This is a genomic window from Streptococcus sp. NLN76, from assembly GCF_015686645.1.
In the GTDB taxonomy this organism is placed as follows: Bacteria; Bacillota; Bacilli; order Lactobacillales; family Streptococcaceae; genus Streptococcus.
On record NZ_JADPMS010000010.1, the window covers coordinates 1 to 47,365 of the forward strand.

Annotated in this window: 43 protein-coding genes; 16 read left to right on the forward strand and 27 right to left on the reverse strand. The window is 43.0% G+C overall.

Going from position 1 to position 47,365, the window contains the following annotated elements:
- The first annotated feature begins 158 nt into the window (after nucleotides 1–158).
- The 4 genes from I1A59_RS02970 to I1A59_RS02985 all read left to right on the forward strand — a co-directional run bounded on the left by I1A59_RS02970 (nucleotide 159) and on the right by I1A59_RS02985 (nucleotide 3,087).
- Nucleotides 159–1,226, forward strand: coding sequence for a site-specific integrase (locus tag I1A59_RS02970; protein WP_196091333.1), 1,068 nt, complete (start codon nucleotides 159–161; stop codon nucleotides 1,224–1,226).
- A gap of 436 nt (nucleotides 1,227–1,662) precedes the next feature.
- Nucleotides 1,663–2,007 (forward strand): hypothetical protein, encoded by a 345-nt coding sequence (locus I1A59_RS02975; RefSeq protein WP_196091334.1) that lies wholly within the window; start codon nucleotides 1,663–1,665, stop codon nucleotides 2,005–2,007.
- A 43-nt stretch (nucleotides 2,008–2,050) separates the two neighbouring features.
- Nucleotides 2,051–2,254 (forward strand): hypothetical protein, encoded by a 204-nt coding sequence (locus I1A59_RS02980; protein ID WP_196091335.1) that lies wholly within the window; start codon nucleotides 2,051–2,053, stop codon nucleotides 2,252–2,254.
- Nucleotides 2,255–2,328: 74 nt separating this feature from the next.
- A complete protein-coding gene (locus I1A59_RS02985) occupies nucleotides 2,329–3,087 on the forward strand; it encodes a S1C family serine protease (protein ID WP_196091336.1) in 759 nt (252 codons plus the stop codon).
- Nucleotides 3,088–3,132: 45 nt separating this feature from the next.
- Here I1A59_RS02985 and I1A59_RS02990 read toward each other — a convergent pair whose 3' ends face one another.
- The 5 genes from I1A59_RS02990 to hisS all read right to left on the reverse strand — a co-directional run bounded on the left by I1A59_RS02990 (nucleotide 3,133) and on the right by hisS (nucleotide 8,126).
- A complete protein-coding gene (locus tag I1A59_RS02990; protein WP_196091337.1) occupies nucleotides 3,133–3,801 on the reverse strand; it encodes an NYN domain-containing protein in 669 nt (222 codons plus the stop codon).
- Nucleotides 3,802–3,955: 154 nt separating this feature from the next.
- On the reverse strand, nucleotides 3,956–4,891 hold the full coding sequence (locus I1A59_RS02995; RefSeq protein WP_196091338.1) for a YitT family protein: 936 nt from the start codon (nucleotides 4,889–4,891) through the stop codon (nucleotides 3,956–3,958).
- Entirely contained in the window at nucleotides 4,878–6,632 is a 1,755-nt protein-coding gene (aspS, locus tag I1A59_RS03000; RefSeq protein WP_196091339.1) for an aspartate--tRNA ligase, read from the reverse strand. Before aspS ends, I1A59_RS02995 begins: the two co-directional genes overlap by 14 nt.
- A gap of 3 nt (nucleotides 6,633–6,635) precedes the next feature.
- Nucleotides 6,636–6,839 (reverse strand): hypothetical protein, encoded by a 204-nt coding sequence (locus I1A59_RS03005; protein WP_196091340.1) that lies wholly within the window; start codon nucleotides 6,837–6,839, stop codon nucleotides 6,636–6,638.
- A 6-nt stretch (nucleotides 6,840–6,845) separates the two neighbouring features.
- Complete coding sequence (gene hisS / locus I1A59_RS03010) at nucleotides 6,846–8,126, reverse strand: histidine--tRNA ligase (protein ID WP_196091341.1); 1,281 nt, start codon at nucleotides 8,124–8,126, stop codon at nucleotides 6,846–6,848.
- Between the two features lie 239 nt (nucleotides 8,127–8,365).
- Here hisS and I1A59_RS03015 point away from each other — a divergent pair, with 239 nt between their 5' ends.
- The 3 genes from I1A59_RS03015 to rpmG all read left to right on the forward strand — a co-directional run bounded on the left by I1A59_RS03015 (nucleotide 8,366) and on the right by rpmG (nucleotide 12,173).
- Nucleotides 8,366–11,518, forward strand: a complete 3,153-nt coding sequence (locus I1A59_RS03015) for an LPXTG cell wall anchor domain-containing protein (RefSeq protein WP_196091342.1) — start codon at nucleotides 8,366–8,368, stop codon at nucleotides 11,516–11,518.
- A 304-nt stretch (nucleotides 11,519–11,822) separates the two neighbouring features.
- Nucleotides 11,823–12,005 carry a 50S ribosomal protein L32 gene (gene rpmF / locus I1A59_RS03020; RefSeq protein ID WP_135038419.1) on the forward strand — a complete coding sequence of 61 codons (183 nt, stop codon included), beginning with the start codon at nucleotides 11,823–11,825 and terminating at the stop codon, nucleotides 12,003–12,005.
- Between the two features lie 18 nt (nucleotides 12,006–12,023).
- Nucleotides 12,024–12,173, forward strand: coding sequence for a 50S ribosomal protein L33 (rpmG, locus tag I1A59_RS03025; RefSeq protein WP_001265622.1), 150 nt, complete (start codon nucleotides 12,024–12,026; stop codon nucleotides 12,171–12,173).
- A gap of 104 nt (nucleotides 12,174–12,277) precedes the next feature.
- Here rpmG and I1A59_RS03030 read toward each other — a convergent pair whose 3' ends face one another.
- The gene (locus I1A59_RS03030) at nucleotides 12,278–13,120 is read right to left on the reverse strand and encodes an alpha/beta hydrolase (RefSeq protein ID WP_196091343.1); all 843 of its coding nucleotides are present in this window, start codon (nucleotides 13,118–13,120) and stop codon (nucleotides 12,278–12,280) included.
- A gap of 112 nt (nucleotides 13,121–13,232) precedes the next feature.
- Here I1A59_RS03030 and I1A59_RS03035 point away from each other — a divergent pair, with 112 nt between their 5' ends.
- Nucleotides 13,233–13,973, forward strand: coding sequence for a LysR family transcriptional regulator (locus I1A59_RS03035; RefSeq protein WP_196091344.1), 741 nt, complete (start codon nucleotides 13,233–13,235; stop codon nucleotides 13,971–13,973).
- A gap of 755 nt (nucleotides 13,974–14,728) precedes the next feature.
- On the opposite strand, the gene I1A59_RS03040 is transcribed toward I1A59_RS03035, so the two are convergent.
- Both I1A59_RS03040 and I1A59_RS03045 read right to left on the reverse strand, forming a co-directional pair.
- Nucleotides 14,729–16,465: an ABC transporter ATP-binding protein gene (locus I1A59_RS03040; RefSeq protein WP_196091345.1), complete on the reverse strand. Its 1,737-nt coding sequence runs from the start codon at nucleotides 16,463–16,465 to the stop codon at nucleotides 14,729–14,731.
- The gene (locus I1A59_RS03045) at nucleotides 16,462–18,183 is read right to left on the reverse strand and encodes an ABC transporter ATP-binding protein (RefSeq protein ID WP_196091346.1); all 1,722 of its coding nucleotides are present in this window, start codon (nucleotides 18,181–18,183) and stop codon (nucleotides 16,462–16,464) included. Before I1A59_RS03045 ends, I1A59_RS03040 begins: the two co-directional genes overlap by 4 nt.
- A gap of 326 nt (nucleotides 18,184–18,509) precedes the next feature.
- Here I1A59_RS03045 and I1A59_RS03050 point away from each other — a divergent pair, with 326 nt between their 5' ends.
- Both I1A59_RS03050 and I1A59_RS03055 read left to right on the forward strand, forming a co-directional pair.
- Nucleotides 18,510–19,046: a hypothetical protein gene (locus I1A59_RS03050; protein ID WP_196091347.1), complete on the forward strand. Its 537-nt coding sequence runs from the start codon at nucleotides 18,510–18,512 to the stop codon at nucleotides 19,044–19,046.
- A 1,035-nt stretch (nucleotides 19,047–20,081) separates the two neighbouring features.
- On the forward strand, nucleotides 20,082–20,750 hold the full coding sequence (locus I1A59_RS03055) for an aquaporin (protein ID WP_196091348.1): 669 nt from the start codon (nucleotides 20,082–20,084) through the stop codon (nucleotides 20,748–20,750).
- A 127-nt stretch (nucleotides 20,751–20,877) separates the two neighbouring features.
- On the opposite strand, the gene I1A59_RS03060 is transcribed toward I1A59_RS03055, so the two are convergent.
- Entirely contained in the window at nucleotides 20,878–21,726 is an 849-nt protein-coding gene (locus tag I1A59_RS03060) for a patatin family protein (RefSeq protein ID WP_196091349.1), read from the reverse strand.
- Between the two features lie 340 nt (nucleotides 21,727–22,066).
- Between I1A59_RS03060 and I1A59_RS03065 the strand changes: the two genes are divergently transcribed.
- Together I1A59_RS03065 and I1A59_RS03070 are read left to right on the forward strand one after the other, a co-directional pair.
- Entirely contained in the window at nucleotides 22,067–22,444 is a 378-nt protein-coding gene (locus I1A59_RS03065; protein WP_196091350.1) for a hypothetical protein, read from the forward strand.
- 1 nt (nucleotide 22,445) lies between these two features.
- Nucleotides 22,446–23,228 carry a DUF1828 domain-containing protein gene (locus tag I1A59_RS03070; RefSeq protein ID WP_196091351.1) on the forward strand — a complete coding sequence of 261 codons (783 nt, stop codon included), beginning with the start codon at nucleotides 22,446–22,448 and terminating at the stop codon, nucleotides 23,226–23,228.
- A 56-nt stretch (nucleotides 23,229–23,284) separates the two neighbouring features.
- On the opposite strand, the gene lacG is transcribed toward I1A59_RS03070, so the two are convergent.
- The 11 genes from lacG to I1A59_RS03125 form a co-directional block, all read right to left on the reverse strand.
- Nucleotides 23,285–24,691, reverse strand: coding sequence for a 6-phospho-beta-galactosidase (gene lacG, locus I1A59_RS03075; RefSeq protein ID WP_196091352.1), 1,407 nt, complete (start codon nucleotides 24,689–24,691; stop codon nucleotides 23,285–23,287).
- Nucleotides 24,692–24,703: 12 nt separating this feature from the next.
- The gene (locus I1A59_RS03080) at nucleotides 24,704–26,344 is read right to left on the reverse strand and encodes a lactose-specific PTS transporter subunit EIIC (RefSeq protein ID WP_196091353.1); all 1,641 of its coding nucleotides are present in this window, start codon (nucleotides 26,342–26,344) and stop codon (nucleotides 24,704–24,706) included.
- 4 nt (nucleotides 26,345–26,348) lie between these two features.
- Nucleotides 26,349–26,660, reverse strand: coding sequence for a PTS lactose transporter subunit IIA (lacF, locus tag I1A59_RS03085; protein ID WP_196091354.1), 312 nt, complete (start codon nucleotides 26,658–26,660; stop codon nucleotides 26,349–26,351).
- A gap of 16 nt (nucleotides 26,661–26,676) precedes the next feature.
- Complete coding sequence (locus I1A59_RS03090) at nucleotides 26,677–27,510, reverse strand: PRD domain-containing protein (protein WP_196091355.1); 834 nt, start codon at nucleotides 27,508–27,510, stop codon at nucleotides 26,677–26,679.
- A gap of 391 nt (nucleotides 27,511–27,901) precedes the next feature.
- On the reverse strand, nucleotides 27,902–28,846 hold the full coding sequence (gene lacD, locus I1A59_RS03095) for a tagatose-bisphosphate aldolase (protein WP_196091356.1): 945 nt from the start codon (nucleotides 28,844–28,846) through the stop codon (nucleotides 27,902–27,904).
- A gap of 1 nt (nucleotide 28,847) precedes the next feature.
- Nucleotides 28,848–29,780, reverse strand: coding sequence for a tagatose-6-phosphate kinase (gene lacC / locus I1A59_RS03100; protein ID WP_196091357.1), 933 nt, complete (start codon nucleotides 29,778–29,780; stop codon nucleotides 28,848–28,850).
- A 15-nt stretch (nucleotides 29,781–29,795) separates the two neighbouring features.
- Nucleotides 29,796–30,311, reverse strand: coding sequence for a galactose-6-phosphate isomerase subunit LacB (gene lacB / locus I1A59_RS03105; RefSeq protein WP_196091358.1), 516 nt, complete (start codon nucleotides 30,309–30,311; stop codon nucleotides 29,796–29,798).
- A 23-nt stretch (nucleotides 30,312–30,334) separates the two neighbouring features.
- Nucleotides 30,335–30,757, reverse strand: a complete 423-nt coding sequence (gene lacA / locus I1A59_RS03110) for a galactose-6-phosphate isomerase subunit LacA (protein ID WP_196091359.1) — start codon at nucleotides 30,755–30,757, stop codon at nucleotides 30,335–30,337.
- Nucleotides 30,758–31,303: 546 nt separating this feature from the next.
- Entirely contained in the window at nucleotides 31,304–32,071 is a 768-nt protein-coding gene (locus I1A59_RS03115) for a DeoR/GlpR family DNA-binding transcription regulator (RefSeq protein ID WP_196091360.1), read from the reverse strand.
- A 131-nt stretch (nucleotides 32,072–32,202) separates the two neighbouring features.
- Complete coding sequence (locus tag I1A59_RS03120; protein WP_196091373.1) at nucleotides 32,203–32,544, reverse strand: hypothetical protein; 342 nt, start codon at nucleotides 32,542–32,544, stop codon at nucleotides 32,203–32,205.
- Nucleotides 32,540–32,839, reverse strand: a complete 300-nt coding sequence (locus I1A59_RS03125; RefSeq protein ID WP_196091361.1) for a type II toxin-antitoxin system RelB/DinJ family antitoxin — start codon at nucleotides 32,837–32,839, stop codon at nucleotides 32,540–32,542. The genes I1A59_RS03120 and I1A59_RS03125 overlap by 5 nt, the downstream gene beginning before the upstream one ends.
- 721 nt (nucleotides 32,840–33,560) lie before the next feature.
- On the opposite strand from I1A59_RS03125, the gene I1A59_RS03130 reads away from it, so the two are divergent.
- From I1A59_RS03130 to I1A59_RS03145, 4 genes are all read left to right on the forward strand, one after another.
- Nucleotides 33,561–34,466: an excalibur calcium-binding domain-containing protein gene (locus I1A59_RS03130; protein WP_196091362.1), complete on the forward strand. Its 906-nt coding sequence runs from the start codon at nucleotides 33,561–33,563 to the stop codon at nucleotides 34,464–34,466.
- 218 nt (nucleotides 34,467–34,684) lie between these two features.
- Complete coding sequence (locus tag I1A59_RS03135; protein WP_196091363.1) at nucleotides 34,685–35,737, forward strand: bifunctional glycosyltransferase family 2/GtrA family protein; 1,053 nt, start codon at nucleotides 34,685–34,687, stop codon at nucleotides 35,735–35,737.
- A complete protein-coding gene (locus I1A59_RS03140; RefSeq protein ID WP_196091364.1) occupies nucleotides 35,724–36,626 on the forward strand; it encodes a phosphodiester glycosidase family protein in 903 nt (300 codons plus the stop codon). Before I1A59_RS03135 ends, I1A59_RS03140 begins: the two co-directional genes overlap by 14 nt.
- Nucleotides 36,607–36,999 carry a hypothetical protein gene (locus tag I1A59_RS03145; RefSeq protein ID WP_196091365.1) on the forward strand — a complete coding sequence of 131 codons (393 nt, stop codon included), beginning with the start codon at nucleotides 36,607–36,609 and terminating at the stop codon, nucleotides 36,997–36,999. The genes I1A59_RS03140 and I1A59_RS03145 overlap by 20 nt, the downstream gene beginning before the upstream one ends.
- A 202-nt stretch (nucleotides 37,000–37,201) precedes the next feature.
- On the opposite strand, the gene I1A59_RS03150 is transcribed toward I1A59_RS03145, so the two are convergent.
- The 7 genes from I1A59_RS03150 to I1A59_RS03180 all read right to left on the reverse strand — a co-directional run.
- Nucleotides 37,202–37,561 carry a hypothetical protein gene (locus I1A59_RS03150; RefSeq protein WP_196091366.1) on the reverse strand — a complete coding sequence of 120 codons (360 nt, stop codon included), beginning with the start codon at nucleotides 37,559–37,561 and terminating at the stop codon, nucleotides 37,202–37,204.
- Nucleotides 37,562–37,939: 378 nt separating this feature from the next.
- A complete protein-coding gene (locus I1A59_RS03155; RefSeq protein WP_196091367.1) occupies nucleotides 37,940–41,035 on the reverse strand; it encodes a type I restriction endonuclease subunit R in 3,096 nt (1,031 codons plus the stop codon).
- Between the two features lie 45 nt (nucleotides 41,036–41,080).
- Nucleotides 41,081–42,385 carry an anticodon nuclease gene (locus I1A59_RS03160; RefSeq protein WP_196091368.1) on the reverse strand — a complete coding sequence of 435 codons (1,305 nt, stop codon included), beginning with the start codon at nucleotides 42,383–42,385 and terminating at the stop codon, nucleotides 41,081–41,083.
- 19 nt (nucleotides 42,386–42,404) lie between these two features.
- Nucleotides 42,405–44,168, reverse strand: coding sequence for a restriction endonuclease subunit S (locus I1A59_RS03165; protein WP_196091369.1), 1,764 nt, complete (start codon nucleotides 44,166–44,168; stop codon nucleotides 42,405–42,407).
- Between the two features lie 3 nt (nucleotides 44,169–44,171).
- On the reverse strand, nucleotides 44,172–44,777 hold the full coding sequence (locus I1A59_RS03170; protein ID WP_196091370.1) for a Fic family protein: 606 nt from the start codon (nucleotides 44,775–44,777) through the stop codon (nucleotides 44,172–44,174).
- Nucleotides 44,777–46,324, reverse strand: a complete 1,548-nt coding sequence (locus tag I1A59_RS03175) for a type I restriction-modification system subunit M (protein WP_196091371.1) — start codon at nucleotides 46,322–46,324, stop codon at nucleotides 44,777–44,779. The genes I1A59_RS03170 and I1A59_RS03175 overlap by 1 nt, the downstream gene beginning before the upstream one ends.
- Before the next feature lie 391 nt (nucleotides 46,325–46,715).
- Nucleotides 46,716–47,365: transposase (locus I1A59_RS03180; protein ID WP_196091372.1), on the reverse strand; the 650-nt coding region annotated here is incomplete at its 5' end.

Here is a 47,365-nt window from a genome sequence, read left to right on the forward strand (position 1 = left end):
TTACCGGTTTCATAAAGGCTTACGATGGTTTCTTTGAATTCTTTACTATACTTTTGTGACATATGGACTTCTCCTTTGGTTTGAGATAATTCTACCAAATCGTGTCCATGAAATCATACTAACACCACCATTTTAGCAAGAAATGAGGTAAAAGACAAATGGCATCAATTAGAAAACGTCCTAATGGATGGGAATATAGAATATCCTATAAAAGACCTGATGGAACCTTCGCCATTAAATCAAAAGGTGGATTTGCTAATAAAACGTTAGCTAAAGCTGCTGCTGTAAAAGCTGAAAATCAGTTAAACGAAAATCCGTTAACTGACGAAAATGTAACACTCTATAACTTCTCTCAAACCTGGGCAGAAATTTACAAGAAACCTTTTGTGACTGAAAAGACATGGGAAACTTACACAAAAAATCTAAAACATATCCAACATTACTTTGGACCAGCAAAATTAAGAGAAATTACCCCAATTCAATATCAAAAAGTTTTAAATGACTTTGGGAAAAAATTTGCTCAAGAAACTCTCGAGAAATTTCATTATCAGATCAAAGCAGCCGTAAAAGTTGCTGTTCGAGAAAAATTATTAAATTCTAATTTTACAGAAGGGGCTGTAATAAAATCTCAAGTTGCACCTAGGTCTACTAAATCTAAATTCTTAGAAGAAGAGGAATATCTCCATCTAATCAAAGTCACTCGAGAAAATTTCCAATATGTCACCTATCTAACACTGTTTCTAATTGCAGTAACTGGACTTCGTTTCGCAGAAGTAATGGGAATAACCTGGAGTGACATTGATTTCCAATCTGGAATCATTGATATTAATAAGTCCTTTGACTACTCAAATTCCCAAGAATTTGTACCTACAAAAAACAAGCAGTCTATGAGACAAATACCAATCGATACTCGAACTTTAGAGATACTAAGCGAATATCGAGATAAGTATTACAAAGACAATCCCTTAAATAGAGTTTGCTATGGAACTTCTAATTCTTATTCAAACAGACTCCTGAAACAAATTGTTGGACGAAATGTACACAACCATTCTCTAAGACATACTTACGCCTCCTACCTAATTTTAAAAGGTGTAGATCTAATTTCCATATCTCAATTACTTGGTCATGAGAACTTGAATATTACCCTAAAAACCTACGCTCACCAACTAGACAAACTTAGAGATAAGAACAATGAGCAAATTCGAAATATATTTTCTTCGCTTTAATTTTGGTCATATTTTGGTCAAACACCTTCAAAGTCCCTATAAATAAAACACCTTAAATCCGTCTACCGCCTTTAACAACCCCTTTTATCCGAATTTATACTGATGAAAAGCCCGAAAAATCGGGCTTTTTTGATTTTTGAGTGGGATAAATGGGGATAAAGGTGAGAAAGTTGGTGGGCAAATGGTGGGCAAAAGCAAAAAAAATCCCTCTGGAAAATCCAGAGGGAAACAGATCACAACACCTACTTCACTGGCCTATAAAAGCAACTACTTAAATTATAAAAAATTTAACTACCTCTGATTCTAGGAATAGGTGGGACGGGAATTCCCCACCTCTCAGATACCGTTCAACGGTGTGTGTGCTCCCGATATTTTTCTACTTCTATTCCTTACTACTATGATACAACCATCCTTGATTTTTTACTACAAATATTTTATGACAGATATTGAAAGCACCTACAGTCAAAAGAGAATCGATTATAAAAACTTAGGTCTTATCATTTTTAGCTTACTAACCTTACTTAGCTTGTCTGCATGTTCCATCATTATAGAACAAATTTCAAACTTAGCATCTTCAGAATCCTCCAGCACGCAAGAGGGATCTAGCGATAACGAAGGAAAACTCCAAGCATCCAGTAAAAAGAAAAAGGAAGTTTATAAAGCCGGAGATAAAATCACCTTCGACAATATCGCTGAGTTCACTATTACGAAGCTGAGTGGTCAGAAGAAGGTGATCAATACGAAAGCAACCAACCTGAAAGGTTCTCAAAGTACCCTATAATGTAACCAACCTTGGCACAGCAGGGCTATTCCTCGGAACCGGTATGGAGCTCTATGTCGGAAACAAGAAAATGCAGGCTTATTCCATCGGTAACACTTATGTTACGATTTCTGAAGGCAGAAGCTACGATCACGCAGTTGCCAACTTTGCAGTCAGTGGAGATGGCAATATTGAGCTTGAAATCCAACCAAGCTACGATTCCCAAGTTGCAGTCGTCTCTATCGAAATTAACGACGGTAAAGCCTAGACTTCTCTCCTTTGGGGAGTTTTTTTCTTTTAAAAAAACGAATAAAAAAGAAAAAGACCACAAAGGAGCTAATCATGAAGAAACGACTAGTTACCCTGCTCATCGCCCTCTTAAGCTTACTGCTACACGCGCCAATTCTGGCAGAGGCTCGGAAGGAAGTCAGCCCACAGGAAGCCAGTACTTATCCCTTTCATTTGACGCAGGCACTCATCGCGCGGATAGAGTCAGGACAAACTGTCCGAGGTACGGGCACCTACCTCGGTAAAGGTGCCTTCCTCACCGCAGCCCACAATCTCACAGATGAACAGGGGCAGCTACGATCTGGGCAGACCGTTGAAACTTACAATGCTCAAGGGAAAAAGGTCTTCCACACGGGAACCTCTGCCACCCCTTACCACCTGGCCCCGTCTTATAGCGGTTATGAGGATTTAAAAAACGACTTAGCTCTTATCCAAGTTGATTCCAGCCTAGGACTTCCAACGGATAAACAAGAACTCAAGCTGGCTATCTACCACCAGCCTCAAAAACTGTTGGGGAAAACTGTGTCCACCATGGGCTTCTCCAGCCTCACGCGCCAACCTTACACCCAAGCAGCTGGTAAAATCATTCGTGTGGAAGCTGACGGCACCCTGACTGCAGATCTTGGATTGGTGCAGGAAAACTCTGGATCTCCCGTCTTCCTAGATGGTCAAATCATGGGAATTATCACCGCAGTAACCGAAGAATGCCGAGGGCAGAGCATTTGTTACCAAGCTACCATCACGCCTTTAACACAAGACTTGAAAAAGCAAGTCTTGGACAAACTTGGACTAGAAGTCCGAATTGTAAACTAAAGAATTTAAAATCAGCTTCCGTTCGGAAGCTGCTCTTCTCTTTTCTCAATGGCCCAAGTAAGCTGTGTCAATCGTCCGCAGGCCGTCAATGTGGAGGCTGAGATTGTCCTTAATCGGTCCACCTAGAGGATCCAGAATAAAGTCGATACCTTCACGTCGGGCCAGTTTGGCGGCAGGGACGAAGTCACTGTCGCCGGCGATGAGGATAATACGGTCTACTTGCTGTTTATAAGCAAGGGAAGAGATGTCTAAGCCGATTCGGATGTCAGTTCCTTTCTGTTGAAGGTTCAGGCGGAAATCCGACTCTTGAAGATCCTTCGCTGTTCGTTGGCCAGAGAGCAGAGACTGAAGGGCCTCCTCCCGCAAGGTGTAAAGGGGCTTGTTCTCAGATAGCTCCCCCATGCGCAAAGCCACACGCCGCTTGTGGCTCAACTCCATAAAAAATTCTTCGGTCCAGCGTAGTGTGTCACTTCTGCTGTAGTCAATAACCCGATCTCCGAAAGGATTGAGCAGACTGGCCTGGATTGGGGGACAGTCATAGTAGAAAATGCGATAGAGATCGTGCCGCACTTCTGCCTGGTAACAGGATTCTTTAAGATGCCGCGTACAATATTTATACAGGCGTTGGGCTGACTGGGCTGGATCCTCCGAACCAAAGGCCAGATTTGTCCGTTTGCGGTAGTATCCACCATCGACTAAGATTGCTGTTTTCATAGGTCTCCTTTTCTTACCGAGGGAAGGTAGGATGACTGCACCCAACCTTTTCTCGGCAGACTTTATAAAATCTGAGAGTTTTTCCCGCTCCCATATTTTTATTCGAAAAAAATTAAAAAAAGACCTAGCGAAAGATTTTTTCGCCGGTCTACTTTTAATATTCAACAAAACGTCCCAGAACGTGAACATTATCTGCAATGGTCACAAAGGCCTTGGGATCCGTTTCGCGCATAATCCACTTAAATTTATGATATTCCGCTCGGGTAATAATGGTGATCAACACCGCCTTGCGCTCATGCTCGTAAGCCCCCTCAGCATCGTTCAAAATCGTCACTCCACGCTCCAACCTAGCGTGAATTTCCTTGATAACCAGCTCCGGATGGCTGGTGACAATCATGGCCTGCATTTTTCTTTGTTTGGTGAAAACCAAATCGGTCACGCGCGTGGACACGAAGAGGGTCACCAAAGAATAAAAGGCGTAGGGCCAGCCAAAGGAGAGCCCGGCCATGAGAATGATAACCCCGTTAAGGGCCAGCGACAGGTTACCGACCTGCCGACCGGTCCGCTTGCGGATTGTCAGGATTAAGACATCCATACCGCCACTGGAGATATTGGCCCGAAGGGCCAAACCAATCCCCAAGCCCATCAGAACACCCCCAAAAAGGGCGTTGATGATGGGATCTGTGGTCAGAGTCAACTCTGGAATCCACTCTAGGAAGAGGGTCGAGAAACTAACCGTTATGAAGGTGAAAATGGTAAACTTGTGGCCAATCTGATACCAAGCCAGGACCATCAGGGGAATATTGATGGCGTAGTAAATCAAGGCCAGTTGCAGATTGATGCCAAAATGATTGAGTAATTGAGCCTGAATAATCTGAGCCAAACCGGTTGCCCCAGCAGAATAGACATGACCGGGTTGGTAAAAGAGATTGACCGCAATCGCGGACAAGATTCCATACAAGACCGCGGCGGACAATTTCTCGTCATATTTTTCTCGAGAAATACTCTGCAAAAGCTTGATAAAGTGGAAACGCCTGCCTAGTTCATCCAACCAGACCCGAAAAGCACGATAATATTTATTGTCTTTCATCCTCTTGGACCCGTAGACTCAGTTCTTCCAATTGGCTCAAAGCCACTGGACTCGGTGCCTGAGTCATAGGGTCTGTGGCCTTGTTGTTTTTCGGAAAGGCAATGACTTCCCGAATATTGTCTTGGCCAGCTAGCAGCATAACGAAGCGGTCCAAACCGATGGCCAATCCACCATGTGGTGGGAAGCCGTAGTCCATAGCTTCCAATAGGAAGCCAAACTGCTCTTCTGCTTCTTCTTGACTGAATCCAAGAGCTTTAAACATGCGTTCTTGTAAGTCTCGTTGGTTAATCCGAAGGCTTCCGCCTCCCAACTCATAACCATTCAAGACAATATCATAGGCGATCGCCTTAACCTTGCTGAGGTCACCTTCCAATTCGGAAGCCGTATCCATTTGTGGCAGGGTAAACGGATGGTGGGCACTCATGTAACGACCTTCCTCTTCAGACCATTCAAACATTGGCCAGTCCACAACCCAGAGGAAATCGAATCGACTCTCGTCGATAAGTCCTAGCTCTTTTCCTAAGCGCACGCGAAGCGCCCCAAGAGTAGCATTAGCCACTTCCATTTCATCCGCAACAAAGAGAACAAGGTCTTGGGCTCCCAAATTGAGGTGAGCGACCAACTTCTCTTCATGGCTAGTCAAGAATTTCGCAACGGGACCTGTAAGAGCACCGTCAACGTACTTAACCCATGCCAGACCCTTGGCACCGTATTGCTTGGCGACCTCGGTCAACTTATCGATATCTTTCCGAGAGTATTGGTCCGCTGCCCCACGCACCACGATGGCTTTAACAGCTGGTGCTTCAGAGAAAACCTTGAATTCAACATCTGAAACGAGGTCTGTCAAGTCTTCCAGCAGCATCTCAAAACGGGTATCTGGTTTATCGACACCGTAAAGACGCATGGCTTCTTCGTATTTCATGCGAGGGAAAGGTAGGGTCACCTCAATGCCCTTGGTATCCTTCATAACCTTAGCAATCATTCCTTCCACCAAGTCTTGGATTTCTTGATCCGATAGGAAGGACGTCTCTAAGTCGACTTGCGTAAACTCTGGCTGACGGTCTCCACGCAAGTCCTCATCACGGAAACATTTCACGATTTGATAGTAACGGTCAAATCCAGCATTCATCAAGAGCTGCTTGGTGATTTGTGGACTCTGTGGAAGAGCATAGAAATGTCCTTCATGCACCCGGCTTGGGACCAAGTAGTCTCGTGCTCCTTCTGGAGTCGATTTGGCCAAGAAAGGAGTCTCCACATCGATAAACTCATGCTCATCCAAATAGTTGCGAATACTGTGGGTAACCTGCGCACGGAGTTTGAAATTCGCCAACATTTCCGGACGACGTAGGTCAAGGTAACGGTAACGCAAACGCGTATCATCGTTGACCTCAATCCCATCTTTGATTTCGAACGGAGTCGTTTTAGCCGTATTCAAGACGGTCAACTGCTCAACCTGCATCTCCACTTGCCCCGTAGGTAATTGATCATTGGCCTGCTCACGCGCCAAAATCTTCCCGGTCACCTCAATGACATACTCAGATCGCAAACTTTCTGCCGCCTGCATAACAGACGCATCCACCAATTCTGGATTGATCACCAACTGCATCAAGCCTTCGCGGTCACGCAAATCGATAAAAATCAAGCCTCCCAAGTCCCGACGACGACCAACCCAACCTTTTAGGGTCAGTGTCTGACCAATTTGCTCCGAGCGCACACGCCCCGCATACATCGAACGTTCCATCAACTATTCCTCTTTCTCTGTTTGTCTTATTTCATGTAAAATTTCAATGGCTGTACCCGTTACAAAGTAGGCCAGTCCAGCCAAAAAACCGAAAATTGGTGCTAAATAACGGTAAAGGAAATCTCCCCGCACCAAGAAGCAGATACAACCAATCACGAAACCAATCACCACTGCCTGTATACAGGCCCCAAGTAATTTCTTCTTCATGGCCTACTACTCCAAAATCGGCGCCAGAACGCCCCGTGCATCTGCCTCGAGATCAGCCAAGCTAACTTGAATTTGTTCCCGTGTCTGGTTGTCCTTGACCGTCACCTGTCCAGATTCTAACTCAGATTCTCCAAAGGTAATCAAGGCCCGCGCCTGGAATTGACCCGCCGCCTTAAACTGAGCCTTGAGCTTGCGGTTGAGATACTCTCGTTCCGCTGTCAAACCCTGTCGACGCAAAGACTGAACCAAAAGGGTTGCAGCCCGATTCACCTCTGCGCCTAGGGTAGCAACATAGACATCCAAGGCTAGTAAGCCTGGAAGTTCTACCCCTTGCTCGTCAAGCAGCAAAAGCAACCGCTCCACCCCAAGACCAAACCCGAATCCTGGGGTCTCAGGACCACCAAAGTAGGAGACCAAACCGTCGTACCGACCACCGGCACAAACGGTCAAATCGGATCCCTTAACGTCTGTGATAAATTCAAAAATTGTGTGGTTGTAGTAGTCCAAACCACGAACCATTCTCGGATCCATAACATAGTCAATACCCAAGGCATCCAAGAGCTCCCGCACTTGATCCAAGTGTTCCTGGCTCTCCGCATCCAAATAATCCAGAATGGACGGTGCCCCTTCCACAACTGCCTGGTCCGCTTTTTCCTTGGAGTCCAAGACCCGCAACGGATTCTCTTCCAAGCGGCGCTGACTATCTGCGGATAGGGTCTCCTTATGAGGCAAGAGGTAGTCAATCAAAGCTTGACGGTAAGCTGCGCGTGATTCCGGAGTTCCCAAGCTGTTCAAATGCAGACGAATTCCCTGCAGACCAAGTTCTCGGAAAAAATCAGCCGCCATGGCGATGACTTCCACATCCGTTGCAGGATTGCTAGATCCAAATGCTTCCACCCCGATTTGGTGGAACTCCCGCAAGCGTCCCGCTTGCGGCCGCTCATATCGGAACATGGAACCCATGTAAAACAGCTTAACTGGCTTCTGCACCTCTGGCGCAAACAGCTTATTCTCTACATAAGAACGCACTACCGGAGCAGTCCCTTCTGGTCTTAGGGTAATATGTCGGTCTCCCTTGTCATAGAAATCATACATTTCCTTGCTAACAATATCGGTGGTATCTCCAACCGACCGACTAATGACCTCGTAGTGCTCGAAGAGCGGCGTCCGAATTTCTTCAAACCGGTAACGTCCAAAGATTTCCCGAGCTCGGGCTTCCACAAATTGCCATTTTCGAGATTCACCAGGCAAGATGTCCTGCGTTCCCTTTGGTTTCTGTAGTTTCATAATGTTCCTTTTCCTTTAGTTGCATTAGTACAATTTTAGCACAATTCCCACCTCTACGAAAGCCTTATCACCAACTTCGTCAACCTACTTGGGAGTAGACCGACTAGCCTCCCCTAGCTTGATTTGACTCCCAAACAAAACGAACTATTGTGCAAGCATTCGCATAAAACATTCGGATTGTTCTTGGTTTATCCTGATATTTCTGATACAATGAAATCATCAAAAGATAGGAGATCCCCATGGAAAAAAAGGCTGTTTATAAGTATATGTTGCGTGCTTCTCTGCTACTAGCGCCACTTGTGTTATCGACCACGTTGACACAAGGGACTGTCGCGGCAAATGATCAAACTCCTGCAACTGAAAACCTTCCCGCTGACACAAATCAAGTAACTCCAAATCATTCGGATTTATCAGAGGTACCCGCTGAAACCCCAATTGACAACCAACCTGTAGAAACAGTTTCAGCAGATTCCAATAGCTCAACCACACCTCTCGCACAAGCACGAGAGAGCGAAAAAGGACAAGAACTAACCGTCTCTGGTAAAGTCATCAGTAAGGTCAATGCTTGGGGCGGCAATGGCTTCTACATCCAAGACGCGGCTGGCGACGGCCTCTATGTGTATCCTGGTAAAAAACAGGATGTCGCTATGGGAGATACGGTTCAATTAGAGGGAACCTTAGGGGACTTCAATGGAGAACTTCAACTAACCAAGGTTGCTAACCTCACAAAAGTCGCAGATCTTTCGGTTCCAGAACCGACCGTCACAACTGTCGACGGCTTGACAGACAATCTCCAATCAACGCTCGTAACCCTAGAGAATATGACCGTGGGCGCTATCTCTAGTGATAAAAACGGGACCTCCACCTTTAACATCCGTGACGCAGATGGCAAATCCGTCGCAGTTCGGGTCGATAGCCGCACAGGGATTACCAATGCCATTCTAACCAACTTAATCTCTGAAAACGACACCTTCAACATCACAGCGATCTTATCCACCTATCGAGGCAAAAATCAACTAAAACCATTCTTGGAAAATCAGTTTGAAGTTGTCAAAAAAGGCACGGCAGCTCCACCAGAAGAAGCATTCGTAACGGTTGGACAAATCCAGGGAGAGAGCCACACCTCTCCTCTTGAAAATCAAACGGTCACCGTGAAAAATGTGGTGGTCACTTACATTGCCAACAAAAACCACTTCTACATTCAAGACTTGACACCCGATGGCAACCCAAAAACATCTGACGGCGTTAACGTTTTCCAAACCAATCACCAAGTTGCCCTTGGCGACATCCTAACCGTAACAGGGAAAGTCGTTGAATATCTCGGAACTGGCTACAGCGACAAGGCAGCAACAGATTTGACCACAACCCAGATTGCAGCGACTTCCATTGTAAAAGAAGGCAAAACCGATGTCCCCGCTCCGATCATCCTCGGTGTTGACCGCATCGCTCCTACGAAAATTATCAAAGATGATTCCTTCACCTCCTTCGATCCAGATACAAATGGCCTTGATTTCTGGGAGTCCTTAGAAGGTATGGTTGTGGGAATTGACAATGCTAAGGTTCTTGGCCCACAATCTTATAAAGAAGTCTATGTCGTTCCAGGAACTTATACAGGACCAACCAATAAGTTCGGTGGCTTAACCCTTGAAGCCGATAACGCCCATCCCGAAAAAATCGCCGTCCTTTTCGATAAAAATGTCGTTACAAAAACAGGCGACTCCTTCCAAGGACGGATTTACGGTCCGATTTCCTATGGCTATACCAATTATAAATTACTAGCTACCGTTGCCAACTCTCCAGCAGTTACAGACGGCGGTGTCCAACCTGAAATCACAACAATTGTCAAAGACCCCAACAAACTCACCATCGCCTCTTATAACATTGAAAATTTCTCAGCCAATAACAAAACAACCAGCAATGCCAAAGTTAGACGCATTGCCAAATCTTTTGTCAATGACTTGAAATCTCCAGACATCATCACCCTTATTGAAGTCCAAGACAACAACGGGACAACCGATGATGGGACCGTCGATGCCAGCCAAAGCGCTCGCCGACTAATTGAAGCCATCAAAGCTGAAGGCGGCCCTACCTATCAATACATTGACATTGAACCTGAAAATAATATGGACGGTGGTGCTCCTGGTTCCAATATCCGTACAGGATTCCTTTACAATGCCGATCGTGTCTCTTTATCGGATAAACCAAAAGGAGATGCAACTACGCCCGCAGCTTGGGAAAACGGCGAATTAAAACACAGCATCGCCCGCATCGATCCAACCAATACAGCTTGGAAAAACTCACGGAAACCAATTATCGCAGAGTTTAACTTCAAGGGACAAAAAATAAACGTCGTTGCCGTCCATCTCAACTCAAAACGAGGAGATAATGGACTCTTCGGTAAGGTTCAACCAGTCAGCTTCAAATCTGAAACACAACGCCATCAAATGGCTACCATTATCAATCAATTTATCTCCCAAGGAATGGCGCAAAACAACGATCTAAACGTCGCTATACTAGGAGACTACAACGACTACGAGTTTACCAAGACACTGGACATCATCTCAGGAGACATCATGTCCAACCTAGTAAGCCGCCACGACCTATCCGATCGCTTCTCCTACTTCTACCAAGGAAACAACCAGTCCCTGGATAACGTTGTTATCTCAAATAACCTCCTCGACCGCTACGAGTTTGACATGGTCCACGTGAACTCCATCTTCATGGAAGAACACGGACGTGCTTCCGACCACGACCCACTACTCCTTCAACTAGACCTACGCTCCAAAAAACATGGAGAAGGAACCATCACCGAAGAACTTCCTAAATTCGACCTAGATGCCCTCAAACAAAAACAGCATGGAGAAGGAACCGTCACAGAAGAACTTCCTAAATTCGACCTGGATACCCTCAAACAAAAACAGCATGGAGAAGGAACCGTCACAGAAGAACTTCCTAAATTCGACCTAGATGCCCTCAAACAAAAACAGCATGGGAAAGGAACCATCACAGAAGAACTTCCTAAATTCGACCTAGATGCCCTCAAACAAAAACAGCATGGGAAAGGAACCGTCACAGAAGAGCTTCCTAAATTCGACTTGGATCAACTAAAACAAGGAGATAAGAAGGAAGGGGAGTCTAACGGAAACAATCCAACCCTACCAGTCCTTACCCGCCCATCAAAGAAAATTACAAATCGAACCATTCCATCTCAGTGGAACTCTGTAGAGTCACTGTCAAAAGCTGAGAAAGCGATCCCTGACTGGAAGAATGAAACCACTAAACAAGAAAACTTGCCAAACACCTCTAGCCAAAGCTCCGTAATGATGACAAGCATGGGACTTGGTTTGTTGGCAACCCTTGGAATTGTTAAATCCAAACGCCGCAAAGGCTAAGGCTACTGTAGTCTGTTAGTTTGCTTTTAGTACAAGGCAGCGAGTCGCAGGCAATACTGAAGCACGACAAGACGAGCTAACATAGTAATAAAAGATAAACTAAAAGAGTATATCTGAAACAGCTACAGGCTGCTCACTCAATAGGAGCAGCCTTGTGGTTTCTTGTTGATTTTCCCTTTCAGGATTAGGGGTTCCTGTTTTTTTTGAAAAAAGTTGTCAAGTAACTTTACTTTACAATTCATTTGTGTTATTCTTTTAAAGTTGACGGATCGTCAAAGAATATTCTATTGGAGGAAACAAAGAAATGGCAGTACCTGCACGTCGCACATCAAAAGCGAAGAAAAACAAACGTCGTACACACTACAAATTGACAGCACCATCTGTTCAATTCGATGCTACAACTGGTGACTACTCACGTTCACACCGTGTATCTCTTAAAGGATACTACAAAGGACGTAAGATCGCTAAAGCTCAAGCAGCTGAATAAGAATAGAAGGGAGCACTCATGCGCGTAAATATCACACTTGAACACAAAGAATCTGGTGAACGCTTGTACCTTACTTCTAAAAACAAACGCAACACACCAGACCGTCTTCAATTGAAAAAATACTCACCAAAATTGCGTAAACACGTCGTGTTTACCGAGGTGAAATAATTGGGATTAGAAAAGCCTATGAAATTAATATTTCTAGGCTTTTTCTGTTGCCCTAAAGACAGTTTTATCAGGTTGATTTTAGACTGCAGTATCTCTAAGGCAACCTATTCTTTAAAATAATCTAAAATGAGGTTGGCAATTTCTTTGGCATGAGTTTCAAGAACAAAATGTCCTCCATCTAATAATTCAATTCGACTATTAGGATTATCTTTAGCAAATGCAAGTGCCCCTTGATAAACAAAACTTGGGTCATTCTTTCCCCAAGCTGCTAATAGCTTCGGTTGATATTTTTTGAGATAAGCCTGAAATTTTGGATAGAGTGCAACGTTTGATTGATAATCAAAAATCAAGTCAGATTGTCTTTCAGCATAGCCTTCAGATTGTGAATAATAGATATCCAACAAATACCCATCTGGAGATAACTTACGGATGTCTTCACCACCAGAGTATTGACCAATAATGGTTTGTGGAGCAAACGCACTTTGGTACTCCTTTCTTAGTTCAGGTGTCGGATTTCTCCAATACTCTGCTCGAGCTTCCCATTTTTTCCCTAAGCCTTCTTCATAAACATTCCCATTTTGACTAACAATCCCCAAAATGCGTTCTGGGTACTTACTTGCAATTCTAAAACCAATAGGAGCTCCATAATCAAATACATAAAGATAAAATTTCTCAATGCCTAGAGCAGATAATAAACCTTCAACATAAGCTGTTAAATTATCAAAAGTATAATCAAAAGTAGCATGATCAGGAGCCTCGGACTGTCCAAAACCGATTAAATCAGGAGCAATGAGATGGAAATCCTTCTCCAATAGTGGCATTAATTCGCGGAATTGGTGACTAGCTGATGGGAAACCATGTAACAACAAGAACACTGGTTTATCAGCTTGTCCAGCTTCACGATAAAAGACTTCCAAACCATTTACCCTTATTTTATTATATTTCATTTTTCTTACCTCACTTCCAATTTATTGTTATTATACCACCCCAAAAATTTCTTTCCTATTATCAATGTATGATATACTTATCACAAATAATGATATCCCTGAAGGTTATTCTATGCAAATTCAAGACTTAAATATTTATAAAACAATTTATGAACTTAATTCTATCAATAAAGCTGCACAAAAACTAGGTTATGCGCAATCCAATGTTACTACTCGCTTAAAAACGATAGAGCAAGAATTTAATACATCATTCTTCAAAAGAAGTTACAAGGGCGTAACCCCAACTGAAAGCGGTAGAGCCTTTTATGAATACGCTTGTGAGGTCTTAGATTTAACACAGACTATCACAGAAAAACTAGATTCTAATAAAAAAAAGAAGTCAGTCAAGACGACCGAAATTCTCTTTCAATATATTGTCGAAGAAATGAATGATTATTCATTAACCGACAATCAATTTATTATCACAAAATCCAGTACGATCATTAAAGATACAAATCCCACTGAGGATATTATCACTTCTTACTATCTAATAAATCATAAAAGTTATTCACTTACTCAAATCGGAAACCTTCTAATAACGCCAGTCGCAAAACAAGGAACAGATGTAACTCAGTTACCAGTACTAGTAAACAGTGACGAAGCATGCCCATTCCGGAAAAAGACTATGGAAACAATCCCTAAAAACACTGAAATTATAGAGATTGATTCCTTTGTAAATATTATACAATTAGTCGAAAATGGACAAGGGTTTGCTTTATTACCAAATTTCCTAGCTAGAAAGCATAACTTTTTGAGCATTAACGATAAAACCTATCAAATTCCTTTTTATACATTTGAAAAAGATAGTATCTAATAGCATCAATTGTTTTTGAAGTTCTCTTCTTCCCAAGCTTTTCGACAGCTCCTCTCATAATCTCTTTTTGCTTCTGAATCACATGGAAATAGACAGGTTTAATCTCCTTGCAATCCTCCGAGTATCTGACAAACTATCGGATGGTGGGAAGATCGATACCTTCACCCGCTATAATAGAGATAGAGCTATAGCGGAACTCGTGAGGAACAATCTAATACTCATTACATTTCAAAATCTGAATGTGCTAATCCTCTTCGCCGAACGTATTGATTGCGTGCTTTGCACGCCTTATTGATAAGATTCAACAGGTCTCCCAGACCTGTTGAACTGTCTTCATCGGATTGATGGTAAGCGAAGCTTGCTTCATTACCTATAAATTTTAATCCAATTCCTGGATTAAAGTTCGTTTCAGATTTCGAACTGTTTCGAGTATAAATCGGTCTGTCAGTGTCTAGAAAGCTATCAGCGCTTTACTATACATAATAAAAATCCTACTTTCGGAAACAGTACTTTCTATGTTGGTACTGTCTACTCAAGTAGGACTATATCAGTAGGACACTATCAAGACGGTGTTTTTTCTTGTCCCCAAAAAGTTTGCAAGAATCTTCAGTATCTGAGAGCCGATATAGTCTTTTAGTTTACTTTTAGTACAAGGCAGCGAGTCGTAGACAGTACTGAAGTACGGCAAGACGATCTAACACAGTAACAAAAGATAAACTAAAAGACTATAGAAGTTTAAAGCAAGAGAAAGAATCTTACACCTGATAGCTTCTCTGCATGCGGGAATACAAACCTCCTACCTGCATGAGCTCTTGGTGATTGCCCTGCTCCACGATGTTGCCATCCTGCATGACAAGAATCAGGTCTGCAGACTGGATGGTCGATAGGCGATGGGCAATGACAAAGGAGGTTCGTCCTTGCATCAGTTCATCGAAAGCAGATTGAATGAGTACCTCGGTCCGGGTATCAATGGATGAAGTTGCTTCATCTAAGATTAGAACCTTTGGCAATTTCATAAAGAGGCGGGCAATGGATAGGAGTTGTTGCTGACCAATGGACAAGCCGCCTCCATCATCTGTCAGATAAGTATCATACCCTTTAGGCAGCTGCATAATAAAATGGTGGGCATGAGCTTTTTTGGCAGCTTCTACTACTTGATCTAGGCTAGCATCTGGCTTTGCGTAGGCAATATTTTCAAAAATAGTTCCCGCCTTAAGCCAGGTTTCCTGTAGGACCATACCAAACTCATTTCGCAAAACTTGGGGAGCTATCTGGCTTATCGGAATCTGATCTATCCGGATTTCGCCCCTATTAACTGGATAAAAGCCCATCAAGAGGTTAATGAGAGTGGATTTACCTGCACCAGTTGGACCGACAATCGCAACTCGTTGGCCTGCCTCAACTTGGAGGTTAAAGTTTTCAATCAAGGATTGACTGGGAGCATAAGAGAAAGAAACCTGATCAAAGGTCACCTGCCCCACAAACTCACTAGAGTCTTGCCGGACCCCTTCCTCCACCGGCGGCATTTCTTCCAATTCCAAGAGGTTGAAAATACGGTCAGCAGAAGCTAGAGCGCCTTGGATTTCGGTTAAGACAGAGGAGATGTCATTAAAAGGTTTGGAATATTGAGTCGCAAAATTCAAGAAAGTAGTCAACTCTCCTATGGAAAAACTTCCTGCTATAATGCGTATAGCCCCGATATAGGTCACAGCCGCATAAATCATCGCATTAATAAAACGAGTTGTAGGATTGGTTAGCGAGGAGAAGAACATCGCTCCCTGTGACTTGGTGGCGTAGTCTTCATTACTGCGCTCAAAAGCTGAAATAACTTGATTTTGTGCATTGAAGGCGCGCAAGACCTCTATTTGCTGGATCGATTCCTCCACCAATCCCAACTGATCGGCCCGCGCCTCAGCTTGATCTCGGAATCTCAAATAAGAGTGCTTGGCAATGAAGCGCGCAAACAAAATTGAGAGAGGTGTTAAAGCCACCACTAAAATCATCATCTGCCAATCCAAAGATGCCATGGTCACGATGGTTAGAAGGATGGTCAAAATTCCCATAATGAATTGGTTGAAAATTAAGAGGAGGCCATCACCTACGATTTCTACATCATTCACTAAAGGACTAACCAAATCACCACCGGACATCTGGTCAATAGTCCCGATTGACAGACGATTGAATTTCCTAATCAAATCATTGCGTAGCTGTCGCGTCACCTCTAGAACCATCTGATTATAAAGACGAGGGGTCATGAATTGAAAAAGAACATTCATCCCAATCAGAACCAGCATCTGAATTAAAATCCATCCAAGTTGATTAACATTAACTTGGTTAGGTCCAATCACAACGTTAACGGCTCGGCCAATGAAAACGGGAATCGCAATCGTCACCAGAACTTGTAAAAGAGATAAAAGAAGAACACCCGCCAACTGCCAAGGAAAGCTTAAAAACCGAGCAAATAGTTTACTAGCACTCGCTGATCTTCTCATTTCACCACCTCCTTCACTTCTTGGGATTCATGGATTTCTCGATAGACCTCACTGGTCTCAAGCAGCATCTCATGTCGACCATAGCCAACTTGTTGCCCTTCTTCCAAAACCAAAATCTGATCTGCCTCTTTCACCGATCCTGTTCTTTGGGAAACCATCACAATCGTTTTCTGACGATAGTGGGTCTTGAGGGCTTTTTGGAACTCGGACTCTGTCAGATAATCCAAAGCTGATGTAGAATCATCAAAAATGTAAATTTCTGCTGGTTTTAAAAGAGCTCTGGCTAAGGTCAAACGTTGGCGCTGACCTCCCGAAAAGTTTCTTCCAAAGGTCGCTACTGGAGTATCCAACCCTGCCTTCTCCCTGATAAAGGAAGCTGCCTGGGCCACTTCTAATGCCTGCCACATCTCTTCATCACTGGCCTGAGGATTTGCCAAGAGAAGATTGGACCTAACCGTCCCCTTGAAAAGACTAGCCTTTTGAGGGACCAGACTCAGCCCTTGCCTCCATTCTTTGCGGGACCCTACCTTCAAGCGATGGGAATTCAATCGCAAACGGCCCCCAGTCGGGTCGTAATTTTTCATCAATAAGGACATCAAGACCGACTTGCCCGAGCCCGTAGATCCAATAACTCCAAGGAAACTCCCACTCTTCAGTGCAAAATTCAGATGGCTCAAGACAGGCTCCGCCTTCTCATCAAAGGCAAAGAACAAATTTTGAGCTTCTATCAAATTGTCCTCCTGCTCCACAGGCAAAAAGTCAAATGTCTCTTCCTCCTCTTCAAGGGCGAGTACCTGAGCAATACGACTGGCTGAAGTATAGGTGCGAGTCATGGTTGAAACCACCATCGCTAACTTGACCAACTCCACCAAGATGGACAACAGGTAATTCACTAGAGCCACCAATTCTCCCTGTTTTAAGAGCCCTGAATCGACCCAACCACCACCTTGCCACAAAATTAAAATCAAGGACAGGTTAACAATCGCGTAGGTCAAGGGATTGGATAAAACGGAGACATTATTCGCTTGCAAATTGGTCTGGTAGAGGGACTGATTGGCCTCTACAAATTCCGTTTCCTCGTCTGCCTGCCGACCAAAGGCCCGAATAACCCGTACCCCTTTAACCTGTTGACGTGCCAAAAGTACTAACCGATCTAAACGTTCACGAGCCAGGGTAAACCTAGGATTGGATAAACGGACGACAAACCCTACCGCAAAAAAGAGAGCGACAATCATCCCCAAGAAAATCCAGGTTACCCGCGGAGAAATCGTCAGAGCCATCACAAAAGCACCAAATACAATAAAAGGCGACCGCAAAAATAAACGGAAGAAAATATTCAGCCCCGTTTGAACCTGGAGACTATCAGCCGTTATTCGGTTTACCAAAGAAGAAGGAGATTGATTCTGAATCTCACGCGCATCCAAATTCACAATCTTGGCAAATAAATCTTGATTCATTTGCTTGGTAAAACCAACAGCGGCCTTGGCAGATAAATACTGAGCACTATCCGCAAATACCAAGCCCAAAAAGGCAAAGGCAAACATCCGGGCAATCCCAGCCAAAACCTGCCCCTGCTGGCCTGAAGGAATCGCCTGATCAATAATAGAGGCCACAATCATAGGGACCGCTAACTCCAACAAGGCCTCAATCAATTTAAACAAAGGCGCTAGAATAGAAGGCCCGTAATACCCCTTAAAATAGTTGAGTAATCTGTACATAGAGTTCCACCTTACACATTCACTAACCCCTATTTTATCACGATAGATCAAGGAAACGAATTCCACCTGAAATTTTTGCAAGAAAAAAGTAAGCTAGAAAGATTCTTAGAAAGACCTTCATGACGATCTGTTTCGAAAGAGTAGAGATTCAACTTGTCGTCTTCAACAGTCAACATCAACCCTTGTCAATTGAACCTCACCAAACTCCAGTACTGCCTTTGGTTTGCTATCTGGATTAGGATTGATCTTCATCGAATATAGAGTGAATGCTTTCATCCTTTTTTCAGCTTTCTCTGCTATACTGTTAGGAACAAGGAGGTGAAGCAATGTTTTTATTTGCCTTTCCAGGTATGGGAAAAACGACTTTGGCCAAGAAATACGAGACAGTGGTCGATCTCGAAATGTCCGATATTAAATACGACAATTCCAGCGTCAGCCATTTGTCACGTGAGGAGCGCAAGTCGACCAAGCGGCCAATTAAGGACCGAAATTACAAACAAACCTATATCGATAGAGCCTATGATTTGCATGAAAAAGGAAAAATCGTCTTGGTTGCTCTAAATTTTCTGTTTCCTATCTTAAGAGCTTTTCGAGAAAGGAAGCCGGTCCCTTTCCATATCTTTGTCCCCCATCCTTCGCTAAGATCCGAGTATCGTCAGCGTTACCTAGGCCGGGGGAATAATGGACGTTTCATTTTTGAAGTCATGACCATCTGGTATCCAACGCTCGTTCCCCTTTGGCTTTTATCCAAAATCCTTCCAAAATGGATAACCGTCACCAAAACAGGGGAAACCCTGGAAGACTACTACATCCAGCATTTCTATCAGACCGAGATCCGTATCAAAAAATTGATTGTAGAGTAAAGCCCAAGAGAGTCCCATCTCTCAGGGCTTATTTCTATTTCCGTTCTATTTTATATAGAAATTGTAGGGCTATTCTCATAAATTTGAAAACTGGCTACTATGTCTCAAAGCACGACAAACGCATAAGAGATTTTTAGCGAGAAAATAGAGTTTTCTGTATTTCAATGTTCAGGATTTTCACAATAAAAAATAATCCTTTTTGGAATCTTCTATAGGAGAATCGCTAAAGTTACTAAATTTAAACTGTGTTATAATTCGGAAATTACTGTTTCATGCGTTTGTCGTGGGTCTCAAAGGAAAATAGTTTACTTTTTCTTATTTATTTGATAAACTAATTATGAAGAAAATGTCATGCACTCTTAGAGTAAGTTGCCGTATTGACTCCAAAAATCTAAACTGTCAAAGGTTTTATTTTTTTTATAGGAGGAGTTTCAGTAGCAAAATGACAAAAGGGTTTAGAAAAAGAGACTTGGGGAAGTCTCTTTTTCGTTTTATCTATTATAAAATAGGTACGACACGGGGAATGTCGTACCATTGAGTAAATCAGGTATGAACTAAATCATACCTAGTGCCGCAGCAATAATAATAAGCAAAGTACGTGTTATAGTCATTTTAAACTCAAACTCGCCTTGCTTTTTTTTGAAGAAAATTGTCATGGCTTATCTCTTACGCTCATTTAAGTTGTAGTGCTAGAGCTAATCGGACAAGCAGCTTTTCACCAGGGTTTTGAAAAGCTAATAAACTACCAGAGCCATACAACTCCAGCCTTTCAGCTGATAGGTAACCGCAAGCTGAAACCCATTTAATTATATCACAGTATATTTAGATTATAATTTAAAAAGGCTGTTTTAAATTATTACATAATCATTTGTGTGACGTACTGTTAATTCTTTAGGTAGTAGATAACCGAACCTAAGCACCCCTCAATCGATCACCCCTAGACAACTCCAACAACCATAACCCTCACAAAAATTTCCAAGCAAATTTCTTGAAAATTTTCTGCAAACCACCTATAATTGCACGCGGAGGAAAATTATGTCTAAAAAATTCTTTGCCGAACTGATCGGTACTTTTATGTTAGTCTTTATCGGAACTGGCGCTGTTGTCTTCGGTAACGGAGTTGAAGGTATTGGGCACCTTGGAATTGCTCTTGCTTTCGGTCTTTCCATCGTCGCTGCTGCCTACAGTATTGGAACTGTTTCAGGAGCACACTTGAATCCAGCTGTATCCTTGGCTATGTTCGTGAATAAGCGCATGAATGCCCAAGACTTCCTTACCTATGTTGTTGCACAAGTCATTGGAGCTTTATTAGCTTCCGCTACTTTGAGTTTCTTTGTCACAAACTCTGGTCAGGCTGTTACAAGTCTAGGAGAGAATGGCTTCACAACTGTATCTGCAATGGGGGCCTTCCTATTTGAAGTGATCGCAACCTTTATCTTTGTCTTGGTCATTGTGACTGTCACATCTGCAAGCAAAGGAAACGGCAAAATTGCTGGTCTTGTCATCGGTTTGACCTTGACCACTCTTATCTTGTTGGGACTTAATGTAACCGGTCTTTCTGTCAACCCTGCTCGTAGCCTTGCACCAGCCCTCTTGCTCGGCGGTACAGCACTTAGCCAAGTTTGGATCTTCATTTTGGCACCACTTGTCGGTGGTTTCCTAGCTGCCTTGGTTGGCCAACACTTACTTGAGACTGAGAAATAAGACTCTAAGCATCTTCATCCTTTGGGAAAAACCAAAGAAGAAGGTGCTTTTTTTGAAGACTAGCGAACCTAAAAGCACTTCCCTGTTCCCCATCTAAAAAAGACGACCTTTCCAGTCGTCTCGATGATCACTCACTCGCTTGCAAATACACCTTCAAACCAGGCAAGGTAGCCTGCCCATCCCGGATTCCGATTTCGTAGACCGCCTCTAACTTGTCTGGATCTCTTTCCAAGCGTCCAACATCTAGGGCTTGATCCGGACGTATCACATAGACCTCACCAGCCTCTTCCATCTGAATAATCTTTTCCACCGCTTCATTGTAATGCTGGTAACGTTTAGAAGCCACTTCTACAAACTTGGGATAGTCCTTATAAAAGAGCCGGTAAAGCCTTCCACTGGAGGGCTTTTTTCGATACTCAAAGGGCTGGGTTAGAATGACAATTAACTTATCAAACCCCAAGCTTTTGGCAAAATCTACTGGAATTGAATCTGTCAGACCTCCATCCAAGTACTTCTTCCCATCGATTTCCACAATCTTAGAAACCAAAGGTAGAGCTGAACTAGCTCTGAGGTATTCCATTTGGTCAAAGACATGGTCAATTTTCGGATATTCTGCCTGACCGGTTTCCAGATTGGTCACCGTCACATAAAAAGGCACACCCGATTTTGCAAAGGCTTCCTGGTCAAAAATGTCTAGCTCCATCGGAATTTTATAGTAGGCCATCTCCCGGTTGACCATATTGCCCGTTTTCAACCAGGATAAGAGACTAATGTAATTTTTATCTCGGATAAAGCGTTTGTTATAGCGCAGAGCCCTTCCCCTTTGCCCCGAAAGAAAATTAACCCCAAAAAGAGCGCCGGCAGAAACACTGACCAGACCGTCTACCTTGATTCCGGCGTCTAAAAAAGCGTCCAGAACACCCGCCGTGTAAAGCCCGCGCATACCACCGCCTTCTAGAACTAGACCAACCTTCATAAAAGCCTCCTTATTTCTGTTTTTATTAGTGTAACAAAAACGGAGTGAAAATGGTTCAGAAAAAAGTTTCACGAGGAACACTTTATTCGAAAAACATAGAAGACTTTATATCCCAAATCATCTTAACTATTGCCACGTTATCATTTGACTCTCTAATCACAGTATTCTAAAATGAAGACACAAGAATTGATCCTAGTTATTAGGAAGAAAAGCAGATAGAACGAAATGAGGTAAATGCAATGAACTAAGGGAGGATATGAATATGGACCTAACGAATTTAACTGACAAAGATATCGCAACAATCATCAAACGATTGAAGATGCCTAAAAATGAAGATAGAATGACCGACCTATACTATAAACTCTCTTCACTCTTCGGTAAAATCAATTCGGACATTGTTATTATCGATACTGAAAAACTACAGTACTATCTTCATGTTTTCAGAGGTAAGCGAAATCCTGAACGCTATAGTATCCACCTTAGACTTAAAAATTTGCAAGAACATATCATTCGTTTAGACATTAATCCCAGTAATAGACATACCAATCCAGATGGAACTGTCATCATCGGAAGTCATATTCATGTCTATTCGAATCAATATACTAAAAAAGATGCAACCGCAGTCTTATTATCTGAATCTGACTTCCCAAATATAACTCATATTATTGACGCCTTCGATTCATTCCTATCCTATACAAACATCAGAAAGGGGAACTAGTATGTCACATTCTGATTTTTTGAAAAACACTTACTTCAATTGGTTGTTCGAAGAGTACAAGTTTAACCAAATTGATCAAAACGTTATTGAAATACAAACACCTTTTCTAGACAACGAATCCGATTCTATCATCCTCTACGCAGAATTCTTATCCTCAAATCAAGTATTGCTCACTGATGATGGTTGGACACTCAATTTTCTAAAACATCATGGAATTTCATTTAGTGGTAGCACACAAAAAAACATTTTAAACACAATCGTCACTCCTTTAGGAACAAAGGTAAACGAGGATGAACTGTGTATCACAACAAGTATCGATCAATTTCCAATCGCAAAGCAACGCCTGCTACAAACAATTATGCAGGTTAATGATATGATTGTCCTGCAAAATAAACAGGTCAAGAACGTCTTCCAAGAAGAAGTTAGAATTCTGTTAGACAAGCAGAAAATCCTCTTCACCAATCGCCCCTCTTTTACCGGAAAAGAAGGAATTACCGTTCAATTTGATTTCGCTATTCCAACCAATAAAATTGAACGACTAGTACGAACCATTTCCAATGGAAATGACCTCAATCGAGCAAAACTACTAGCCATGGATACTCGGATTCTTCAATACAACCGAACAAACACAGAATATATCGCTCTTGTTGATGACTTGCACTATGAATTCACAAAAGATCTAGAAACAAAAGCCATCTTCCAGGAGAATAGTCATAGCCAAATCCATTTAATCAGACATAGCCAAATTCTTGAAGACTACAGTTTACTTTCAAACAAGGTATAGTAGCCACCAAAAAAGCAGAAGTTCTCACCTCTAATACTAGAACTTCTGCTTTTGTTTTAGTCTATCCACTTATCTTCTGCCAACTTCCGATACCAGTAAGCGCTTTGTTTGGGGTAGCGCTTTTGTGTTTCAAAGTCAACGTAGAAGAGTCCGTAGCGTTTGTCATACCCGTTGGACCAGGAGAAGACGTCCATCAGAGACCAGAGGAAGTAGCCCTTGATTTGGGCGCCATCTGTGATGGCGTCCGCAATGGCTGCCAGATGTTGACGGATGTAATCAATGCGATAGTCGTCATGGACGGTAGTCTGCTCAAATTGGTCTTTGTAGCCCAAACCGTTTTCGGTGATGTAAATTTTTTTGTAATTCGGGTAATCCTTGGTCACGCGCATAATCTGATCATACAGTCCTTGGGGATAGATGATCCAATCCCAATCGGTTTTAGGGATCGATTCTGGAGCTCGTCGGCGGCCAACTCCCTTGATTTGATAAGAGGAGGAGCCTTTTTGGCCCGTTCCATTGTGGATAATCTCGGTCTCTCCCTCATAAGCCTGCATCCAGTCGCTCATGTAATAATTAATCCCCAGGAAGTCATTCAAATCTTTGGCTGCTTCCAAAGCCTCAAAATCAGTCGGCCGAAGATCCAGTTCTCCACCGTGGATTTCTAATAGCTCCTGCACCCCAGCCCAAGTTGCCGAAGAGTAATGACCTAGATAAGTCGCATCCAAAATAAATTTGTTGTGGATGATGTCTTCTAGTTCTGCGGCTCGGATATCGGCAGGATTGCTTGGGTCATAGGGGTATTTGGTGGGCAGAGCGTGAACCACACCAATTTGTCCTGCATACCCCGCCTGTTTATAGAGTAAAACAGCTTTAGCGTGGGCAACCATCATATTGTGGTGGGATTGGAAAACTTTTGCGAGATCATATTGGATACCAGGTGGAAATTTTCCGACCAGATATTGACCGTCACCAATGGGTCCAATTTCATTGAAGGTGGTCCAGTAAGTAACCTCCGAAAATTCCTGGAAGCAAAAGGCTGCATAATCCACAAAATGGTCAATCGTCTCTCGATTCAAGAAGTCTCCTTGACTATGAAGTGCCTCTGGAGTATCAAAGTGATGCAGGGTCACAAAAGGCTCAACTCCCCGTTTGCGGCATTCCTCAAATAGGCGGTGATAGAAATCCACCCCTTGAGGGTTCACCTGCCCCCATCCCCTAGGAAAAATCCGTGACCAGGCTATGGAAATGCGTAGAGCTCCGACTCCAAACTCCTCACACAGGGCTAAATCCACCGGATATTGATGGTAAAAATCAGAAGCCGGGTCCGCTTTAAACCAATAATGATCCGCTAAAAACCGATCCCAAGCAACCGGACCTTTCCCATCTACTTGTGACGCTCCTTCAGCTTGGTAGGCCGCTGTCGCCCCACCCAAGAGAAAATCACTTGGCAATTGTCTCCTCATACAAGTCCTCCCTCACTGCAACTGCTTCCGAACAAAGTCCAAGGCCCCTTGTCCATCCCGTGTCAATTTGATGTACTGTGCTCCTTCAGTTTTAGCCAGGCGGATGCCCAAAGCATCGGTTTCCTGCTTGATATCCTCATAGTTCGAAGCTACCTGCGGTGCCAAGACCACCAGATCATACTCCGGCAAGATTTCCCGGTGAGCCCCATAACTCCCCGCCGCTGCTGTTACGGGCACCCCGTATTCCTGGGCAGCCTTGGTGAGCGCATTGGCCAAGAGACCGCTAGTTCCACCACCAGCGCAGAGAACCAAGACATTGGTTTCTTGGGTCACTTCCTCTTGAACAGAAACTTCTTCTTTTGGTTCCAAAACAGGCTCTGGCTGACCTTCCGCCTCCTCTGCTAAGATTTGTTGGTCATAGACCTTGAGGAAAGGATAGTAAAGGGCTGTGTCCACTACGACCAAGAGGAGCGCCAGCAAAAAGGCTAGAGGAGCAAAGTTGGTCCCCATGATAATTCCCAGTGGACCAGGGGTTGTCCAAGGCAGGTTGACACTGAAGGAATTCATTTTGAGACTGTCCACGAAAAATTTAAAGATCCAGACGTTCACGATTGGAGCCAAAACAAACGGAAGGAAAAAGACAGGGTTGAGCACAATCGGCGCCCCAAATAAAATCGGTTCGTTCACCCCAAAGAAAGTCGGAATGACCGATGCACGACCAATGGCTCGATTCCGCTTAGACTTGGTGAGCCACATAAACATGAAGGGAACTACCAAGGTCGCCCCAGTACCACCCATGGTTACAATAAACATCTGAGTCCCTGATGTCAAAATCTTATCTGCGTGTTGCCCAGCCTGCAAGAGTTGGAAATTGGCTTCCACATTGGCATAAGTAATCGCCGCGATGGCCGGTTCCACAATCGACGGACCGTGAATTCCAACAAACCAGAAAAGGGCGTAGGCTCCAAAAATCAGCGTAATCCCTAAGTAACCATCTGCCGCTGTAAATAGGGGTTCAAACGCTTTAAGAATTGCCTCGGCCACACTGCTTCCAACCAATTGACGACTCAGGAGATCCAAACCATAGAGGACAAAGATAGAAAGAGCATACGGAATAATATCCTTAAATGCCTGAGACACATTCGGCGGAACTTCTTGAGGCATGGGGATGGTAACATTATTCTTCACACAAAGTCGATACAAATTAACCGTAATAAAGGCAGCTAGAAAAGCTGTCAGCAAACCTTTCGTTCCCATATAACCATTGGCTAAACCACCTTCTAAACTATCTGCTGCTAGCAGTAAAAAACCAGAAATCGCTGCCATCATGGTCGACAAGAAGTTAATCTGATTGGTCTTCGGCAAGTCTCGGTTAAAAGCATCCGTCAAGGATTTAGCCGTTGTCCCAGCAACGAGTACCGCTACAATCCCCATGGTATAACCATACGGTTTCATAATCGCCGCTACCATCTCCTCAGACCAGGTAAAGCCAAAGATATTTGGAACAAAGGCTACCAATAGAAAAATACTGGAAAAGAGAATCACCGGCATAGCTGCGATAAAACCATCCCGAATCGCTCTTAAGTAAGCATTTCGAGAAACTTTCTCAAAGAAAGGCTTGCCTTTTTCTATCCAAGCAATCAATTGATTCATGACCTTACCCCCTTCTATACAACTCAATCATATGTTTCATTAAATCCTTCAAGAGCAGCGTTGTCATCAAATGATCCTGCCCATGCATCAAGGTCACACTGTAGGCTAAATCTTCTCCAGCTGCTTCCTTCTGCAAGAGGCTGGTTTGAGCCTGGTGAGCTTGTACAATACAATCATTGGCCTCTTCTACCAGCGCTTCTGCTCGCTCGTAGTCCCCATTTTGCGCCGCATTCAAGGCTTCCAATAAGCGAGAACGAGCATCTCCGGCATAGGCCACAATTTCAAAACCTAATAAAGTACTTTCTTCACGATTCATCTCAGAACCTCCTTTTTTACAATAACCGTTGAATATGTAAAACCAAGTAAAACCGTTCCGTATTGGGAATCGGCTGGTCCACCACTTCCTGAATCAGAGCAAAAATCTGACTCCCAATCTCATAAGCCTGGGGATGGGTCTTCCGGATCGACTGGTCTAGGTCATCCAAAGAAATCGCCTGTTCGTTTCCACGTTCTAAATTACTGAGGAAATAGGACAAGTGCAACATAAACCGATCATAAAAATTACTGTTGGATGTCTGCCTACGAATTCCCTGTTCTTGCAAAACCTCCTCCACCTTTTCCATGATCTGCTTACCCAACTCCTGTTCCTGATGGGTATCCGGCAAGGTCTCCCCCTTAGCATTGATGAGATGTAAGGCAATCCGACCTACCTCATCCTGAGGAAATTCTTCCGATAGTTTTTGGCGAAAGAGGGCCAGAGCTTCTTGGGCCATCTGGTATTCCAAAGGGTATTGGCCAGACATATCTGGCAAATGACTCTCCTGATAAGTCCCCTTCAGGAGCGCTTGATAGGAACAGCGCATATGATCCGTTAGGGTCACATAGAGGTATTCCTGTACAGGGTAATGATAATGTTCGACCAAGTAATGAATGACCGAATAACTAGCCGTAATGAAATCTAAGGGGATATCCTTGAGCAAGGTTAAAAAATTTTCCTTGGCTTCTTCATTATGGAGAGAGAAGACTGTCTCTACCTTTTCTGGCTTTAGAAGATCTCCCTTTCGCTTTTGAAAGGCAATCCCCAGTCCCATGACCACAGCCTGCTCTCCTCTTTCATTTTTAACCAAGGCTGCATTGTTATTCAGACTCTGTAGAACGCGATACATACTTCCTCCTTTCTAATATACTCTTTTAGTTTATCTTTTATTACTGTCTTAGCTCGTCTTACCGTACTTCAGTACTGTCTACGACTCGCTGCCTTGTACTAAAAGTAAACTAAAAGACTATACTCATTGAATTTCAAATTCTGACGTTGTCAAGCCGCTCTGATGGACTTATTGATTGCGTGCCTCATCATTTTTTGAAATTCCTCGAGTATTTTGAGTTTGAAATTAGTTCAGTATAATTCTAGAAAAAGAAAAAGACTACAAACAAACCGAGAACCCCTGTCCTCTGATTCATCTGTAGTCTTGCCTAATCGAATTAGTTACAATCCACCCTATTCATGCTATTGAATTCATTATAACACATTGTTGGAATTTATGTAAACCCTTTCTTTTAAACCGGCGTAGCTGTTTCAGCTAATACACGATTCAAGCTTTCCAGGTTCTCACGGCCGACCGTCCGCAACCAGTTACGCGCAGCTTCTTCCCCCTGCTGAACATAGACAGGTACGACGCCAGCCCAAGTGGCCCGTCCACACAAAACACCATTAAAACGAGCACCAGCTTCCGCCGCAAACCTGAGTGTTTCCTGGAACAGTTGGGCAGATACACCGGCAGATAGGTAAATATAAGGTAAGTGGGTAGCCGCTTCTTGCTGGCGGAAATACTCTGCTGCCTCGGCTCGACTATAGACCACCTCCCCTTGTGCAAATCCCTCTACAAAATTCATATTGACCGGAACCTCGACTTTGAGTACCGTTACACCAAAACGGGAATCCGAGAAAAGCTCCATCGCTTGATTCACCTTATGCGGTTTGATTCGAGCATAGTCCAAACCAGTCGTATCAGCCAACTGCTCATCATAGGAGACAATTTCCAAGAAGAAGGGAAGGCCCTCGGCCCGGCATTCTGAGCCCAAACGTTCGACATAAGCCTGCTTCTGTTGGTTGACCTGCGAATTTCCATCCACATCATAATAAAGCAAGAATTTCACAGCATCCGCTTCCGCCTCCTTGAGGCGTAAAACAGACCACTCCTCCAAACAATCCGGCAAGCGACTACTAGAGTTCGTATCATAGCCCGTCTTTTCATAAGCCAGCAAAAGTCCTGCAGACTCCGCCCGCACCTGTGCTGCTGGCAGGCCAAATTCCGGATCTAGCAGAATGGAGGAAGCATAAGGGGTCAATTCCTCAGACACCAAGCGTTTCAGAATCTCCATTTGCTCAGCAGTCGGCTCCGTCTCCTGATGCTGGGCCAACATCTTTTTCAATGCTCCCCGTTGGTCAAAGGCCAAGGCCGAGATCAAACCCGTCTCAGTAGTCAACTTTTCCAATTCCATCTCACACCTCTTCCACTTCAATCTGCTCAAGCAAGTCCGCCGCCTTGTCCAAATTCACAAAGCCCGTCGCCTCCTCTTGCGCATTGAGCATCCCCAGCAAGTTTCCGCGCTTAAGCACGTCCGCATCCGCCAATCCTTGTGAAAGCCCTGATGCCAGACCCGCCACCGTGGAATCACCCGACCCAACTGGATTCACCACCTCTATTTTTGGAATCCGGACCCGATAATAATGGTCTCCATGTTTGGCAAAAGCGCCTGCGGCGCCAAGAGAGACAACAATCCAGTCAATCCCGGCAAAGCGTTCATGAGCCAAAAGAGCTTTCAAGTCAGCCAAGTCCAGACTAACTTCCCGACCCACCAACTGACTCAACTCCTCTAAATTGGGCTTAATCAGATTTGGACGAACAGAACTTTCCAAGACCGCTTCTAAAGTAGCCCCTGACGTATCCAAGAGCACACCGACCCCCGCTTCCTGGCAAAGCGCAATCAAAGAAACATAGAAGTCAACCGGCAAGCCCTTAGGCAGACTACCGGAGAAGACCACCCATTGAGCCTCTGCTAAAAGCTCCTTGAAATGAGCTGTAAAAGCCTGAGCCTCCTCTGGACTAATCTCCGGCCCCTGCTCTAAAATCTCTGTTTGCTGACCTTGGTGTAAAACAGCCACACAATTACGGGTTTCCCCCGCAATTTCCTGGAAGGAATGACCAATCCCTTGTCGGTCTAACTCTTGAGCCAGAACCTGACCTAATCCTCCCCCAAGAAATCCCGTAGCCAAAACGGGATCCCCTAGCTGTTGTAGGACACGGGTCACATTCAATCCCTTGCCACCCGCGGTTTTCCGAACATCCTGAACACGATTCACCCCGTCCAACTGAAAAGTCTCTAACTGGTAAGCTACGTCAATCGAGGGGTTTAGGGTTACTGTAATAATCATAGGCACCTCCTGCTCCTAATCCTGGTATTCGCCGCGATCCCATTTCTCAAGAAACTCTTTGAAAAACTCCGGATCCTCTTGGTCTTGTGTTGGATGCTCCAAGTCTGCTATTTTTTCCAACAGCGTCTGGCTCAGAGGACTGTATTGGTAGTCTGCTTCCAAAAAGGCTTGCACGATATCCCGCATGAGGAACTCACCCGTAATCTTACCGCCAAATCCAAGAACATTGGCATTTAAAACCTCTTTGGCATACAAGGCCGAGGACATGTCCCGGACCAAGGCTGCTCGGACTCCCGGAACCTTGTTGGCCGCATTGGTAATGCCAATGCCTGTACCACAAATACAAATGCCCACATCCGCCTGTCCACTGGTCACTGCCTCACCCACCAACTTGCCATAAATAGGATAGTGGGTCCGCACATGGTCATAGGCCCCGTAGTCCAGCACCTCATGCCCTGCTTCCTTCAAATAATCCACCAAGGCTATCTTCTCATCTGTCACAATATGATCACAACCGATTGCAATTTTCATCTGTCGCCTCCTCCCTGACACGATCAGCACATTTTATTCAACATGTCCACGCGAATCTGATGGCGGCCACCATCATAGTGGCCTTCCACAAAATTCAGAGCGATGTTTTTGGCCAAAGAAGAACCAAGGACCTCGCTTCCAAAAGTCAGCAGACGAGCATTGTTGTGCTCTCGCGTCATGTAAGCCGAGCGCTCATCAGACACCACCGCCGCAACCATCCCCTTGACCTTGGTTGCTACCATGAATGGCCCTTGACCAAAGGCATCGACCACCAGCCCCAGCGCCTCCGGATCCGTCAGCAGCTCTTGCACAACCGCCAAAGTCGTGTCCACAAAATCAACACCCTGGCTCACATCCAAAACCTGGTAACCCAAACTCTCTAAATGGGACTGAACCTCCTCCAGCAAGCCTTTCCCCGCTGGATCCGCACCCACAATCACTCTCATGGCGCACCTCCACTTGTTGTTTATTTGTTTACATTATACACATAACCAAACAATTAATCAACAACTTGTGTTTAAAGAAACAAAAAGAGGTTGGAACAAAAGTCTCAACCTTCCTATTTTAGTTAGTGAATTCGCTTTGACGCAGTGGTTGATTGGCACTTTCGGTCGCTTTTATACTCTTTTAGTTTATCTTTTATTACTGTGTTAGCTCGTCTTGCCGTACTTCAGTACTGCCTGCGACTCGCTGCCTTGTACTAAAAGCAAACTAAAAGACTATATTGAGAGAACATTTCATGTTCTCTTATCCAGATACTCAAAGAGTCAATTCCTGACTCTTTGACCTCCGAAAATAACCGAATCAACATTGACATGAACTTCGTTCCTTTCATTTAGAAACTCTAAAGGCATTCAACATGCCTTTAGACCGGAGGTGGGAGTGAAAGGGTTTGGGGAGAAACCGTTTCAGCTTACAACTTGAAACAAAGACTTGTAACGAACGATTTTATTTGTAAAAATTGTTCTGTCTCACTCCCAAACTAAACATTCCTACTCTAAATCATTGACAATCTCCACATTCCCCTCCAACAAAGGGAACAACTCCTCATCCTGCTGGACATCTGTCACCAAGGCTGTCACATCCTTAAGTTCACAAAAACTGGCAAAATCATCCTTCCCAACCTTGGACCCATCCAAAAGCAGATAACGCTCCAAAGAATGCTCCAAGGCCAAACCCTGCGTATAAGCTTCCGCCAGCGTCGACGTCATCACCTGCCCGTCCTTAACCCCATTGGCAGAAAAAAACATCTTGGAAAAGCGAAGCTTTTCCAAACTCGTATTGGTGATCTCACCCACGAAACTCTCCGTCAACTGCCGGTACTCACCTCCCAAGAGAAAAACCTGAAAAGTATCCGACTTCTTCTGGGACAAAACCGTAAAGACAGGCATACAATTGGTAATCACTGTCAACCGCTGGTTGACAATCTCCGCAGCCAGGGCTGCTACCGAGGTACCTGGTCCTAAGAAAACCGTATCCCCCTCCTCAATCAAGGCCGCAGCCCGCCGCGCAATCGCTACCTTGGCCTCGTGGTGCTGCACATCCTTTTCTGAATGGGAGTACTCCCGAAACTGGAAAGCCTTATTGGAACGGGCTCCCCCATGGATCTTGGTCAAGACCCCCTGCTCCTCTAATTCCAACAAGTCTCGCCTTACCGTCATATCAGTAACCTGCAACAAATCAACAATCTCGGAAATCCGAATTGTCCCCTTCCTGTGAACCAAACGTGTAATTTCAGCCAGACGCTCCTGCTTTTTCATCCCAATCTCCTCTTTGCTTTTTGTTGCATTATATCAAAAATAAAACAAAAAATGTTGGAAGCAACAGAAAAGGCTGAAACAATAGTCTCAACCCTCTATTTTGATTCATAATAATAACCTTTATGCAGTCATTAAATCTGTTTTTTATTCCTGAGTCCATCAATCAAGCGGTCTCTATCCCTTTTTGATAACTTACCAATCAATCGAATGGCAAATTCATTTAAATCTAACTCATATATTTGAATCGTATCGATATATGACGGCTTATGCAATCCTGCTTGATAGCAATCAATAATTTCTAAATACTGAGATTTTATTATTTCTGATTTAGACTCAAATTTGCTAGTGATTCGATAGATTTGAATAGCCTCATCGTTGAATTTCACATCTACCGCAGGGCGGATTTTTGAACCTGTCCCATCACTATCCTGAATCCTAGAAATAACAACTGAGTAAATCTCTAATTCATCAATCATTAAAATAATCCTCAAACTCTGGATATTCATTCTCATCTCCAAAATACTGATTAACAGATTTTGGATTATTGGCATCAACCTTAACAATATGACTAACAGATTTGGCTAAATGATAAAACTCAGCAACATCTAACTGAGGAGACAATTTCGGCTCAAAAGGCAATCCTCTATTCATTACACTTTGTTTTAAAAAAATTCGAATTGCTGTTGTCATATCCATTCCTAACTGGTCAAAAATTTCACTACTTTCCTTTTTTAAGGATTCATCTATACGAATGGTTATAGTTGCCATGATACTCACTCCTCTGTTTTTGTAGATACATTGGAACACGTTGTTTCTACAATCGCAATGATTCCTATCAAAAACCAGCTTTTCACTAGCTTCATTTAGGGTTTAGTGTTCTTTTCACTTTACGAATAACTTTCATTTCACCAGGAAAGCAGTACAATCCTACTAGACTTGGCATATTTTTATGCTCCACAGAGGTCAAACCTAATCCAATTTCCGTCAGAGTCTGCTTGAAGAATTTGTTCTTACTTCCTCCTGAGACAAAATAAAAGAAACACTCACTAAACAAGGAATTGACACGTATCGATCACATTTTTCCACTGCAGTGTGAAGACTATTTGAGAAGCTTCTTACGATAACTAGTGCTAAATTTATTTATCACTTCTTAGATCAACAAAATCGCTGAAACCATTGATACACAAAGCTTTATAGAGGGTTAGTTTCGATTTTTGCTTGTAGTGTATGAAGTCTATTGGGACGCTTGGCGGATTGAAGTTAGCTCATCGACCGAAAGTCCCTGTGAAAGACAGAACAAGGATTTCAACGGAATTTATTTATCACTTCTTAGACAAGTAAAAGCGTTAAAACGCCTGGTGCTTAAGGGCTTAGAGCAGATTAGTTTCGGTTTTTGCTTGTAGTGTATGAAGTCTATTTCGACTCTTGACTGACTGAAGTTAGCTCATCGACCGAAAGTCCTAGTGAAATTTTGTAATGGATATCCATTATGGCATTGACTTTTGGTACAGTTTTAACTAAAATACAACTATATTGTAAATGTATACAAAATTGCAAAAGGAGAATTCTGATGACAACTATTCTAACATTCATATTTCTAGCATCCATTGTAGCTATCTGGTATTTTAAAAAGCGAGATCCCAACAAAATATTCCGAAGAATCGCAATTGGAACAAGTGTGTGGTCTGCATTATTAATCGGCTATATTACACCTAGTCCAGAACGCACTACTAGTAACTCAACCACTGTAGCCTCTTCTGAAACAAAAACTACAGCTAGCTCAGAGAAAACGCCCTCCGAAAAAGAGAAAGATAATAATGAGGCTGAAAAACTAGTCAAAGAACTAGAAAAAAATAAAACAAAGAGCAATCTTCAGGCAGCTCAAAAAGAAGTTGATGCATTATCTGACAAAACATTAAAATCTTCACTTCAAAAACGAATCAACTCAATTGCGAACGAGATTTCAAAAAAAGAAGAGGAACAATTAGCTGCAGAGAAAAAGATAGAAGAAGAGAGAAAACAAGCACAAGCAAAGCAAAAAGCTGAAGAAGAGGCGAAACGCCAAGCAGAGCAGGCTGCTAAAGAAGAGGCTGAGAAGCAGGCTCAAGCGGCTGCGCAGCAAGAGGCTGAAAGACAAGCTCAAGCGGCTGCGCAACAAGAAGCTGAAAGACAAGCTCAAGCGGCTGCACAACAAGAAGCTGAAAGACAGGCTCAAGCGGCTGCGCAACAAGAAGCTGAGAGACAAGCTCAGATTGCTGCACAACAAGCTACCGCGAATGCCTATTATCCCAACTGTACTGCGGCCCGAGCTGCTGGTGCAGCTCCAGTTTACAGTGGACAACCTGGTTATGGAAGTCATCTAGATCGCGATGGAGATGGAATTGGTTGTGAATAACCTCCATACATCAATATTTTATCTACCAATATTCAACTTACACCTTAGTTCCGACAACTAGGGTGTATTTTCTTTTGCAGGAAAACTTGTAAAAAGCCCCAATCCCCGCTCTCTCCTTAACCAATCCTTAACCCAATTCGTCATCTCGCTTATTTTCAGATTGCTTTCAGAAAAGTCCCGTATTCTTAAACGCAAGAAGAAAAAACGAGGTAAGCGATATGTATTATGTAGTGATCCCAGCCTATCAACCGGATGAAAAACTGATCCAATTATTAACCGTTATGATGCAGCGCTTGGACTGTCAAACTATCGTCGTGGACGATGGCAGCACGGGAAAGTCTGCAGAAATCATCGAGGCTGCCAAATCCTACGCGACTGTCTTGCACCATGAGAGGAATCAAGGAAAAGGGCAAGCCTTGCGGACAGCCTTTCAGTATCTGCAAGTTTTCGGTCAGGATGGGGTAGTGGTAACCGCAGATGCGGATGGACAGCACGCTGTGCAGGACATTGACCGACTAGCTCACGCAGCCATGAACCTGCCTAGCCGCCTTATCTTGGGTGTTCGCCAGTTCACCAAGGATATCCCGCTGCGCAGCCGTTTTGGCAACCAGCTCACCAGGGTCTTGTTTCGTCTGCAGACTGGAGTCAATGTGAGCGATACCCAGACTGGTCTCCGAGCCTTCCACACCGACCTGCTTCCTTTCATGCTAGAGGTCGAAGGGAACCGTTATGAGTACGAGATGAACATGCTTAGCCAGGCTAGCCAGCGTTACAAAATGACCGAAGTCCCGATCCAAACCATCTACATCGATGATAATGCCAGTTCCCACTTCCGGCCGATTCAGGATAGCTTGCTGATTTATAAGAATCTCTTTAAATTTACACTATCCTCCCTCAGCAGTTTCCTAGTTGATTACGGGGTCTACGCCCTGACTCTCCTAATGTCTACAGCACTGCCAACAGCAACCCGTCTGGTCCTAGCCAATACCATTGCTCGCATCACGAGCTCCATTTTCAACTTCAGCCTCAATAAGAAGCTGGTCTTTCACAACCGGAACAGTCTTACCCGCACGGGGGCCGGCTACTTCACCTTAGCCCTCACCCTCTTCCTTGCCGACACAGCCCTTCTTTACCTTTTCCACCAAATGTTAGGAATGAATCTTTATATGGTAAAAATGATAGTAGGCTTGATCCTCTTCCTGCTGTCTTGGACTGTGCAAAAAAACGTCATTTTCAGAGAAAGGAATTCGTATAGTCGTGAAATCGCTTAAGAAACCCTTCGCCTACGCCAGCATCTTCGGCCTACTCTTGACCGGCGGCTTCAGCTACTCCCTGCTAAAAACCTTTGTCCTATCCCAAGCTATGACCAGCGTCAACGCCACCAACACCTCCTCATCAGCAACCACAAGCCCAACCAATGTCTCCACCACTGACACCAGCTACACCGATGACAACATCCAAATCAGCTTGGAAACCATCACCACCAATGACACAACCGTCTACGTCGCCGACATCCACGTCAGCTCCGCAGACTACCTCAAAACAGCCCTAGCCCAGAACACCTATGGCACCAACATCACCGCCAAAACCTCTGAGACCGCCAGCAGTAATAACGCCATCCTCGCCGTCAACGGCGACTACTACGGTGCCAACGCATCCGGCTACGTCATCCGCAACGGCATCATCTACCGCGACACCGTCCGAGACAACGCTGACTTCGGCGACCTCGCCATCTACGCCGACGGCTCCTTCAAGATCATCAAAGAAACCGAAGTCACCGCCCAAGAACTGGTTGACGACGGCGTCGTCAACCTCCTAGCCTTCGGACCTGCCCTCATTGAAAACGGCCAAATCGCTGTCGACACCAGCACCGAAGTCGGCCGTGCCATGGCCTCCAACCCCCGCTCCGCCATCGGTATCATTGACGAAAACCACTACATCATCGTCGTCGCCGACGGCCGCACAGAAGAAAGCCAAGGACTCTCCCTCTACCAAATGGCCGAAGTCTTAAAAGAATACGACGCCCAAACCGCCTACAACCTAGACGGCGGTGGCTCCTCCACCCTCTACTTCAACGGCCAAGTCATCAACAACCCCACCACAAACGGAAACACTATCTCAGAAAGAGAGGTCAGCGACATTGTCTACATCGGTTACTAATCCCAGTCAACGATTCAGAAGAAGCCTGATTACCTACCTAGCCCTCACAGCCTTCCTCTTCCTCTTCAGCCGCATCTACGAAAGCCTCAGCTATGGCGAAGTCTCCTTCTTCATGCACTACCTCTGGACTGTTCCCCTAGCCGGTGGTAGCCTCCTCCTGACACTCCTAAAATTCAGACCCAACCTCTCACGACTCAGCTACAACCTCTGGAACTCCGGCATCGCCACCCTCACTGCCGGTTTCCTCCTCCGTGGCATCATTAACTTATCCGGCCGATCAACAACCCTAGACCAACCCTATTGGCTCATCGGAGCCAGCTTCCTAACCCTAGCCCTTCTCTCTTTATTTATTCATTCGAAAAAACACGCCTAAAATCAAACGATTTTAGGCGCTTTTTATAGTCTTTTAGTTTACTTTTAGTACAAGGCAGCGAGTCGTAGACAGTACTGAAGTACGGCAAGATGAGCTAACACAGTAATAAAAGATAAACTAAAAGAGTATATCATTAATCCAATTCAGACAAGTAGGCTTTGATTCCATTCCAAAAGCGTTGAAAATCTTCCCTCTCCGTCGGTCAAATCTTGGTCACACGGTCTATGGCGATGACAAACACCGCCAACATCTCATAATCAGCAGCAGATTGGGAAACCAGACCCACACGCTTACCGACAATCAGAAAGAGGTAGAAAACAAACAAACTCGTACGCTTGGGAAAAGCCAGCAAGGCCTCCATCCCCATCCGCAAACCAAGATAGAAGACCCCTTGCCTCCTCCCCGCCTCAAACCAAGACAAAATCCGACCATACAACCAGTCGGACGTTAGAAACAGCGCTTGGATGGCGATGATGATCATGGCTACGTTGTTGGCATACCCCACTGACATCCCCAAAGAGCGCGTGATGTCAAAAATCATATCCCCATTAAAAAGAGCCAAATAAAGCACACCCACTACCAGAACCAAGGCAATCAGAAAAAACCACCAAAGTTCGTAGCAACTTTTTTACAGTCATAAAATTTTGTCCTCTTCCTTATATATCTGTAGAATAAAATTCCCTAAATACTCCACATCCTTAAAATTATATACTACTGAATCAAAAAAGTCCCCCACATATACCGCAGGGAACTCACAAAATCTAATCATAATAGAAAACATAACTTATCCAAGAACATGCCAGTGATACTGTTTGCATTGTTCCAATGATGGATAGAATTACTGTAGGATAAGGAGAAGATGGGAACAAAAAGGGGACGGAGGTGTTGTATTTAGAAGAACTTTCTCATCACTAGTTGGTCAACTCAAATTAAACAATTACTACAATACTCCACCGATACCCTTGAATTTTTCAACAAACATGCCAATCTTTTGAAATACCATTTGTTTCTTAGTGTGATACTGAGGATTCAGTGGACTCATCCTAGGCAGAGTCTCATTGAGAGCATTGCCGTTCTCGCTGGCATATCCATGATTCAAAGAGGTTTGGATATAACGCTTAGTATTTTCTACATGTAAACCTTCCGTCTGAATCAGCGCTTCCACTTCTTTTTTCTGCTCCTTCTGAGCAAAGAGGAAGAATTCCTTAATGATATCGGTTTTATTCGCAAAACTATCCAAATCACTGTGGTGAATAAAGGCCACAATCAGATCTTCCTTGGCTCTATTTCCAAGACTTGCACGAATAGTACGCGAAATTTCCTCAATCAAAATATCTTTGTCAGAAACTTTTTTATTGGTTTCAAAAATCAATTCCAAAATATAGTCTAGATTGATTTCCTGAGATTTTAACAGCTCAACTTCAAAGACGACAGAATCCCAGTCTATTTTTGATTGGCTATCTTGCTGATTTCGACGTTCGATAGTATACCAATCCCTAATGTCATTGTAGGTAGAACGATAATCCTGAATTTCTCGTACTGTCGGCAAGGTTAGCTGAGATAGGTCCGCCATAGTTGTATCATCCATGTGATACTTGGCCTGAAATACTGCCACTTCCTCTGCATTTTCAAAATCAACCTCTTGCAAAGCCTGTAAACTCATATAGTCGTCATAATTCTGAAGAATGGTATCCAGTTTCAAATACTTACCGAACAAATCAACAAAAGCTTTTTTATCACTTTCTTTTACAATTTCACTTGGATTTGGAAAACGTTCCCGAAGCTCCTGAACAACCGACAAATAGCCTTCCTTCTGCTCTCCTGCATCTACATACCCATTTAAGTAATCATGATAAGAGCGCTCCAACAGCACCTCTGCTGTCTCTGTTTTACCAAAAAGTTTAATCGCATCAGTCGTTGCCTTTTCCAAATCGCGAAAAGTCACAATATTCCCGAAGGTTTTGGTCGCATCATAAATCCGATTGGTCCGTGAGAAAGCCTGAATAAGTCCGTGATAACGAAGGTTTTTATCAACAAAAAGAGTATTGAGAGTCGGCGCATCAAAACCTGTCAGGAACATGCCCACCACAATCAGCAAATCCACCTCACGCGTCTTCACGCGCTTGGCCAAATCGCGGTAATAATTTTGAAAATCATTACCATTAATTGTGTAGTTGGTCTGGAATAGCCTATTGTAGTCAACTACACAGCGGCTTAGAAATTCTTTGCTACTGACATCTGACAAATCTGTTGGGCTAAAGGTCTCATCATCAATTTCTCCGATGGCGGACTGTGCTTCGTTGGCTACAAAAGAGAAAATAGTCGCAATTTTTAGCGGGTTACCACGACCTTCCTGCTGCTTTTGCAGCTCCTGATAATAGGCTTTGGCGGCATCAACACTGGACACCGCAAACATGGCATTGAAACCTTTTCCTGACTGTCGGTGTGTTTTTTGATCAAAATGCTCCAAGATATAACTTGAAATCTCAGAAATCCGTGTTGGATGCAGAAGAGCTTTCTTAGTTTCAGCAGCATTCAGTTTATCTAAATCCTGCTCACTTTCGTAGTCCTTAAATTGAGGGCGGACATCATTATAATCCACCATAAATTTCAAAACTTTCTGATCCCGGATGGCATCTGTTATGACATAAGAATGAAGCTCATTTCCAAAAACTGAAGCCGTCGTCTCAGAGCCCAAGGCGTTTTCTACCTTAATCGGAGTTCCTGTAAAACCAAACTGGCAATATTTCTTAAACTTCTTTTTCAATCGTTTTTGAGCCTCACCAAATTGCGAGCGATGGCACTCATCAAAGATGAAGACCACTTGCTTGTCGTAAATCTCATGTTGCTGCTCACTACTCATAAAATTATTAAGTTTTTGGATAGTGGTCACAACAATCTTGTTATCATCTTTTTCGATATTTCGCCTGAGACCAGCTGTACTATTGGAACCATTGACTGAGTCTGGCGAGAAGCGCTGGTATTCCTTCATGGTTTGGTAATCCAAATCCTTTCGGTCAACAACGAAAAAGACCTTGTCAACCTCATCCATTTCCGTCGCAAGCCTTGCCGCCTTGAAGCTGGTCAAGGTCTTACCAGACCCTGTCGTATGCCAGATATAGCCTCCTGTATGAGGGCCACTCTTGATTTTGGAGGCAATGGCAGAACGGATTTTCCAGATAATCCGCTCCGTTGCCGCAATCTGATAGGGGCGCATGATGAGCAGCGTATTGCTGGTGTCAAAGACCGAATAATAGATTAAAACATTGAGCAGGGTGGTTTTGCTGAGAAAAGTCGCTGTAAAGTCCTTCAAATCCTTAATTGGGTCGTTGTTTTTCAAGGCCCAATTCATAGTAAACTCAAAAGAGTTCTTATCCCGCTTGGTGGTATTGGCAAAATAGCGACTGTCTGTCCCATTTGAAATGACAAAGAGCTGAAGGTACTTAAACAGGGAATTTTCTTCGTTGAAACTTTCCTTGCTGTAACGATGCACCTGGTTAAAGGCCTCACGGATAGCTACGCCTCGTTTTTTCAATTCAATCTGTACCAAGGGCAGACCATTGACCAAGATAGTCACATCATAGCGATTGGCGCTAGTCCCTATTTGATTCATCTGATTGATGACTTGCACCTTATTTCGGCTAATATTCCTTTTATCCCAAAGATAGATATTTTGAATATGCCCATCATCAAAGATGAAGTCATAAACATAGTCATCATGCAGCTTTCGCGTCCGATCAATCAGACTTTCACTGGCTTTATTCAAATATTCGTCTAAAAACCGCTGCCACTCCGCATCTGTAAATACCACACGATTAAGGGTTTCCATCTGCTCACGGAGATTACCAAAAAGTGCATCAGGAGTAGTGATATAATTCAGATATTCATACCCCTGTTGCTGTAAATCACTAATCAGTTCTCTCTCCAACTCGGCCTCCGTCTGATAGTGACTAGGCTGCTCCTTTTTAGTGTACTTTTCAAGGACGATAAAATTATTCGATTCGATAATCGGGGCTGTTTGAGTGAATTCGGACATAGTTACTCCTTATAATAAAATTACTCTCAAGCTTAAATTTTTAAATCATCCAGATTTAAAGTTATATTTGGAAATAAACCACCCAAATACATTCTTGAAATGAGTTAAATCCTCTTCTGGAATTTCTGAATTTTCTTCCATCGAATGCTTATTGTGACTAAATAAATTTAATTTTCTACAATAAATATCAATATCTCTTTGAGTTAAGCCCTCATCCTCATCTGGGACCAGTAAATCTTCCCAATTTCCATACCCCAAAAATGTAGAGGTTTTTTCAAATAAGGTTCTCAACAAATTGAAATGGTATTTTTTTATGCTATTATTTTGAACAGCTTGTTGAATGACTTCGATTATTTCTATATGATATGAAAACGGAGAGTCATTCGTATCTTTCAAAATATAACTGTCCAAACCATTATGAAAATCGACAACATGCTCTAGGATACTTGGACAATAACTATTGTTTTTTTCTTTCTCCACCTCTCTATCACTATTCTTTTTCTTTAATTCATTAAATAACACGTTAAAAAACAAGGGGTGGTGTGTTGTTACGATAAACTTTATTCCTTGATCGTTTGGATTTTTACTATCTCTAGGTTTATAATTACTTTCTCTAATTAAGTTAGCAATATCAATTGCCACCTCAATTACTCTTTGCTCATCAAGAGAAGAAACCGGGTCATCAATAATGATATACTCAATTTTATCTAACTCACTAGAACCATCATTTATATCTGTAATTACTTGGTTAATAAAAGTATAAAATAAACTCCAAATAAAATTTGTCTCTTCCCCTTTTGAAAGTTTAATATTTTCTTCAGTTATCCTCTCATTATTTTCGACATTCTTTTTCGTATACGTTTTTCTAAAGGCGACGCTTTTTGAGCCGTCGAAAATAGGTTCTATAATATTTTGCAGAGATCTTCCTTCTTCTCCATCAGGAAGAATTCCTAGGTAGCTTTGAAAAGTATTAATGACATCATTATGCATTCCCTGTACATCAATAATATACTGTACAAACAATGATTCATTATTAATTATTAACTCCCGATTAGTATCACCTGATAAATCATTGTCCCAAGTAAACAAGTCCTCTGTAAAAGCATTGTAATAAAACAATTTCTTTTTCTTCATCAATTCTATGGTTTGCATATGACTAGACTGTTGCCTAGTAGATTCACTTGCTTGATTTTCATCGCCAAAAGATTTCGTAGCTAACAGTTCTTTTATTTCCAAAGATAGCCGTGTTTTCCCGCTACCATTAAACGCATAAATTAACTGCGTTTTAGTTTTTCTTTCAATTAACTTTGATGCTACTTCAGATAACGTTTCAAATGAGTTTGATGTCATAACTTTAGTTCTCCAAATTTTATCTAAACTTTAACAATCTATCCCTGAAATACTTATACTGCTTCTGCCGCAGTTCAATTTCTTTTGGCAAGCCTTCTGCAATAGAGCTGATAAGGCTGTCAAAAGTATCAAGGATGGAGACGATACGGGATTGGACTTGCTGCGATGGTAGAATGATAATCAAATTTTCGACACTCATTTTCGATAATCTGGGAACACTTGCTTTTCTTACTTGACCTTTCAACCTATCTTGGTTATTTAGTAGCGTATGATAAATAAACCTCTGTTTAATGACATCCGTCTCAATCGTCCACACATCATCCGCTTTCCAAAAATTCTGGTTACTATACCCAATTTCTCCCGCGGCACCAGCACTAATAATAAATGTGCTATCTCCTAATGTGTTCCAGTCTTTATAATAACCTAATGCAGTCAGACTATTTTGATAGACAGGATAACCTCCCATATCAGACAAGTCCTTCCGGACTAAACGTTTTCCACGCACAACATCTGACACCACTCCCAACTGTACCCGTATGGGGCCAAAGACCCAGTTCAAGAGCCTAATCAGGTCTTGTCTGTACTGTACTGTACTGTCAGTATACACGCCTTCGGCGGTGAAGGTCAAGAGTTTATCTCGAAAATACTCGTACTGTTTTTGACGCAGTTCAATCTCCTTGGGCAGTCCAAGCTTTAGGTCGTTGCAGACCGTATCGAAGTTATCCAGAACTTGGACGATACGCTCTTGAATGTGAAGAGGTGGAACGGGGATTTTGAAATCTCTAATCATCTTCAAATTAAGCCCACCCCTAGTTCCCTCTCCGGAAGAAATTTCACGAAATTTAGTATATTGGCCTTTGAGATAGTAATATAAATAATGACTATTAATACTTTCATCAGACACAATAGAGCACAGGGATTGATTTGTACAGAGTTCTATTTTGGTTATTGCGACTGTCCCCCGAATTTTGCCTTGTCCTGCCAATGCAATCACAACCGTGTCCTTCGGAACCATTTTTGTACTACAACTATCATACCCCAATTGCGTGATTTTTTTATCCGTATTATATACAAAACCTTTATTTACTTCCCCTGAACTCATCCAAGGAATTGTACCATTTTCCCAGTATCCCAAATTAGAAGTTTTAGGAGTGGCACCCGCTAAACAATCCGCCACCTCCCCCAGCGTCTTCCACTCGACCTGATAAACCTCGTCCTCAAAGGATAGGAGTTTATCCCGATAATAAGAGTATTGCTTCTGGCGGTCGGTCAATTCTGCGGTCAATTCTGCGGTCAATTCTGTAACATATTCCGTGAATTTGTCAAGTATTTGTGCGATTTTTCGTTGAATTTCTAGGGGTGGGATGGGGATTAAAAACGATTTAAGCGTTGAGAGTACGATATAGGACATTGCTGCTTTCTTGGTATTTCGCTCTAGATACTGTTTCAACTGATATTTAACAAAATGAAATAAATATCTAACGCTAATATCAGTAGTAAAATTAGTCAACACATAAGTCCTTTGGTAGGCTTCAAATTTCCCGGAATAATACTTTACATCCCCTACATTTGCGTTCCCTGCTATCAAAAGTGCTTCAGCATCCCACCTAAAGGAGTTAATCCGACTAATATCTCTAGCTGTTGTAAAAAAAGGATACATACCATTTTCTACAGCAGCATTGGCGTTCAACTTACCAGTCTCAATTTCACAAACCTCCCCCAACTCTTTCCAAACTACTCCATTGGGGCAGAGGTCGGCTATCATTTCTTCTATTTTTGTCATTCTTTACAACTCCTCTGTCTTATAGAGACTATAACCCTCATAGTAGTAGGAATGGTCGATTCCTTTCAGGTAAATGGTGCGGTCGTTGACTTTACTTGTCAGAGCTTGCTTGATAACATGTTTTATCTCGATGTCTCGGATAGGGCTGCGCTCCATGGCTAGGAGGTAGTCTTCCTTATCCACCTTTGACCAATCAACAACCTGACCAATCTCCGCTTTCAGGAGGTGGGCCAGCCACAAGCACATGCTTCGGCCATTGCCCTCCCGAAAAGGGTGGGCCATATTCATTTCCACATATTTCTCGAAAATCTCATCTACTGTTGACTGAGGCATCTTGTCAATCGTTTCAAGAGAATGAGACAGATGCATGACTGGAGCGAAGCGAAAATTGCCTTTGGTCATATTGACATCACGGACCTGACCTGCAAAAGAATAGATATACTGAAACAAAGTCTTATGAATAAAGGCCAAGGTTTCAAAACAACCCGCTTTTTTGGTATCCAGCAAGTCTTGCTCAAATAATGCCTTGGCCCGCTCCTTGCTGATTTTTTCCTCAGCCCTTGCCAATTCCAGAGAATCCGTGATTCCAAGTTTATTGTCCAAAACCATCAGCTCAGCTCCTCCACAATCTTATCAATCTCTACACGCAAAACATCAATCTTTTTTACCCTTTCAGCAATGTCTTTATTTAACTGAACAATATCAATCTTCTCTCGGGTATCTTCTTTTTCCACATAGGTCGACACCGACAGATTGTAGTCATTCTCGACAATCTTCTCGTGGGGAACAAGTGACACAAAGTGCGCTTTTTCTTCTCCCTTTGCAAATCCATCTAAAATGTTCTGGATATGCTTCTCTGTCAGTACGTTATTGTTGGTTTCTTTTTTAAATTCCCGACCAGCATCAATAAAAAGGGTATCAGTCGTGGTCTTATTTTTAGCTAACACGAGAATACAGGTGGCAATAGAGGTCCCAAAAAAGAGATTGTCCGGCAGCTGGATAACGGCCTCAACAAAGTTACCGTCAACCAGATATTTGCGAATTTTTTGTTCCGCACCACCACGGTAAAAAATACCTGGGAAAGTAACGATAGCAGCCCTGCCTTTTGACGACAGATATGATAAACTGTGCATGATAAAAGCAAAGTCAGCCTTGGACTTAGGTGCCAAAATCCCCGCAGGCGCAAAGCGATCATCATTGATTAAGGTCGGATCGTCACTGCCAATCCACTTGATGGAATAAGGCGGATTTGAGACGATGGCATCGAATGGCTTGTCATTTCCATGTTTTGGATCTAACAAGGTATTGCCACGCTCAATGCTAAATTTATCGTAGTTGATATTGTGGAGGAACATGTTCATGCGAGCGAGATTATAGGTGGTCATGTTGATTTCCTGACCATAAAAACCATCTTCAATAATATGCTCGGAAAACTGTTTCTTGGCCTGAAGCAGGAGAGAACCTGAACCACACGCAGGATCATAAATTTTATTAATCTTATTGTTCTCATCTTTTCCCAGCATCACAATCTTGGCCAAGAGTCTGGAGACGTTTTGCGGTGTGAAAAACTCACCACCTGATTTCCCTGCATTAGACGCATAATTAGAAATCAAGTATTCATAGGCATCCCCAAATAAATCAATATGATTATCTTCAAAATCACCAAAGTCCAAGTCTGCGATACCTTCTAAAATATCTGCCAGACGTTGGTTCCTTTCCATCACTGTATTCCCAAGTCGATTACTCCGAGTATCCACATCATCAAAGAGACCTTTAATGTCATGTTCACTGTCATAACCGACAGCACTGGACTCAATTGCGTCAAAAATTCCCCTCAAATCTGTATTCAATTTATCATTATTTCTAGCATTTCTGACAACATTTGAAAAGAGCTGGTCTGGATAAATGAAGTACCCTTTTGTTTTAATAGCATCGTCCTTAATGTCATCAGTGATCAATTCTACAGGAACATCTTCATAATTGATGTCTGGGTCACCACCCTCAATGTAGTTTTTAAAATTTTCGCTGATAAAGCGATAAAATAAAATCCCTAATATATACTGCTTAAAGTCCCATCCATCTACCGCACCACGTACATCATCAGCAATCGCCCATATTTTCCGATGGAGCTCCTGTCTTTGTACTTGTTCTGACATGATCCTACCTCATTTTTAATCTTTTTGTACTATTTTATCACGTTCTTAAGCGTATAGGACACACCATCTATCAACTACTACGCTAATAGCTTTCTTCTCTCAGAAATTTTCTTCATTTACTGTAATTCTTTACACATCATTACTTGTGAAATTATAAAAGGCGGATTATAATGAAACCCGAATTATTCATACCCTGAATATCTTTGCGTAACTATCAAAAAAATCATCAGAAACAAGCAATAAACAATTGCAGTTCTGATGATTTTTATGAACGATCAAGCTTTTCTATAAATAAATATGGATCTGCTACCTTAGCACCCTAAAAAAGGGTAGACTCCACCCTTGGTGCGACTCTCGATTTTTAAAAATGTATTCTATTTGATTCGGTATCCTAATTTCCTAACAAAGGGGGACTGGTATCCCTTACTGCATAGAGAACGGGGAGTGAGAAATCTAGTCTGGAAATTCGCTCAAAGAGAGCCTGAAACTCATCCTTCAGAGAATAGAGATTAGACAGTTTTAGAATTTGTTTTCTAGCACTTTTGACGCATTTTCCAGCTATATTCACAAACAGTTTCCGAAAACGTTTCATCGTCAAATTCTTCACAGACCCACTAGCTAGATGCTTCATAAATAAGGAAAGATTATAGGCCAAGCAAGAAATCATCATACGAACTTCATTCTTGATTAGAGTTGAACTATCTGTCTTATCTCCAAAAAATCCAGACTTCATCTCTTTTATGAAATTTTCAGACTGTCCTCGTTTTCGGTAAAGTTGAAAACATTCTTCGCTAGCACCACCAGCTATATTGGTCACAAGAGAAGTAACTTCATAGAAGAGTTCCCCATCCTTTCTTTCTGAAAATTGGCAGACACGGCGGGCGTGATCCCAAGAATTTGCTTGATAAACAGTCTCGGAATAGGAAGAATGAGGTAAAATGGTCATATCCTCATTTTCAGAACCAGGTAAACTTAAATCCCCTAAACGACTAAGAATAGAGTTTCTTTTAAGCTTGATGAGATAGTTCTCTCCACTCTCTT

What these genes read in the sequence shown, in the direction of transcription:
- I1A59_RS03135 (WP_196091363.1), top strand. Translation starts at nt 34,685, where the DNA reads ATGTATTATGTAGTGATCCCAGCCTATCAACCGGATGAAAAACTGATC.
- lacD (WP_196091356.1), bottom strand. Translation starts at nt 28,846, where the DNA reads ATGGAATTGGAAAAGTTGACTACTGAGACGGGTTTGATCTCGGCCTTG.
- I1A59_RS03055 (WP_196091348.1), top strand. Translation starts at nt 20,082, where the DNA reads ATGTCTAAAAAATTCTTTGCCGAACTGATCGGTACTTTTATGTTAGTC.
- I1A59_RS03065 (WP_196091350.1), top strand. Translation starts at nt 22,067, where the DNA reads ATGACCGACCTATACTATAAACTCTCTTCACTCTTCGGTAAAATCAAT.
- I1A59_RS03115 (WP_196091360.1), bottom strand. Translation starts at nt 32,071, where the DNA reads ATGAAAAAGCAGGAGCGTCTGGCTGAAATTACACGTTTGGTTCACAGG.
- I1A59_RS03045 (WP_196091346.1), bottom strand. Translation starts at nt 18,183, where the DNA reads ATGTACAGATTACTCAACTATTTTAAGGGGTATTACGGGCCTTCTATT.
- I1A59_RS03175 (WP_196091371.1), bottom strand. Translation starts at nt 46,324, where the DNA reads ATGTCAGAACAAGTACAAAGACAGGAGCTCCATCGGAAAATATGGGCG.
- I1A59_RS03090 (WP_196091355.1), bottom strand. Translation starts at nt 27,510, where the DNA reads ATGTATCGCGTTCTACAGAGTCTGAATAACAATGCAGCCTTGGTTAAA.
- I1A59_RS03165 (WP_196091369.1), bottom strand. Translation starts at nt 44,168, where the DNA reads ATGACAAAAATAGAAGAAATGATAGCCGACCTCTGCCCCAATGGAGTA.
- I1A59_RS02995 (WP_196091338.1), bottom strand. Translation starts at nt 4,891, where the DNA reads ATGAAAGACAATAAATATTATCGTGCTTTTCGGGTCTGGTTGGATGAA.
- I1A59_RS03015 (WP_196091342.1), top strand. Translation starts at nt 8,366, where the DNA reads ATGGAAAAAAAGGCTGTTTATAAGTATATGTTGCGTGCTTCTCTGCTA.
- I1A59_RS03130 (WP_196091362.1), top strand. Translation starts at nt 33,561, where the DNA reads ATGGCATTGACTTTTGGTACAGTTTTAACTAAAATACAACTATATTGT.
- I1A59_RS03070 (WP_196091351.1), top strand. Translation starts at nt 22,446, where the DNA reads ATGTCACATTCTGATTTTTTGAAAAACACTTACTTCAATTGGTTGTTC.
- lacB (WP_196091358.1), bottom strand. Translation starts at nt 30,311, where the DNA reads ATGAAAATTGCAATCGGTTGTGATCATATTGTGACAGATGAGAAGATA.
- I1A59_RS03030 (WP_196091343.1), bottom strand. Translation starts at nt 13,120, where the DNA reads ATGAAATATAATAAAATAAGGGTAAATGGTTTGGAAGTCTTTTATCGT.
- lacA (WP_196091359.1), bottom strand. Translation starts at nt 30,757, where the DNA reads ATGAGAGTGATTGTGGGTGCGGATCCAGCGGGGAAAGGCTTGCTGGAG.
- hisS (WP_196091341.1), bottom strand. Translation starts at nt 8,126, where the DNA reads ATGAAACTACAGAAACCAAAGGGAACGCAGGACATCTTGCCTGGTGAA.
- I1A59_RS03125 (WP_196091361.1), bottom strand. Translation starts at nt 32,839, where the DNA reads ATGGCAACTATAACCATTCGTATAGATGAATCCTTAAAAAAGGAAAGT.
- I1A59_RS03050 (WP_196091347.1), top strand. Translation starts at nt 18,510, where the DNA reads ATGTTTTTATTTGCCTTTCCAGGTATGGGAAAAACGACTTTGGCCAAG.
- rpmF (WP_135038419.1), top strand. Translation starts at nt 11,823, where the DNA reads ATGGCAGTACCTGCACGTCGCACATCAAAAGCGAAGAAAAACAAACGT.
- I1A59_RS03160 (WP_196091368.1), bottom strand. Translation starts at nt 42,385, where the DNA reads ATGACATCAAACTCATTTGAAACGTTATCTGAAGTAGCATCAAAGTTA.
- I1A59_RS02970 (WP_196091333.1), top strand. Translation starts at nt 159, where the DNA reads ATGGCATCAATTAGAAAACGTCCTAATGGATGGGAATATAGAATATCC.
- I1A59_RS02980 (WP_196091335.1), top strand. Translation starts at nt 2,051, where the DNA reads ATGGAGCTCTATGTCGGAAACAAGAAAATGCAGGCTTATTCCATCGGT.
- I1A59_RS03005 (WP_196091340.1), bottom strand. Translation starts at nt 6,839, where the DNA reads ATGAAGAAGAAATTACTTGGGGCCTGTATACAGGCAGTGGTGATTGGT.
- I1A59_RS03035 (WP_196091344.1), top strand. Translation starts at nt 13,233, where the DNA reads ATGCAAATTCAAGACTTAAATATTTATAAAACAATTTATGAACTTAAT.
- I1A59_RS03170 (WP_196091370.1), bottom strand. Translation starts at nt 44,777, where the DNA reads ATGGTTTTGGACAATAAACTTGGAATCACGGATTCTCTGGAATTGGCA.
- I1A59_RS03080 (WP_196091353.1), bottom strand. Translation starts at nt 26,344, where the DNA reads ATGAATCAATTGATTGCTTGGATAGAAAAAGGCAAGCCTTTCTTTGAG.
- I1A59_RS02985 (WP_196091336.1), top strand. Translation starts at nt 2,329, where the DNA reads ATGAAGAAACGACTAGTTACCCTGCTCATCGCCCTCTTAAGCTTACTG.
- aspS (WP_196091339.1), bottom strand. Translation starts at nt 6,632, where the DNA reads ATGGAACGTTCGATGTATGCGGGGCGTGTGCGCTCGGAGCAAATTGGT.
- lacF (WP_196091354.1), bottom strand. Translation starts at nt 26,660, where the DNA reads ATGAATCGTGAAGAAAGTACTTTATTAGGTTTTGAAATTGTGGCCTAT.
- I1A59_RS03060 (WP_196091349.1), bottom strand. Translation starts at nt 21,726, where the DNA reads ATGAAGGTTGGTCTAGTTCTAGAAGGCGGTGGTATGCGCGGGCTTTAC.
- lacC (WP_196091357.1), bottom strand. Translation starts at nt 29,780, where the DNA reads ATGATTATTACAGTAACCCTAAACCCCTCGATTGACGTAGCTTACCAG.
- I1A59_RS03040 (WP_196091345.1), bottom strand. Translation starts at nt 16,465, where the DNA reads ATGAGAAGATCAGCGAGTGCTAGTAAACTATTTGCTCGGTTTTTAAGC.
- I1A59_RS02975 (WP_196091334.1), top strand. Translation starts at nt 1,663, where the DNA reads ATGACAGATATTGAAAGCACCTACAGTCAAAAGAGAATCGATTATAAA.
- rpmG (WP_001265622.1), top strand. Translation starts at nt 12,024, where the DNA reads ATGCGCGTAAATATCACACTTGAACACAAAGAATCTGGTGAACGCTTG.
- I1A59_RS02990 (WP_196091337.1), bottom strand. Translation starts at nt 3,801, where the DNA reads ATGAAAACAGCAATCTTAGTCGATGGTGGATACTACCGCAAACGGACA.
- lacG (WP_196091352.1), bottom strand. Translation starts at nt 24,691, where the DNA reads ATGAGGAGACAATTGCCAAGTGATTTTCTCTTGGGTGGGGCGACAGCG.
- I1A59_RS03155 (WP_196091367.1), bottom strand. Translation starts at nt 41,035, where the DNA reads ATGTCCGAATTCACTCAAACAGCCCCGATTATCGAATCGAATAATTTT.